Origin of the sequence: Colwellia sp. M166 (genome assembly GCF_024585285.1) — a bacterium.
Taxonomy (GTDB): domain Bacteria; phylum Pseudomonadota; class Gammaproteobacteria; order Enterobacterales; family Alteromonadaceae; genus Cognaticolwellia.
In genome coordinates this window covers 1,095,757-1,153,427 of the sequence record NZ_CP040755.1, presented here as the reverse complement: position 1 = coordinate 1,153,427, position 57,671 = coordinate 1,095,757, and the positions used below count along the sequence as shown (strand labels likewise).

The 57,671-nt window shown below is 39.2% G+C and carries 42 protein-coding genes and 1 pseudogene (2 of these 43 only partly in view); 29 read left to right on the top strand and 14 right to left on the bottom strand.

All coding sequences use genetic code 11. The features are described from left to right. The 9 genes from FGD67_RS05220 to FGD67_RS05180 all read left to right on the top strand — a co-directional run. Positions 1-429 carry the 3' portion of an ABC transporter ATP-binding protein gene (locus FGD67_RS05220; protein WP_257173999.1) on the top strand. 402 nt of this gene lie to the left of the window's left edge, so the window shows 429 of its 831 coding nt (coding positions 403-831); its start codon lies off the left edge, out of view; the stop codon is at positions 427-429. Further along, positions 429-2,402, top strand: coding sequence for a long-chain fatty acid--CoA ligase (locus FGD67_RS05215; RefSeq protein ID WP_257173998.1), 1,974 nt, complete (start codon positions 429-431; stop codon positions 2,400-2,402). Before FGD67_RS05220 ends, FGD67_RS05215 begins: the two co-directional genes overlap by 1 nt. Beyond that, complete coding sequence (locus tag FGD67_RS05210) at positions 2,399-3,292, top strand: branched-chain amino acid ABC transporter permease (RefSeq protein ID WP_257173997.1); 894 nt, start codon at positions 2,399-2,401, stop codon at positions 3,290-3,292. The genes FGD67_RS05215 and FGD67_RS05210 overlap by 4 nt, the downstream gene beginning before the upstream one ends. Positions 3,293-3,398: 106 nt before the next feature. After that, positions 3,399-4,472 carry a branched-chain amino acid ABC transporter permease gene (locus tag FGD67_RS05205; RefSeq protein ID WP_257173996.1) on the top strand — a complete coding sequence of 358 codons (1,074 nt, stop codon included), beginning with the start codon at positions 3,399-3,401 and terminating at the stop codon, positions 4,470-4,472. A gap of 95 nt (positions 4,473-4,567) precedes the next feature. Further along, positions 4,568-5,815, top strand: a complete 1,248-nt coding sequence (locus FGD67_RS05200; RefSeq protein ID WP_257173995.1) for an ABC transporter substrate-binding protein — start codon at positions 4,568-4,570, stop codon at positions 5,813-5,815. Between the two features lie 105 nt (positions 5,816-5,920). Then, positions 5,921-6,742, top strand: a complete 822-nt coding sequence (locus tag FGD67_RS05195) for an ABC transporter ATP-binding protein (RefSeq protein WP_257173994.1) — start codon at positions 5,921-5,923, stop codon at positions 6,740-6,742. Positions 6,743-6,923: 181 nt separating this feature from the next. Further along, positions 6,924-8,168 carry a phenylacetate--CoA ligase family protein gene (locus FGD67_RS05190; protein ID WP_257173993.1) on the top strand — a complete coding sequence of 415 codons (1,245 nt, stop codon included), beginning with the start codon at positions 6,924-6,926 and terminating at the stop codon, positions 8,166-8,168. A 63-nt stretch (positions 8,169-8,231) separates the two neighbouring features. After that, positions 8,232-8,732 (top strand): PaaI family thioesterase, encoded by a 501-nt coding sequence (locus tag FGD67_RS05185; protein ID WP_257173992.1) that lies wholly within the window; start codon positions 8,232-8,234, stop codon positions 8,730-8,732. A 144-nt stretch (positions 8,733-8,876) separates the two neighbouring features. Then, on the top strand, positions 8,877-9,227 hold the full coding sequence (locus tag FGD67_RS05180) for a hypothetical protein (RefSeq protein WP_257173991.1): 351 nt from the start codon (positions 8,877-8,879) through the stop codon (positions 9,225-9,227). 109 nt (positions 9,228-9,336) lie between these two features. Here FGD67_RS05180 and FGD67_RS05175 read toward each other — a convergent pair whose 3' ends face one another. Further along, the gene (locus FGD67_RS05175) at positions 9,337-9,900 is read right to left on the bottom strand and encodes an SCP2 domain-containing protein (protein WP_306556786.1); all 564 of its coding nucleotides are present in this window, start codon (positions 9,898-9,900) and stop codon (positions 9,337-9,339) included. Positions 9,901-10,142: 242 nt separating this feature from the next. Here FGD67_RS05175 and FGD67_RS05170 point away from each other — a divergent pair, with 242 nt between their 5' ends. The 5 genes from FGD67_RS05170 (at position 10,143) to FGD67_RS05150 (ending at position 14,998) form a co-directional block, all read left to right on the top strand. After that, positions 10,143-11,138, top strand: a complete 996-nt coding sequence (locus FGD67_RS05170; protein ID WP_257173990.1) for a peptidase U32 family protein — start codon at positions 10,143-10,145, stop codon at positions 11,136-11,138. A gap of 132 nt (positions 11,139-11,270) precedes the next feature. Continuing rightward, positions 11,271-12,152 carry a U32 family peptidase gene (locus tag FGD67_RS05165; protein WP_257173989.1) on the top strand — a complete coding sequence of 294 codons (882 nt, stop codon included), beginning with the start codon at positions 11,271-11,273 and terminating at the stop codon, positions 12,150-12,152. Between the two features lie 125 nt (positions 12,153-12,277). Next, positions 12,278-13,426, top strand: coding sequence for a cupin domain-containing protein (locus tag FGD67_RS05160; RefSeq protein WP_257173988.1), 1,149 nt, complete (start codon positions 12,278-12,280; stop codon positions 13,424-13,426). An 82-nt stretch (positions 13,427-13,508) separates the two neighbouring features. Beyond that, positions 13,509-14,198 carry a pseudouridine synthase gene (locus FGD67_RS05155; RefSeq protein ID WP_257175073.1) on the top strand — a complete coding sequence of 230 codons (690 nt, stop codon included), beginning with the start codon at positions 13,509-13,511 and terminating at the stop codon, positions 14,196-14,198. A gap of 497 nt (positions 14,199-14,695) precedes the next feature. Beyond that, positions 14,696-14,998, top strand: a complete 303-nt coding sequence (locus tag FGD67_RS05150; protein ID WP_257173987.1) for a hypothetical protein — start codon at positions 14,696-14,698, stop codon at positions 14,996-14,998. Between the two features lie 23 nt (positions 14,999-15,021). Here FGD67_RS05150 and FGD67_RS05145 read toward each other — a convergent pair whose 3' ends face one another. The 4 genes from FGD67_RS05145 to mfd all read right to left on the bottom strand — a co-directional run bounded on the left by FGD67_RS05145 (position 15,022) and on the right by mfd (position 21,555). Then, a complete protein-coding gene (locus FGD67_RS05145) occupies positions 15,022-15,786 on the bottom strand; it encodes an ABC transporter substrate-binding protein (RefSeq protein WP_257173986.1) in 765 nt (254 codons plus the stop codon). 146 nt (positions 15,787-15,932) lie between these two features. Further along, positions 15,933-16,214, bottom strand: coding sequence for a DUF1244 domain-containing protein (locus tag FGD67_RS05140; RefSeq protein ID WP_257173985.1), 282 nt, complete (start codon positions 16,212-16,214; stop codon positions 15,933-15,935). A 60-nt stretch (positions 16,215-16,274) separates the two neighbouring features. Beyond that, positions 16,275-17,924 (bottom strand): peptidoglycan binding protein CsiV, encoded by a 1,650-nt coding sequence (locus tag FGD67_RS05135; protein WP_257173984.1) that lies wholly within the window; start codon positions 17,922-17,924, stop codon positions 16,275-16,277. A 121-nt stretch (positions 17,925-18,045) separates the two neighbouring features. After that, positions 18,046-21,555, bottom strand: coding sequence for a transcription-repair coupling factor (gene mfd / locus FGD67_RS05130; RefSeq protein WP_257173983.1), 3,510 nt, complete (start codon positions 21,553-21,555; stop codon positions 18,046-18,048). A 337-nt stretch (positions 21,556-21,892) separates the two neighbouring features. Here mfd and FGD67_RS05125 point away from each other — a divergent pair. From FGD67_RS05125 to FGD67_RS05110, 4 genes and pseudogenes are all read left to right on the top strand, one after another. Next, positions 21,893-22,342: pseudogene (locus FGD67_RS05125) on the top strand (DUF1456 family protein); the annotation flags it as partial. Positions 22,343-22,687: 345 nt separating this feature from the next. Then, positions 22,688-23,143 carry a hypothetical protein gene (locus FGD67_RS05120; protein WP_257173982.1) on the top strand — a complete coding sequence of 152 codons (456 nt, stop codon included), beginning with the start codon at positions 22,688-22,690 and terminating at the stop codon, positions 23,141-23,143. A gap of 352 nt (positions 23,144-23,495) precedes the next feature. Further along, on the top strand, positions 23,496-24,482 hold the full coding sequence (locus FGD67_RS05115; protein WP_257173981.1) for a YeiH family protein: 987 nt from the start codon (positions 23,496-23,498) through the stop codon (positions 24,480-24,482). A 686-nt stretch (positions 24,483-25,168) separates the two neighbouring features. Further along, a complete protein-coding gene (locus FGD67_RS05110) occupies positions 25,169-26,632 on the top strand; it encodes an anion permease (protein ID WP_257173980.1) in 1,464 nt (487 codons plus the stop codon). A gap of 1,001 nt (positions 26,633-27,633) precedes the next feature. Here the strand turns inward: FGD67_RS05110 and FGD67_RS05105 are convergent. Then, on the bottom strand, positions 27,634-28,500 hold the full coding sequence (locus FGD67_RS05105) for a PA4780 family RIO1-like protein kinase (RefSeq protein WP_257173979.1): 867 nt from the start codon (positions 28,498-28,500) through the stop codon (positions 27,634-27,636). 128 nt (positions 28,501-28,628) lie between these two features. Here FGD67_RS05105 and FGD67_RS05100 point away from each other — a divergent pair, with 128 nt between their 5' ends. Beyond that, complete coding sequence (locus FGD67_RS05100; protein ID WP_257173978.1) at positions 28,629-29,564, top strand: glyoxylate/hydroxypyruvate reductase A; 936 nt, start codon at positions 28,629-28,631, stop codon at positions 29,562-29,564. Between the two features lie 197 nt (positions 29,565-29,761). Here FGD67_RS05100 and FGD67_RS05095 read toward each other — a convergent pair whose 3' ends face one another. The 3 genes from FGD67_RS05095 to FGD67_RS05085 form a co-directional block, all read right to left on the bottom strand. Next, a complete protein-coding gene (locus tag FGD67_RS05095; protein ID WP_257173977.1) occupies positions 29,762-30,406 on the bottom strand; it encodes a class GN sortase in 645 nt (214 codons plus the stop codon). Then, complete coding sequence (locus FGD67_RS05090) at positions 30,399-32,573, bottom strand: marine proteobacterial sortase target protein (protein WP_257173976.1); 2,175 nt, start codon at positions 32,571-32,573, stop codon at positions 30,399-30,401. The genes FGD67_RS05095 and FGD67_RS05090 overlap by 8 nt, the downstream gene beginning before the upstream one ends. Before the next feature lie 240 nt (positions 32,574-32,813). Beyond that, a complete protein-coding gene (locus FGD67_RS05085) occupies positions 32,814-34,013 on the bottom strand; it encodes a serine hydrolase (RefSeq protein WP_257173975.1) in 1,200 nt (399 codons plus the stop codon). Between the two features lie 395 nt (positions 34,014-34,408). On the opposite strand from FGD67_RS05085, the gene FGD67_RS05080 reads away from it, so the two are divergent. Beyond that, positions 34,409-34,777, top strand: coding sequence for a putative zinc-binding protein (locus FGD67_RS05080; protein WP_257173974.1), 369 nt, complete (start codon positions 34,409-34,411; stop codon positions 34,775-34,777). Positions 34,778-34,903: 126 nt separating this feature from the next. On the opposite strand, the gene FGD67_RS05075 is transcribed toward FGD67_RS05080, so the two are convergent. Continuing rightward, positions 34,904-35,731: a mechanosensitive ion channel family protein gene (locus tag FGD67_RS05075; protein WP_257173973.1), complete on the bottom strand. Its 828-nt coding sequence runs from the start codon at positions 35,729-35,731 to the stop codon at positions 34,904-34,906. A gap of 571 nt (positions 35,732-36,302) precedes the next feature. Here FGD67_RS05075 and FGD67_RS05070 point away from each other — a divergent pair. Together FGD67_RS05070 and FGD67_RS05065 are read left to right on the top strand one after the other, a co-directional pair. Then, positions 36,303-37,019, top strand: a complete 717-nt coding sequence (locus tag FGD67_RS05070) for an SIMPL domain-containing protein (RefSeq protein ID WP_257173972.1) — start codon at positions 36,303-36,305, stop codon at positions 37,017-37,019. Positions 37,020-37,459: 440 nt separating this feature from the next. Then, the gene (locus FGD67_RS05065; protein ID WP_257173971.1) at positions 37,460-38,242 is read left to right on the top strand and encodes a 3-hydroxybutyrate dehydrogenase; all 783 of its coding nucleotides are present in this window, start codon (positions 37,460-37,462) and stop codon (positions 38,240-38,242) included. 226 nt (positions 38,243-38,468) lie between these two features. Here FGD67_RS05065 and FGD67_RS05060 read toward each other — a convergent pair whose 3' ends face one another. Continuing rightward, positions 38,469-39,467, bottom strand: coding sequence for an alpha/beta hydrolase (locus FGD67_RS05060; RefSeq protein WP_257173970.1), 999 nt, complete (start codon positions 39,465-39,467; stop codon positions 38,469-38,471). Between the two features lies 1 nt (position 39,468). Further along, complete coding sequence (locus FGD67_RS05055) at positions 39,469-40,653, bottom strand: MFS transporter (protein ID WP_257173969.1); 1,185 nt, start codon at positions 40,651-40,653, stop codon at positions 39,469-39,471. 324 nt (positions 40,654-40,977) lie between these two features. On the opposite strand from FGD67_RS05055, the gene FGD67_RS05050 reads away from it, so the two are divergent. Further along, positions 40,978-44,463, top strand: a complete 3,486-nt coding sequence (locus FGD67_RS05050; protein WP_257173968.1) for a PAS domain-containing hybrid sensor histidine kinase/response regulator — start codon at positions 40,978-40,980, stop codon at positions 44,461-44,463. Positions 44,464-45,022: 559 nt separating this feature from the next. After that, a complete protein-coding gene (locus tag FGD67_RS05045) occupies positions 45,023-47,815 on the top strand; it encodes a TonB-dependent receptor (protein WP_373567875.1) in 2,793 nt (930 codons plus the stop codon). 464 nt (positions 47,816-48,279) lie between these two features. On the opposite strand, the gene FGD67_RS05040 is transcribed toward FGD67_RS05045, so the two are convergent. Further along, positions 48,280-48,420 carry a hypothetical protein gene (locus tag FGD67_RS05040; protein ID WP_257173966.1) on the bottom strand — a complete coding sequence of 47 codons (141 nt, stop codon included), beginning with the start codon at positions 48,418-48,420 and terminating at the stop codon, positions 48,280-48,282. A 177-nt stretch (positions 48,421-48,597) separates the two neighbouring features. On the opposite strand from FGD67_RS05040, the gene FGD67_RS05035 reads away from it, so the two are divergent. Continuing rightward, positions 48,598-49,485, top strand: coding sequence for an NAD(P)-dependent oxidoreductase (locus FGD67_RS05035; protein ID WP_257173965.1), 888 nt, complete (start codon positions 48,598-48,600; stop codon positions 49,483-49,485). Between the two features lie 838 nt (positions 49,486-50,323). Here the strand turns inward: FGD67_RS05035 and FGD67_RS05030 are convergent. Beyond that, entirely contained in the window at positions 50,324-51,061 is a 738-nt protein-coding gene (locus tag FGD67_RS05030) for a FadR/GntR family transcriptional regulator (protein ID WP_257173964.1), read from the bottom strand. A gap of 459 nt (positions 51,062-51,520) precedes the next feature. On the opposite strand from FGD67_RS05030, the gene FGD67_RS05025 reads away from it, so the two are divergent. The 4 genes from FGD67_RS05025 to FGD67_RS05010 all read left to right on the top strand — a co-directional run. Beyond that, complete coding sequence (locus FGD67_RS05025; RefSeq protein ID WP_373567844.1) at positions 51,521-53,791, top strand: chondroitinase-B domain-containing protein; 2,271 nt, start codon at positions 51,521-51,523, stop codon at positions 53,789-53,791. A gap of 98 nt (positions 53,792-53,889) precedes the next feature. Next, positions 53,890-56,046, top strand: coding sequence for a heparinase II/III family protein (locus FGD67_RS05020; RefSeq protein ID WP_257175072.1), 2,157 nt, complete (start codon positions 53,890-53,892; stop codon positions 56,044-56,046). A 50-nt stretch (positions 56,047-56,096) separates the two neighbouring features. Continuing rightward, positions 56,097-56,477 (top strand): cupin domain-containing protein, encoded by a 381-nt coding sequence (locus tag FGD67_RS05015; RefSeq protein WP_373567843.1) that lies wholly within the window; start codon positions 56,097-56,099, stop codon positions 56,475-56,477. Then, on the top strand, positions 56,474-57,671 hold the 5' portion of the coding sequence (locus tag FGD67_RS05010; protein ID WP_257173962.1) for an MFS transporter. The gene runs 101 nt beyond the window's last position; 1,198 of the gene's 1,299 nt are visible here — the first part of the coding sequence; the start codon lies at positions 56,474-56,476; its stop codon lies off the right edge, out of view. The genes FGD67_RS05015 and FGD67_RS05010 overlap by 4 nt, the downstream gene beginning before the upstream one ends.

Here is a 57,671-nt window from a genome sequence, read left to right as displayed (position 1 = left end):
GTGGAAGAAGTTATTGACTTTTTAGAAATTTCCCATATTCGAAAATCTATCGCCGGTACCTTATCTTATGGTCTGCGCAAACGTGTCGAACTAGCACGGGCAATGGCATTAAACCCTAAGTTAATTCTTCTTGATGAACCTATGGCCGGAATGAACTTAGAAGAGAAAGAGGATATGGCGAGATATATTCTTGATTTAAATGAAGAGTTTGGTATTACCGTAGTCATGATTGAGCATGATATGGGTGTGGTCATGGATATTTCTCATGAAGTGATGGTACTCGATTTTGGTAGAAAACTGATTTGTGGTTTACCTGAAGAAGTGATGGCTGATCCTTATGTTAAGCGAGCTTATTTAGGGCTTGAAGAAGGCGAAGAGGATGAGGAAGCTTCAGTAGAGCAACAAACTAAGTCAGAGGAGGTAAGCTAATGGTTGCCATGGCCCAAACGAATAAAGACTTTGAAATGGGAGCGTTGAACACTTTCCCGAAAATTTTACAACACAACGCAAATAATTGGCCAAATGATATTGCGATGCGCGAAAAAGAATTTGGCATTTGGAACGAGTTTACTTGGACTGACTATAACGATCGAGTGAAATGGTTGAGCCTAGGGCTCTTGGATATGGGCGTTAGCCAAGGTGATGCTATTGCCTTACTCGGTGATAATCGCCCAGAATGGATTTGGGGCGAAGTGGCCGCCCATGCAATGCGTTGTTATTCCATTGGTATCTATCAAGACTCTATGCATGAAGAAGTTGTTTATTTGCTTGAGAGTAGTGGAGCAACGGTTGTTGTTGCAGAAAACGAAGAGCAATGCGACAAGCTACTTGAACTGGCTAATGATATTCCAAACGTTAAGTTTATTGTTTATTGTGATCCAAGAGGCATGCGTAAATATTCAGATGCGAGATTGGTTGATATTAATGCGGTTTATCAATTAGGTCAGAAGATAGACAAAGAAAATCCACAACGTTATAAACAACTAACTGAAGCAACAACGCCCGGAGATATCTCGATTTATTGTACGACTTCAGGAACAACATCTAAGCCTAAAATTGCCCTACTAAATGGTGGCGATTTTGTTAAGCACTGTAGTTCATACCTCAGAGCCGATCCCAGAGAGCCCGGTGATAACTATGTTTCTGTCCTGCCATTGCCTTGGATCATGGAGCAGGTGTACGCGTTAGGGCAAGCCCTAATTGCCCGTCAAATTGTCAATTTTGTTGAAGAACAAGAAACCCTAATGTCAGATTTACGTGAAATAGGGCCAAGTTTTGTGCTATTGGCACCACGTGTTTGGGAAGGTATTTTAGCTGATGTGCAAGCACGAATGATGGACTCAACGCCACTGAAACGCAAACTCTACAATTATGCCATGACACTTGCTGAAAAAAACCAAGCACAAGGTAAAAAATCATGGTTTGCTGAAGTGTTATTAATGAAAGCGTTACGAGATCGTCTCGGCTTTTCATTTTTAAAATCAGCAGCTACAGGTGGTGCGGCAATGGGCCCAGATACCTTTAAATTTTTCCAAACCATTGGTGTACCTTTACGTCAACTGTATGGTCAAACAGAAATGTGTGGCGCTTATACTATTCACCATGAAGATGATGTTGATTATGACAGTGTCGGTGTTGCCTTTGATAGTGCTGAAATTAAGGTGATTAATACCGATGAAGCTGGCGTAGGCGAGATTATTGCTCGAACGGTTGGTATGTTTACCGGCTACTTAAATAATCAGCAAGCCTATGACGACGATGTTATTGATGGCTGGATGCAAACTGGTGATGCCGGTTACTTTAAACCCTCAGGACACTTAGTGGTTATTGATCGCATTAAAGATCTTGCTTGTACCAGTAATGGCGCCCAGTACTCACCACAATATATTGAAAATAAACTTAAATTTTCATCTTTTATTGGTGAAGCGGTGATTTTAGGTAAAGACAAACCTTACTTGTCGGCGATTATTTGTATTCGTTTTAGCATTGTCGCTAAGTGGGCTGAACAAAGTGGTTATGCTTTTACTAACTATACCAACTTGTCTACGTTACCAGAGGTTTATGCCAAGCTCGCGGAAGAAATATCACGAGTTAATGAGTCATTACCTGAGTCGCAAAAAATTCATAAATTCTTACTGCTTTATAAAGAGTTAGATGCTGATGATGGCGAACTAACTCGTACGCGTAAAGTACGTCGTGGTGTTATTGCTGATAAATATGGCGACATTATTTCAGCTATTTATGACAACAAAGATGTGGTTGATATTGATACCACGGTTGTTTTCCAAGATGGCACCAAAACCCGTATTCAAACCCAGCTTAAAGTAACGTCACTTATTGCTAACGAGCAATCGAGTAAAGCCGCTATTGAACAAGCAAATATAGAACGGAGAGCATCATGAATTTTGAGCTATTAACGCAACTAATTATTAATGGGCTTATTGTTGGCTTATTGTACGGCGTAGTCGGCATGTGTTTTGTCTTAGTTTATAAATCTACCCAAATTGTAAACTTTGCTCAAGGTGAGTTTCTCTTGATTGGTGCCTGGGTATGTTGGGCATTATTAATTTATTTAGAGCTGCCCTTTATTGTCGGGTTTCTACTGACCATGGCCTTTATGGCGGTATTCGGCGTTATGCTGCAAATGATTGTCTTACGGCCGATGATTGGTGAGCCTATTATATCGGTGATTATGGTGACTATCGGTCTATCGATATTTTTCCAAGCGCTGATGAAATGGATATTTGGTGTTTCAGCACAAAGTTTTCCAAAAGTGTTTGAAATTGAAAGTATTGAAATCTTAGGTTTGCATATTGAAACGGCGTACTTAATGAGTACGGTGATAGCCCTGATTATTATGGTGGCATTCTACCTGTTCTTTAAACACTCAAAGTATGGTTTAGCGATGCGAGCTACCGCTTTTGATCAGCAAATAGCCCAAAGTTTGGGCATATCCGTTAAGCAAGTATTTGCCATGAGCTGGGGTATCGCTGCCACGGTTTCAGCAACAGCCGGTGTGGTTATTGCCATGGTTAGTGGGGTATCAAACTCATTATCTATGATTGGCATTAAAGTGTTCCCGGCGGTTATTCTCGGCGGTTTAGATTCCATTATCGGCGCTATTGTTGGTGGCTTAATTATTGGCGTACTAGAAAATGTCGCTGAATTTTTTGACAGCCAATACCTTCATATCGGCAACATGTATGACATAGCCCCGTTTTACGTTTTACTTATTATTCTTTGGTTCAAACCGTATGGTTTATTTGGCACCAAAGATATTGAACGAATTTAACCTTTCGCCATTGTAATGAAAATATTGTAGTCAATATATAGCGTGCTACTCACAACGCCGTAGCGCCGATTTACAGCGAATAACATCGAGTTTTTAGGAGTTAATTATGTCGAGTTTAACGATGCGACCGTGCGGCGATTTCCGCACGAGCTATAAACAAGATAACACCATTTTTGAAACCAGAACCATCAGAAATATGGCGATTCTTGCTATCGCATTCTTATGTGCAGCACCTTATTTGGTCGATGCTTATTACTTAACGTTATTTATTCAAATATCGTATTTAGGTATAGCAGCCTTAGGTTTAAATATTTTAGTTGGCTATACCGGGCAAATATCCTTGGGTCACGGGGCGTTCTTCGGTTTTGGTGCTTTTGCTTCAGCCTGGATGAATGTTTCATTTGGTATACCGGTAGTATTCTGTATTCCACTGGCAGGGTTTTTAACCATGGGCGTTGGCATGGTGTTTGGCTTACCTGCATCACGTATTAAGGGCTTGTATTTAGCGATAGCGACATTAGCGGCGCAATTTATTCTAGAAGACTTTTTTGCTCGTGCTGATTGGTTCTCTGGTGGCTCAGCGGGCTCATCAGCAGATCCTATTAGCCTGTTTGGTTTTGCTTTCGACACGGATGAAAGCTTCTTTTATGTTGCATTGTTTGCCTTAGTATTTATGTATATCTGGGGTTGTAACTTAATGCGTAGCCGTGAAGGTAGAGCATTTATCGCGGTGCGAGATCATTACCTTTCAGCTGAAATTATGGGCATTAAATTAAACAAATACCGTTTATTGTCGTTCGGTGTTTCGTCTTTTTATGCTGGTATTGGTGGTGCTTTATATGCTCACTATTTAGGTTACGTTTCTGCCGAAGGCTTCACACTTTTCATGTCGATTCAATTTCTCGCCATGATCATTATTGGTGGCTTAGGCTCAGTCAAAGGTACCTTGATGGGCGTAGTGTTTATGGTGTTTTTACCTGAAGTGCTTGAAGGCGGTGTCGGCTTAATGAAAATGACCGAGTGGGGCAATATTCCTATGGTGGTTGATGGTCTAGCTTACATTAAAGAAATGGCGATAGGTTTAGTCATTATTTTATTTCTAATCTTCGAACCAGAAGGTATGGCGCATCGTTGGGCACAAATTAAAAATTATTGGAAATTCTATCCATTTTCATACTAATTTACTGAAATTAAACAATATATAAATATAAACAGATAATAATTATTACAACAAATCATTGGCAATATAGCCATTAAAAGAAGAAGGAAATAGTCATGCAACATAAAGCAAAATTAAGTTCTCTATTCGTATGCTGTGCTTTGGGGATGAGCACTCAGCTATTAGCACAAGATAGTGTGTTTGTCGGGCATTTGGCCGATATGTCAGGACCCACAGCCTTTGTTGGTAAAAACTATGCTGATGGCGTACGAGATTCACTCGCTTATATTAATGCTAACGGTGGTATCAAAGGCACAACGTTAGAATATGAAACAATTGACTATGCCTATAAAGTTCCACAAGCCATCGCATCATATAAAAAATGGCATTCACGTAAAAAGATGGTCGCGATGCAAGGTTGGGGCACCGCTGATACTGAAGCGCTTATTTCATTTGTTGCAAAGGACAAAGTACCGGTTTTTTCTGCATCATATTCAGGGCATTTAACGGATCCAACGGGCAAGAATCCACACACCAAAAAGCCAGCGCCATATAATTTCTTTTATGGTGCATCATACTCAGACGCTTGTCGTGGTTTAGTGCAATGGGCGGCGCAAGATTGGCAAGATAAAGGCGGTAAAGGTAAACCTAAATTTACCCATATCGGTGCCAATCACCCATTTCCTAATGCCCCGAAAGAAGCCTGTGCGGAATATGCCACAGAGTTAGGTTTTGAGGTACAACCCGCGGTGGTTGTTTCAATGAAACCAGGTGATTTTAAAGCACAATGTTTAAGCTTGAAAAGTTCAGGTTCAAATTATGGTTATATCGGTAACTTAGGTGGCTCGGTATTATCACTCGTGAAATCATGTAATACCGTCGGCACTGATATTCAATTTATGTCAAACATTTGGGGCGGCGATAAGAAAATATTTAGCGCGGCAGGCGAAGGCATAAAAGATTATGTTTTCCCAACCATGACACCGTTTTGGACTGATGATGTACCGGGTATGAAGTTGGTACGCGAAATTTCTAAGCAATCGGATGAGTCAGGTACAGAAGTACGTGTACATCACTATATTCGAGGTGTCTGCTCTACTTTCTTCATGAAAGAAGCCATGGAGTGGGCAAAAGACAACGGTGGTATTACCGGTGAGAACATCAAAAAAGGCATGTATGCTTATAAAGACTGGGTGCCAAAAGGGCTTGAGGGGGTTTGTTTAGCGGCCAACTGGAGTAATGACGATCATCGTGGTATTAACCAAGTCAACATCTATAAAGGTAACTATAACGGTGGCGATATTGCCGTTGAGAAAGTGTCACAAGTAACCTTGAAACGTCGCGATGACTGGTTAGGTTATTAATACTAACTCGTAAAATGACAAGTTACTGGGTAAAAAATGCTTTGCTCAGTAACCTTTTAGTGATTAATAAATTTAGTCGTAAAGCATAATTTATCCGGAGTATGTATGTCACAAGCAGCGATAAAACTACAAACTGCATCACCAATATTAACAGTAAACAATATTGAAGTCGTTTATGACGAAGTCATACAGGTACTTCGTGGCGTTAGTTTAGATGTCCCAGAAGGCGAAGTTGTCACCTTATTAGGGCCTAATGGTGCGGGCAAATCGACGACGCTAAAAGCAATTTCAGGCTTATTGAAAACTGAAAATGGCGAAGTTACTAAAGGTGATATTACCTTTATGGGTGAACGTATCGATAGTAAAAATGCCGAAGATGTTGTTCGTAGTGGGCTTTTTCAGGTCATGGAAGGTCGCCGAATTATCGAAGATATGACCTCATTAGAAAACTTAAAGTTGGGGGCTTATACCCGTAAAGACTCGCAAATAAATCAAGATATAGAAATGGTTTATCACTACTTTCCGCGTTTAAAAGAACGTACAGGTTTAGCCGGTTATTTGTCAGGTGGAGAGCAGCAAATGCTTGCTATTGGTCGAGCACTAATGGCACGACCTAAAATGATTTGTTTAGATGAACCGTCAATGGGGTTGTCACCGTTATTGGTTAAAGAGGTTTTTGGTATTATTAAAAAAATCAATCAAGATCAGGGTATTACCATGCTGTTGGTTGAGCAAAATGCTAACTATGCTTTAAGAGCTGCAAATTACGGCTACATTATGGAGTCGGGTAAGGTGGTGCTTGATGGCACACAAGAGCAGTTACTGAATAACGAAGATGTGAAAGAGTTTTACCTTGGTGGCGGTAATGAAGAACGTAAAAGCTTTAAAGGTTTGAAGTCTTATAAGCGTCGTAAGCGTTGGTTGTAAGCGCTTCAAGTTATGTAATTCAGCACTAATATTTATCTTTTCAGCGTGTTTCTGCCGACGAGATATTATCAGGTAGGTATTGAGCGCCATATGAATAGCCTTTGTTAGGGCTATTTACTGATTTTACCCCTTATTAATTAAAATCAATCATCAGCAATTTTCAACACAAATTTGAGCTATTATGACGACATATTATCAGCCAGACGAACATCAACTTTGCCAAGACCGAGAGCAGTCATTGTTTTCTCGATTACCGACATTTATTGCTAATGCGCAGCGCCATAGCCCTTATTATCAAAAGCTACTTGCCAATATTAATGCCAGCACAATTAACTCAAGAGTTGAGCTTGCACAATTGCCTATCACGCGAAAATCAGATCTCATTGCTTTGCAAAAGCGTCAACCACCATTGGCCGGTATCAATACCAGTAATGGGCAGGTTAGCCGAATTTTTCAATCGCCGGGACCGATTTATGATCCGGAAAGTTGCCAAGATGATTGGTGGCGTATGGGGCAAGCTTTTTATGCTGCCGGCTTTGTCGCTGGAGATTTAGTGCAAAACTGCTTATCGTATCATTTAACCCCCGGTGGTTTTATTCTTGACTCTGGCGCACGAGCCTGTGGTTGTATTGTTATTCCAGCCGGGCCCGGACAAACTGAGCAGCAACTTGATATAATTGAAGATCTAAAACCTCAAGGCTATTGTGGTACACCATCGTTTTTAAATATATTAATCAATAAAGCAAAGGCGCAAAATCGCGACATTAGCAGCCTTAAAAAGGCGTTAGTGACGGGCGAAGCTTTACCAAAAGCTTTACGTGATGAGTTTACTCAGGCCGGAATTAATGTCTTACAAGCTTATGCCAGTGCCGATGTTGGTTTGATTGGCTATGAAAGTGTCGCGGATGAAGGATTAATTATTTCAGAAAACATTATTGTTGAAATTGTCCGACCCGGCAGCCTAGAGCCTGTAGCAGATGGCGAAATAGGTGAGGTAGTAGTAACCAGCTTTAATGCAGATTATCCTTTAATTCGCTTTGCGACCGGGGATTTATCTGCACTTAAGCCAGGGCAAAGTGCTTGTGGTCGCAGCAATATGCGTATTAAGGGCTGGTTAGGGCGCGCAGATCAGACGACAAAAGTAAAAGGTATGTTTGTGCATCCTGAGCAAATTGAACGGGTTCGTTTAAGCACGAATTATTGCCCGAAAGTACGTTTAACGGTTACTCAGCAAGACCATCAAGATAAAATGCACTTACAGTGTGAGTTTGATGATAACAACCTTGTTGATACTGAATTATTACTCAGCCAACTTAGCAATGACTTAAAAAAATTAACAAAGCTTAATGGTAGTGTTGAACTTGTGGCTTTAGATAGCTTACCTGATGATGGTAAAGTTATTGATGATAAACGAGTTGTTGTATAATTATTGCTAAGCTATACCTTAGCAATGGCATAATGAGCCACCAATATATAATAGGAGTTATCCGTGAACAACATTGCTTTTCAAGACTGTTATCCAGAGGAACTTAGCCATTGTTATGGTTGTGGTAAAAATAATCATGATGGTCATCAACTAAAAAGTTATTGGCATACCGAGCAAGGAAAACTGAGTGAACAAGTGGCTGAACAAACTATTGCTCACTTTATGCCTGAGCCTTGTCATACCGCTATTCCTGGTTTTGTTTACGGTGGTTTAATTGCGTCATTAATTGATTGCCATGGTACGGGTAGCGCTGCTGCTATGGCCTATCGTCAAGCCGAACGTGCTATGGGCACCTTGCCTGCATTACGTTTTGTAACGGCAGCATTAAATGTTAGTTACTTAGCTCCAACTCCGATGGGCGTTGAACTGGAACTTATCGGTCGCTTTATTGAAGTTAAAGCTAAAAAAGTGGTGGTAGAGATAATCGTATCGGCAAACAAGGTTGTTTGCGCTAAAGGCACGGTTGTGGCAGTGAAAATGCCCGACTCTATGAGCCCGACCTAGCAGCCAATCCGATTGTATCATGGCTATAATATGCTGATAAAATAAATATCACCTGTCTGAGATCAAAGTAAAATCTTAAGGATACTGTAACACTAGCTTTAAAGTGCAATTGAGTTATTAAACGTGCAGTTATAAAGAGGTTACATGTGGTATTTATATTTAGGTTATATTCTCGCACAGTCATATGCCGTCATTGAAAAACTGATCTTTTCCAGTATTACGCCTTTAGCGATGTTTTTTTCGGTAGTGGTGTTTTTTATTTGGTCGACATTTCCCGTTGCTGGTTATTTGTTGGCAAAAATATGCCGAGCGCCAGGGCATTTAAATAACAAGGTGTTGTTAGGCTGTGGCTTTGTGCTAGGTTTTGTGGAAAATATTTTATTTCACTTTAATTTATTAACTTATGGTCAGGAAACCTTAGGGACATTTATTGTTTTTTGTTTGTCTTTTATCTTGGCTTATATCTCGTTCAACAAATCATATCAGCCGGCGTAGTTGACAGCTTGAACTGATGTTGTCAGCTGTTAACTGGCCACTGTTTGGGTATTTATCCGCACTTATATAGTTTTTGTATAGTTTTATGGAGTTACTTTTTAACCCCATATCACTTCTTAGCGTGTTTCATTTCTTCTTGAGTTTGCTCGACGACCTCGGCAAGCATGTTAATGACTTTATGTACGCTGCTTGGCAGTTGGTCAAGGTCAATAGCATCAATTAAGTTTTTTACTTCTAAACCGAGCTCAGTATCGCCTTCAATTTGTAATCGACGTTGGAAAAATAGGGTGTCGGGATCTTGTTTACGACCGGCAATTAACAGTAAATCGTCACCTGAAGCTTTAAAGCTAACATCTTCTTGTATTGCTTGGCTTGGCGCGGCCATAACCAAGCTATTGTTTTGAAAGCTTAACCACCAATGTAGATCAATATCGGTAATCGATATTTTCAGCCATTTCTCAGTTAAAAACTCAAAATCGCCATCGTTAATTGCTTCTTTAAATACTGAGTGTAAAGCAGGGATAAGCAGTGATTTTTGGGCGAAAAAGGGCACAAAGCGTAAACTTGGTTTTAAAATTTTTGGCACAAATGACAAGGCATGCTGACGTACGCTAAAAGGAATACTTTGTAAGCTTAATTGGCTGTTTAGTCGGTTACTGAGTTGGCTGGTCACTGTTTGGTCCATTTTTATATCACGCTATAGCTGGCAGATGCCAGACGACATATATAAAACAGTAGCACAGGCCTAGCAATGGTTTTATGAAGTAGATCAAAGTTGAACTAAGGGATTGTTGATTTTTCATTATCGAGATGAAATAAAAACTTTATCAACGCTAAGTTAGTTATTTTATATCAAATAATGTTTTACTCAAGCTAGGTAAACTGCCCCGCATAGTTAATTTAGGTTGGGATGTTATGGAACTTTTGTGTCCTGCAGGCAATTTACCTGCACTTAAAACAGCGATTGATAACGGTGCTGACGCGGTCTACATCGGGATGAAAGATGATACCAATGCTCGTCACTTTGCCGGTCTTAATTTTAATGATGGCAAACTTGCTAAAGCGGCTGATTATGTTCATCAACATGGTAAAAAGCTGCACGTAGCAATTAATACTTTTGCCCATCCAGGTGGCGAAGACCGTTGGCGAAAAGCGGTAGATAATGCTGTCGCTATTGGCTGTGATGCCCTGATCATTGCCGATTTAGGCATTTTAGATTATGCCGCAACAAAATATCCGGATGTTGAGCGCCATGTCTCTGTGCAAGCATCAACCACAAATTTAGAAGCGATTAAGTTCTTCAAAAATAACTTTGCTGTTGAGCGTGTAGTGTTGCCACGAGTTTTATCGGTACAACAAGTGCGTCAATTGGCAAAAAACAGTCCGGTTAAGCTGGAAGTATTTGCTTTTGGTAGCTTATGTATTATGTCAGAAGGGCGCTGCTACCTTTCATCTTACATGACAGGGGAGTCGCCTAATACTGCTGGTGCTTGTTCACCAGCAAAATATGTGCGTTGGCAAGAAACCGATAAAGGCTTAGAAAGTCGCTTGAATAATGTTTTGATTGACCGCTATCAAAGTGATGAAAATGCTGGCTATCCCACCCTATGTAAAGGTCGTTTTGAGGTTGATGATAATGTTTATCATGCTTTAGAAGAGCCAACTAGCTTAAATACCTTAGAGTTGATCCCCGAGTTAGTCAAAATGGGCATAGCATCAGTGAAAATTGAAGGCCGTCAACGTAGTCCTGCTTATGTAGAGCAAGTTGCGAAAACATGGCGTATGGCGCTTGACCGATTTGCCCAAAGCCCAGAGCAATATCAAGTAGAAGCGTCGTGGATGAATACCTTAGCCAACTTATCTGAAGGTAGCCAAACCACCTTAGGTGCTTACCACCGTAAGTGGCAATAACCACTGTAAAGCTAACAAGTGTTAGTTCGACATTTTGTTATCAACAATAAAAGCCATGACTAAAGTTTAGCGGGTGAAAGTGAGTGTGCGACTTGTTAACCGGTCTTTGGCAAATAATGATTGGAAGTATTTATGAAATTATCTCTTGGTCCGAGCTTGTTTTTTTGGCCAAAAAACGATGTTGAAGCGTATTATCAGCAAGCATTAACCAGTAAAGCCGATATTATCTATTTAGGTGAAACCGTGTGTTCAAAGCGCCGAGAGTTACGCGCGAAAGACTGGATAAATCTAGCGAAAGAGCTTGCTAGTGATAGTGACAAGCAAATCGTAATTTCAACCATGACCTTGTTGGAGTCACCAGCAGAAATTCAAACGTTACGGCGCTTATGTGCTAATGGTGAATTATTGATTGAAGCTAATGACTTAAGTGCCGTGCAAATGATGCATGAACAGCAACTGCCCTTCGTGGCTGGACCGGCGATTAATTGCTACAACATGGCAACCTTGAAAGTATTGCTTAAACAAGGCATGAGTCGCTGGGTCATGCCAGTCGAACTTTCGGGGGATTGGTTAAAAACCTTATTGCAGCAAGCAGAACAAGAAAACATCCGTGACCAGTTTGAATGTGAAGTCTTTGCTTGGGGTTATATGCCATTGGCGTACTCTGCTCGCTGTTTTACTGCTCGTTCAGAAGATCGACCTAAAGATGATTGCCAGTACTGTTGTATTAAGTATCCACAAGGGCGAAAAGTGAATAGCCGTGAAGGCGAGCGAGTATTTATTTTAAATGGTATTCAAACCATGTCAGGTTATCAATATAACTTAGTGAATGAAGTGCCTGAAATGGCAAGTATCGGTGTTGATATTGCGCGTATTAGCGCTGATAGTGAGCAAGCTTTTACTATGCTTGACCGATTCGGTAAACAGTTAGTACAAGCCGAAAAATATCCGTTAGACGGGGTTGAAGAGTGTAATGGCTATTGGCATAAAATTGCTGGTATGTCAGTCGCTTAAGGCATAACTAAGCAGAGCTCGGGATAAGCTTAGTCGTAATGCTATGACTTTTTCTTATATCCATTATTCCGTGCTCAGGTTAACTATTATTAACCTCGAATTCATCTTAACTAAAAGGTCATTAAATGTATCAACTGAACGCTGAAGAGTTTAATCCAGAAGAATTTTTAACAAAATATTGGCAGAAAAAACCGCTGGTTATTCGCCAAGGCTTTAAAAACTTTCAAGATCCGATCAGTGCCGATGAGATTGCAGGCTTGGCATGTGAAGAAGAAGTTGAGTCGCGTTTAGTTTATAAGGAAGGAGAGCAATGGCAAGCGCAGTTTGGCCCGTTCGACTCTTATCAACATTTAGGTGATAAGAATTGGTCGTTAGTGGTACAAGCCCTTGATCATTGGTCGGAAGAGGCGGCACAAATGATCGAGCCATTTCGCTTTATTCCGCAGTGGCGTTTAGATGATTTGATGGTGAGTTTTGCAACCCCTGGCGGCGGCGTTGGCCCTCATATTGACTGGTATGATGTTTTTATTTGCCAAGGCTCTGGTAAACGTCATTGGCGTGTGGGTGATAAAGGACAGCATCGAGAGTATACCGCCCATCCTGCTTTGTTGCATGTTGAAGCTTTTAAAGCGATTATTGATGTTGAATTAGCACCAGGAGATATTTTATATATTCCACCAGGATTTCCGCATGAAGGTATTACCTTAGAAACCAGTTTAAGTTTCTCGGTTGGTTTTCGTGCCCAGTCTGCGGTAAGTTTATTGAGTGGCTTGGCTGATCATTTAATTGATCATGAGCAAGGTGGCGAGTTAATTTCTGATCCTGAGCGCGAAATAAGCCAATATAGCGGCGCAATAAATCATGCTGACTTTGCCATGATAAAACAACAAATTACATCATTAACTCAAGATAACGATATGTTGGGTGATTTTATCGGCAGTTTTTATACCCAAGCCAAGCATGAACTTGATTTGCAAGCTCATAATGAACTGATTGAAACCGAGCATGTTATCTTCGCGATGACTGAGCACAACTTAATGCGCTTAGGCGGGCTGAGAGCCTTTTATTTTCCAGAAACCTTATTACAAGGGCTTTGTTATATTAATGGCAGCGCGGCGAAATTTCCGGCGGCTATTGCGCCAATAGTACAGTTAATGTGTGATCAAGTGGTTGTTAGCACTGAGCAGTTAAAACCTTGGCTAAAAAATCGTGATTTTATCGATTTCATTGCTCAGCAAGTTACCGCAGGATATTGGTATTTTTCTGACTCATGAGTGTTATAGCCTTGCTAAAGCTGTTTAAATGGCGATAATAGCGTCGCCTTTATTCCATTCGCTATTAACGACAATACTGACTATGCGCCTCGATAAATTTATTTGTAAAAGCACCGAACTTACCCGCAGCGAAGCTAAAAAGCTGCTTAAAATTGGCAAAGTCACGGTTAATGACCTAATAGTGAAAGATCCTGCAACCCAAGTGCATGAAAATAACTGTATTTGTATTGAAGGCCAAGCGCTAACCGCACGCAGCTCTCGCTATATTATTCTGCATAAGCCAGTAGATACCATTTGTTCAAATGTTGATGAAATTTATCCATCGTTATTACACTTGCTTGATGTCGATAGAGCTTTTGATATGCATATTGCCGGACGTTTAGATGCCGATACTACCGGCTTAGTGTTAATAACCGATGATGGTCGTTGGTCACATAACATTATTTCACCGAAAAAACAGTGTGAAAAAGTTTATCGTGTCTGGTTACGTGATGCATTAAAAGCTGATACCGCAGAAAAATTTATTCATGGCGTACAGCTACAAGGTGAAGAGGGCTTAACTCGCCCCGCAAAGTTGCTGCAAGTTGCAGATCGAGAAGTGCTATTAACCATAACGGAAGGTAAGTATCATCAAGTCAAACGTATGTTTGCCGCCGTTGGTAATAAAGTTGTTGGTTTGCATCGTGAGCAAATTGGTCCGATAAAATTAGCCAATTTACCGCTAGGTGAATGGCGTTACTTAACTCAAGTTGAGGTTGATGCTTTTTTATAAATATCAAGTGTGGATATTCATAAATAGTGAGAACTCTTGTTACAGGTTTTCTGGACTGTAAGGATAAATAGAGTAAAAAAGCGTGTTTTAATGGCCCTTACTGGTATCAAACATCAATATTGCGCGTGACTCTAGATGAGTTGTTATTGAATAGCGATATTGGCATCAGCGCTAATTTAGAGTGAGTGTTCGTTTAAATCTTGATGTCTCTGAAGCGCACTAAGTGATGGTTAATATTTCAAACGTTAATGACCACATGGCAAAGCGGACTGTTTAAGATAAATTTTATAGATTAGGAGGACAACAAAACTTAATTAATATGTTAGATTTTCTCATCGTGTGACGCATTTCTCATTATTTTTAACGATCCACATAAGCTAAGACTTTGAAGTGTCAATTCGTTAGCGCCTTTAAAATAAATAACTAAACTTTTTACCACAACTGCCGATTTAATAAACAGTGAGTCATTGTTTTAAGCATCTGCAAGGGAAAGGTTAATGGACGTTTTAACTGAGTTATTACCATCAAGTTATACTGCAAAAGCTGAACCTTCAGCAAAAGACAGTCGGCAGCGGCAATCACAAGCAAAAAAGTCCCAAGCAAAGAACGCCACTAAAAAGCCTCACTCTGAAGACCAACAAATGGCTTTGAACAATAATGACTTAAAAACAGGGCCAGATAATGAGCGCCGTGCAGGTGACGATCGGCGTCTGCAGAGTATGAAGCGTGGCCGTTGGTTAGAATCTCGTGATAAAAAAGATAGAAGAACAGCGACAACGGACTTATCTCTTAAAGTTTGATTACTACTAAGTTGCTAAAATATTTATTCGGCTGTGCTGGTGATCGCTAATATTTTTGGCATGTTGTTATATTTACTTAATATGAACTTTATTTGACCTGAGGACTTCAATTCCATAATGATATTATTAATGCGTTTTACTTGCATTCTTTTCATGCTGGGAGAAAAAGCACAGCGAATTTTATTATCATTTAAGCTTATTACTGCATCTGATGGTTCTTTTAAAAAATATGATGCTTCAATTTCTGGAATAATAAAACCAGCAATTCTGTTTTTACGATACTTTTTATAGCTATCACCCGGAGATAAGCTAGTAACGGGATGGATATTTTTATTATTGATAAAAGTAACTAATTCCGGATAGATATATCCCAGCGACGTGCCGATTTTTAGTTTTTTATGCTTAGCCAAATCAGTTAAAGTGGTCATACCGAGATTATTTATTAGAATATCTGGGTTGTTATAAAGCACAGCACTCCACTGCAAATCACCGCGTTTGTACCATTGCTTGTTGGCAACACAATGCATATCAATAATATTTTTGATTAAAGATTGTTCTACTCTTTTGCGCGGAATAGGTAGCATTTCAAGCTTAGCGTCGAGTTTATCGGCGATGGCATGGGTTATATCAAATAAAATACCGCTGGTTGGGCGGCCATTAATATCGAAAAATAGCTGTGGGGCAATATTTTGGCTGTAATATGAAGTACGAAGAACTTGTTGTCCTGCAGCTGAAAAGCTTAACGTGAATGATATTGTTAACATAAATATAAAAACGTAAAATTTCATCAGCTCGCTTACCTCACCACTTTCTATTCTGTGCGTTATACCTTGGTGCTCATATCTTGATGATTGTACCTAAGTGATATTATATCGGCATTAAGCTTTGACCATAGCAGCAATGAGCATGGTTAATAACGCTCATTGCTCTGAGCTTATTGCTTTTGATTAAACTGTTCTAGTTGCTCAGCTGTTGCTGGTAACTGGTGTTTTTCTTTCCATTCGCTATAGGGCATGCCGTAAACCTGTGCGCGGGCATCGTCGATATTAACAGTTACCTCTAGTTTTTCAGCTTCTGCGACGGTCCACTTTGACAAACAGTTGCGACAAAAGCCGGCAAGATTCATTAGTTCGATGTTTTGTACATCTTTTCGATTGTCTAAATGCGCCAGTAAACGACGAAATACTGCCGCTTGAATTTCAATTTCTTTATCCATAATGTTCTCCAATTATCTCTTGTTGAAAAATATGACTTGTGACTATCTTAGCCGATAATTTTATTCTGATGTTAAATCTGGTTTTGTGTAAGGTCGAATTTGCACTATCATGCCCATATAGGGATGATCGAAATAATGCACTTCTCCACTGATCACTCGTCGGTCTTGTTTAAAGCGAATAGCCTTTGCTTGTGTTGGTATCGCATTTACCATATCTGTTGCCGTATTTTGTCCTGTTGAACTTGCTAATTGTGCCGTGGCAAGTTCTGATAAATTTTTATCTAAAATATTAAAGTCAGCAGTAATAAATAAATAATGTTTTAAATGAATATTAAAAAAACCATCAATAAACCACGGTTGAACTGGCGGAAGTGGTGGGGTTGCTTGTGTTGTTGTCGTGATATTCTCACCGGCAAATTTTAACGACAAGTCTTCATGGTCAAGCTGTGTTAGCAGTTCATCAGTGTTGTCATTGACTTGTGATACTTGGCTAATAATTTTTTCTAAACGGGCTTTTTTGGCGGCTTGTAATTGTTCAGCTTGATTACTTTTAACTTGCTCAAGGTCAGCAGCAATATTTTCAGTTAAAGCAGATATTGTTGAAGTTTCAGCACCTGTTTGTTCAAGCAATTGCGCTATTTGCTGGGTTTTTGTGTCATTGAAGCGGCTTAATTTCTTTTGGTGATCAACCGCGAAATTTTCACCGGCATAGACTTTGACAGGAATAGACTGCTTTTTAGGTCGAGCAACTTGTCGCCAGCCCATATGTAATAAAGGGCGAAAGTTTTTGCTGTACTTTAAATCTTTGATGACATCATCAAGTTGTAAGGATTCTTTGCTCAGTAAATGGCTTTGGTTGCTGCTAGCATCTTCTGGCGCATCAATTAATAATGGCATTTTATCGACAGTAAAACTGTAGTAGTCAAAACTAGGATTATTTGCTTGGTAATCAGCAAAGTGCTGCTGATCAATACGGCATAATAATTTAGGCTCTACGTTTGCGCTATATTGAAATTTTAGCTGTTGAAATTCAGCGTCAGCGGCTGATACCAGTTGTTGTATTCTGGTATATTTTGCGGCTGATAATTGACTTGGTAATGGCACTGAATCTATATCAGCCATATTGCTTAAGTTATTGTTGTTGGTCGCATCACTATTTGAGTCTACGTTACTTAAAACCGAATTGCTTAAACTTTCGCTATTGGCTGCTTGGCGATTAATTTCTGTGACTGTGTTGTTATTACGGGCATTAAGTTTGTCTGTTGCCGCTGCATCGTCAAAGTGACTATCACCGGTTAAATCAGTGCTATTTGAGCCAGTAATATTGGCATCGACTGTCGTGTTTGATGTGTGGGTATCTACTAATTGTGCTATTTGCGTTAAGGTTTTTTGATGAAATAGTGCAGGCAGTTGTGCCTTGGTCTTAATTAAGTCTTGAGGATACTCAGGCGTCTCACAATTAGGCAATAACTGCTTTAAACTACGAATGTCAGGGTTTAAATAACGGGCGAGTAAGTCTTCCACGCGGCGATATTTAGGTAACTCACTGCTGTCTGGAAAACTTTCTGTTAACTGACTTTTATCACCTAATTGGCTAAAAAGGATAATTTCTACTTCAAACCATCGGTCGTTATTTTTTGATGTTGCTGCCTGTAACGCTAGTGGTAATGTTAAGGCGGCAGAGCATAAAAATAGTTGAGTTAATTTCATTCAGTTTCCAATTAAGGGTTATTTTAGCAAGCCATTCGCTTGTTTATAATAATAGCAAAAGTTGATCAATACATAAATTATCAAACATTTACCTTGCAGCATGAGTTAGCTTTATTAGATATTATGCCCGTAAATGATTGGCCAACTCGTTCAACATGGTGGTAACTAAAACAAAGCGAGATTTTGCATCATCAGTTGCTTGTTTAAATTTCAATTTGTTGGCCCCGTCCATTTTATAGATCTTTGGTTGTTGCTGTATCAAGCCTATGATGAACATGGCGTCTACTTTGGTATCACTACTAAATTCAATTGCGCCACCCGCCGGACCAACATCAATACGGGTAATACCAATTTTTTCCGCTTTAAGTTTAAGCTTAGCGATATGAATTAAATTTTTTGCTGATTGTGGTAATAGTCCAAAACGATCAATAAGCTCAACTTGTACGTCATCAAGCGCTTGCTTATTTTTACAGCTAGCGATGCGCTTATACAAGCTTAAGCGGATACTAACATCGAAAATATAATCATCAGGTAATAGAGCAGCGACCCGCAGATCGACTTCGGTTTGTGTTTTCATCACCTGCTCTAGCGATAGTTGCTTACCGTCTTTTAATGCGGCAACGGCGGCATCAAGCATTTCCATATAAAGACTAAAGCCGACTTGGCTCATTGAACCACTTTGATCTTCGCCTAATAATTCACCGGCCCCACGAATTTCTAAATCATGGGTTGCCAAGGTAAAGCCAGCGCCTAAGTCTTCTAATGATGCGATAGCTTCAAGACGTTTTTTCGCATCTTTGGTCATGCGTTTTTCATGCGGTGTTAACAAGTAAGCATAGGCTTGGTGATGCGAACGACCAACACGACCACGTAATTGATGTAATTGCGCTAAACCTAAATGATCTGCTCGGTCCATTATGATTGTATTGGCGCTAGGAACATCAATACCGGTTTCAATAATAGTAGTACAAACCAATACGTTGTAACGTTGGTGGTAAAAGTCACTCATAATACGTTCGAGATCGCGCTCACGCATTTGGCCATGAGCGGTCGTAATTTTTGCTTCCGGCAGTAATGCTTGAATATCTGCGGCAGTTTTATCTATGGTGTCGACATTGTTATGTAAGAAGTACACCTGACCGCCACGTAATATTTCTCTGAGAATTGATTCGCGAATTAAAGCATCGTCACGTTGGCGAACAAATGTTTTTACTGCTAAGCGCTTGGCTGGTGGTGTTGCTATAATAGATAAATCACGCATGCCGCCCATAGCCATATTTAAGGTTCGTGGAATTGGTGTGGCAGTCAAGGTTAAAATATCGACATTAGCCCGTAGTTGCTTAATTTTTTCTTTTTGTTTAACACCAAACCTGTGTTCTTCATCAACAACTAATAGTCCTAAATCTTTATATTTTATGCTGTTTTGTAAAAGTTTATGGGTGCCTATCAAAATGTCAATTTGGCCAGACTCAACATCTTTGATTATAGCATTTTGTTCTTTTGCGGTTTTAAAGCGCGACAGAACTTCAATGTTCACTGGCCAATTAGCGAAGCGGTCACGGAAGTTTTCGTAGTGCTGTTGAGCGAGTAAGGTAGTTGGCACTAATATCGCGACTTGTTTGCCGTCGTTTACTGCAACAAAGGCGGCACGCATGGCCACTTCTGTTTTACCAAATCCGACATCACCACAAACTAATCTATCCATAGCTTGTGGTGATAACATGTCGCTGATCACAGCATTGATCGCTTGCTCTTGATCTAAGGTTTCTTCAAAGCCAAAACTGTCAGCAAAAGCACGGTAATCAGCTTTGTCACGTTTAAAACTATAACCGTGATTACTGGCACGTTTAGCATAAATATCTAGTAGTTCAGCGGCAACATCACGTACTTTTTCTGCCGCCTTTTGCTTAGCTTTGCTCCAAGTATCGTTGCCAAGTTTATGCAAAGGTGCGTGATCTGCATCAGCGCCTGAATAGCGACTGATTAAATGTAATGAGGCTACGGGGACATATAATTTCGATTCGCCGGCATAACTGAGCATCAAAAATTCAGTGGTAATACCGCCATTTTCAATCGTCTGTAAGCCCATGTAACGACCTATGCCGTGTTCAATATGAACCACAGGTTGGCCGATACTGAGTTCGGCCAAGTTTTTAAATATTGCTTCATTTTGGGTGTCGAGTTGTTTATTACGGCGACGCGTTTGACGAACCCGGTCACCCAGCAATTCAGCTTCAGTTATTAAGGCTATGGCATTTTTTTTAGCACTGCCTTTCGCTTGAAAAATAAAGCCGGCACTTAAGGCGTTAACCGTGATACCTAGTAGGTCATCACTATTAACAAAGTCTTCAATACTGTCAAAAACATTAGGTTTAATTTGATTACGGTGCAGTAATTCTAAAACACTCTCTCGACGCCCTTGGCTCTCAGCAACAAATAACAATTTATTCGGTGTTTCTTTACTGGCAATAAAGTTATTAAGTAATTCAAATGGCTGCTTAAGTTTATGATCTATCGTTAGATCTGGTAGCGTATGGACATCAAATTGTACTTGCGAAGCTTTGACGTCGTCGTCATTAACTTCAGGCTTTAAATTGATGCGATCAAAGGGTTTTAATGCGCTGTACAGTTCTTCACTATTAAGAAATAACTGTTTAGGCGGTAGCAATGGTCGGGTTGGATCATAACGCCTATCTTCATAGCGGTACTCAATATCCGACCAGTAATGTGTTAAGGCTTTATCAATATCACCACTGATAATAACGAGCGTATTTGCTGAGAGGTAATCACATAAGGTATTGGTTTGTTTAAAAAATAATGGCAAATAGTATTCGATGCCAGCAGGCATAATGCCATTACTAACTTGATGGTAAATAGATTCTTTATCAATAACGCTGGTAAATTGCTCGCGATATTGACTGCGAAATAAGTTGGTGCCGTCAGTGTCGGTAGGAAACTCATGCGCAGGCAGTAGATCAATGCCAGATATTTTATCACTTGAGCGCTGGTTTTCTGGATCAAATAAGCGTATTTCATCAATTTCGTCATCAAAAAAGTCTAAACGAAACGGTGTTTTACTGCCCATAGGGAAAATATCAAGTATAGCGCCACGGGCTGAGAACTCACCGTGCTCCATGACTTGATCAACACAGCGGTAGCCGCTTGCTTCTAATTCTTGCCTAAGTTGATGTAAGTCTTTTTTATCACCTTTTTTGATGATTAAGCTATTGGCTTCTAAATATTGCTTAGGTGCCAGACGCTGCATTAAAGTTGAAATTGGCACAATAACAATGCCCTTGTCCATGCGTGATAACTGGTACAAGGTGGCTAAACGCTGTGAAATAATATCTTGGTGTGGTGAAAATGTATCATACGGTAAGGTTTCCCAATCTGGAAATAAACAAATGGGTAACTGTGCCTGTTGATTCAAACTCGCCAATTCTTGCTCTAAACGTAATGCCGAAGGCGTATCATGAGTGAGTAATAATATTGGCTGCTGTGTGGACAATGCACCATGAAAAATAGCAATACTTGCACTACTTCCAGGCAGATTTTGCCAGATTTTTCTGTCGGTACTTTTACCACGGTTTTTAGCTAATACTGGATTGAATAGACTAACATTTTTACTCATGACTGCTCTTATTGCTTTAATGCTAAATAACGATAGCCATAGTACAGCAAGCTGAAATTTTGCAGCTTGAAGTGATCCGGCTATATATCGACAGATTAACTGACGATTTCAGGATAATTTGTCGGTATCTTAACATGAGTTTTACCGGATCTTTAACCGCTAAATGTAAAGCCTTGAAGCTTTTGTGTTAAATAGCCTTGCGGCTAAAGATCTCATTATTTAAAGCGTGTATAATACTAGGTAATTGAAGCACTATTGTATTATAAATACTTAATGACATTAGGTATGGTAAAAACAATACTAACCAGCGAAGTTCGTTGGTTTTTTGGAGAAGTTTGTGACTAACAACGATGTTTTGCGTCGCCTGAGATATACCTTTAATTTTAATGATCAAAAGGTTATCGCTATTTTTGCTGCTGGCGATTTAACCGTGACGCGTGATCAAATCAGTAACTGGTTAAAAAAAGAAGAAGACCCTGCTTATGTCAATTGTCCTGATACGACTTGTGCGGCGTTTTTAAATGGCTTTATTAATGAACGTCGTGGTAAAAAAGAGGGCGAGCCTGTAAAAGCCGAAAAGCGTTTAAATAATAATCTTATTCTTACTAAGCTTAAAATTGCTTTTAATTTAAAAGCGGAAGATATTATTGAAATATTGGCGTTAGCCAATTTTAATTTAAATAAACCGGAATTAAGTGCTTTTTCTCGCAAGCCTGATCATAAAAACTATCGCGAATGTAAAGATCAAGTATTACGTAATTTTTTGCAGGGTATTGATAAAAAGTTTCATGTCCAACGTCGAGCTAAAGCGCAAGTAACAAGCCCTACAGTTGAAGAAAGTAAAGATAAATTAGAGCAGGTTTTAGCGGCTAAAAATTATAATTCAGCAAAAGCTAACGCCAGTAAAATTTATGTTAATCCGAATAAAACTAAAGTTGAACGTCAACCTGGTGAACGAAAAGTGTTAAAGCTTAAACCGAAAGATATTTGGGGTGAGTAACTAAGTAGCAGCTCAATTTCAGCTGAATCCGGCATCTTGAAGTGGCATGGATATATAATCTAAAAACTGACAATTATCGTTAAAGCAATAATTGTCAGTGTAATCGTCACTATAAATAATAAAGGAACTATTATGCCTAATCGAACGGAAGCCCCAGAAATAGTAGCGATACCTCGCTGGTTTAGATTCGCAGCCACTTTAGCTTTGTTATGGAATTTATTGGGTGTGATGGCGTTTATCGACCAGATGATGATGACATCAGCAACATTGGCTGAGTTACCACAATCTCAACAGGACTTATATGCTAGCGTGCCTTGGTGGGCAACGGCTGCTTTTGCTGTTGCGGTGTTTACTGGCACATTAGGCAGTTTAGCTTTACTAATGAAAAAGCCCATTTGCTATAAGTTATTTGTGCTGTCATTTGTTAGTGTTGTTGTACAAATGTTCCATTTATTTTTTATCAGTAACTCATATGAAGTTTACGGTCCAGCGGGCACAATAATGCCGATTATGGTACTGTTTATTGCCTTAGTATTAGTACGCTTTGCAGCTAAAGCTAATAATAATCACTGGTTTAGTGAGTCTTAATCTACGGATTGATACCTTTACCAATCTGTTTAAGAAAATACTCTGTTAGCCTTAACGTAAAGGTTTAATCAATAATGCAGCATACATGCCTTAACACTTGCCTTTTGGCAGCTTATGAATACCGTGATAACTGCACAACATTTGCTTGATATAGATATCATACTAGCTTGATAAATATTGTTTTTTCAAATCTCACTCAAATAACGCTAAGTGAGCACTTCTTAAGATGGAGTGAGATGGCTATAGATAGGCTTTTTTGTTGTTTTTATTAGAAAAACAACAAAAAACTTAATACTAGTGATACAATTTAACGCTTAACTTCCGCTCAATAACGCCTCGGTTTAATGAATAAATGCTAGTCAATTTGAAAGCTAAATTACTTGGTGCGATTTTATGTTCATTGGTCGCTATTATCGCAACAATTATTGCTGCTCGCTATCAAGCACCGGTTATGCTGTTTGCATTATTATTAGGCTTGATCTTGCATTCATTTTATCAACATAAAAATATTCAAGCAGGAGTTAACTACTGTTCAAAAGAGTTGTTGCGTTTTTGTGTCGGCTTACTTGGCGTACGTATTGCTTTTGCAGATATTGTTTCGCTTGGTATTACGCCGCCGCTAATTGTCATGGTAAGCATGTTGTTAACCATATTTTTTGGTGTCTTGTTTGCCCGTATTTTAGGTTTACCTAAGACTTTTGGTGTTTTATCTGGTGGTGCGGTTGCGGTGTGTGGTGTTTCGGCAGCAGCGGCAATATCAACGGTATTACCAAACGATAAATTTCAAGAAAAGTATTTTGCTTTAACGGTGATTGGCATTACCACTTTTAGTACCTTGTCGATGATATTTTATCCTATTGTTGCAAGCTACTTAGGCTTTTCAGATGAATTGGCTGGGGTTTTTATTGGCGGTGCAATTCACGATGTTGCGCAAGTTATTGGCGCAGGTTATAGCGTTTCTCCAGAAGCAGGTGATGTAGCGACTTATATAAAACTGCTCAGAGTGGCTTTACTAATGCCGATTGTCATGATGGTGTTTTTTGCTTATAAAGAAAAAGATAGTGCAATGCCGGGCGGTGTTAGTGCTTTTATTCCCAGCTTTTTAATTATGTTTTTTGTCTTGGCATTTGTTAAAAATTTGGGCTTACTACCGCTTTGGCTGATTGAGATAATTCGTAGTATGTCGAGTAATTTATTGGTGGTGGCTATTGCTGCCATTGGAGTTAAAACCTCATTAAAACAAGTGGTTTCTGTTGGTTGGCGACCGGTATTGTTAATGGGCAGTGAAACTGTATTTTTAGCGACTTTGATTATCGCCGGTATTATCTGCTTTTATTAATGCTGCTTTCAGTTCGACTCGCTTTTATTTAAGCCCTGATACTTATTCAGTGACGGGCTTAATTTGAAAAGTTTGGTTTGAAGCTTAGTTGAAGATAGGTTAGAAAAACAAAAAACTTAATACTAGAGGCTGTTGAACTTTCGCGGTTAAATTTTGTTCAAGATAAAAATACTTTTAGCCGACTCCTTCGGATAGCGTTTGTTGGACATTTTTACTACGTTGTCCCACATGGATGTGGGGTAAGGTGACTTTGCAGGAGCATAAAGACTTTATCGTCTTTTTATCTGCAATAACGTAATAAAGGTTCTGACCTTGACAAATACACAATAATTCGCTGCAAAAAAATCTTGAAAGATCAATAGCCCCTAGTCATAAAGTAGGGTCCTAAGGATTTGAAAATAAACCTTGTCGGTCATCAAGGTTTATTCAATAAGTACTTGGCTGGTTATTATATCTTGTTAAAATAAAGGCAGGAATAATACCGTACGTCATGGAGTTTTAACTTGAAGTACTACATGCTAAAACGCAGAAATTAAACGTATCCCTAATTAACCAATAGTATAAACAACTTATTTTCGACTTAGAAGTTGGGTAATTTAACATCGACAACAACCGCGCAGAAAGCGCTATAGATGTCACTACACATTGTGATGTTATATATAGTTACATTGAAAAAAGGATATCTCATGAAAAATAAAATTCCACTGGTTCCGGCTCTTATTGCCGTAGGAATGACTCTGCTTATATGGTTTGTGATCCCAATACCTCAAGGTGTTCCCCCTGAATCGTGGCATCTTCTAGCACTTTTTGTAGGAACAATAGCCGCTATTATCGGAAAAGCTATGCCAATCGGTGCAATAGCAATAATTGCCATTACTTTAGTTGCAATTACAGGAGTAACAAGTCCAAACCCATCAACCGCTATAAAAGACGCTCTTAGCGGTTTTTCTAGTCCATTAATTTGGTTGATTGGTGTAGCTATTATTATCTCAAGAGGTTTGGCAAAAACAGGTTTAGGTAATCGTATTGGGTACTATTTTATTTCAGTGTTTGGTAAAAAAACCATAGGGATAGGATATTCTCTAGCAATTTCAGAACTGCTTATTGCTCCAGTTACGCCTAGCAATACTGCACGCGGGGGAGGGATAATTCACCCAATTATGAAATCTATTGCAGCAAGCTTTAACTCTTCACCTGAAGAAGGAACTTCCAATAAGGTAGGAAAATATCTAGCTCTTACAAGTTATCACATCAACCCAATTACTTCCGCAATGTTTATTACAGCAACAGCGCCTAATCCTTTGATTGTTAAATTGATTTCAGATGCAACAGCCGCCGATATTAGCATTACTTGGGGACAATGGGCGCTTGGGGCACTGATTCCTGGTTTAGTATGTATTGCTTTAGTTCCGATTGTGGTTCGTATCTTTTTTCCTCCAGAGATCTCAGAAACCCCTAATGCTCCTGCTTTTGCACAAGAAAAGTTAAAAGAGATGGGTAAGATGACTAGGGATGAAAAGATAATGATTGGTGTTTTTGGACTACTGCTTACCTTATGGGCAGGGGTTCCAGCAATGATTTTTGGTAGTGCTTTTACTTTAAATGCTACAACTGTGGCTCTGCTTGGCTTGGTAATTTTATTATTAACTAGTGTGCTTACTTGGGAAGATGTTCTTAAAGAGAAGTCTGCTTGGGATACAATCATATGGTTTGCCGCTCTCATTATGATGGCTGGATTTTTAAATAAACTCGGCCTGATAAAGTGGTTTTCAGTTGTTGTGCAGACAAGTATCGCCAATTTTGGCATTGGTTGGGAGTTGTCTGTTTTGGTTCTAATGTTAATCTACTTTTATACTCACTATTTTTTTGCAAGTACAACAGCACATATTACAGCGATGTTTGCTGCATTTTTTATAGCAGGAGTAGCCCTAGGAGCACCACCACTTTTCCTCGCATTTCTTTTAGCGGGAGCTTCATCTTTAATGATGTCATTAACTCACTACGCGACAGGAACTTCTCCTATTGTGTTTGGTTCAGGGTATGCAACCCTTGGAGAGTGGTGGAAAATGGGTTTTATTATGAGCGTTGTTAACCTTACAATTTGGACTGTAGTTGGTGGCGTTTGGTGGAAATTATTGGGTTTTTGGTAGAAAACGAGAGAAAATTTTAGTTATGTCTTCTTATGAAAATAGCTCACTAAACAGATCAGCCATCTTGGCAAACCATTTTTTTACCGAATAAAAGCTACTTGAGACTGCCTTACAAGCGAACGGCAGAGTCAATCATGAGAATTGAGGGCAAGGAGTCAACATCGTACAGCGTAATCCAACACAAGAACGCCAATGGCTAGTATTGATCGACGGTCATCCTCATCAGATCCGATTAATTAATCATGTCATGAAAGATTATCAATCTCTTGCGCTTTATTAGCGCATGATATCGGTTTGAATCAACAAACAATCATAAAATGATGAAAGCGATCTGAAAGAAAACGTTGTTAGTATAATTTGGTAGCAATAATTATGAATTTATGGTTTTAACATGGTTGCTTATCTAAAAAGAACGCTACGTTATATAAAACACTCAACTTTACTAGCCGTGTTTTTTTCTTGTAGGGGGCCGTTACTCTGTATCAAGCTTTGCAGTTAAAGAACTAGATGTCATTACCTCAGGTGGGTTTGCACCGCATATAAAGCATTATACCAATTTTACTAAGTTTCTGAGTGGGAACAAACTTAATAGACTTGGTATAAGTTTTGGATTGTCGTTTTTGATTCATAAATACCTCGATTAACTAGGGGGGGCTTTCACGGTTAAATTTTGTTCGAGGTAAAAGTATTTTAATCACGGCGAGTGGTGTGTAGTCGAGTCATGCAATACAAACACGACCCACAGCTAGCGCCCCCTACTCTCGTAAAGTACCTACATCCGTGCAGGCAACAAAGAGAAGAGTACTGTTAGTCGACTATTTCGGACCGCGTTTGTTGGGCATTTTTACTGCGTTGCCCCACATGGATGTGAGCTAAGGTGACTTTGCAGGAGCATAAAGTCTTTATCGTTTTTTATGTGGAATAACCACATGATAAAGACTCTACTTTGTATGAATATCTAACAATTCGCTGCAAAAACAATCTTGAAAGATCAATAGCCCCTAATAGTCACTTTCGATAGCATTAGCTTCACTAATACGTTCTATTCTTGCTTCTTCTTCCTCAAAAGCCGCTTTAATCTCTTCTAAAACCGTATCAACATCGGCACTTTGGGTGTTTTCTTTGAAGAGGCCTGTCAGATTTGACTCTGCTGTTAGCTCGCCACTTTCAAACAGAGCCCACATTTCTTGGCCATATTTACTGTGCTTTAACTCAGGACTAAATTGAGCGTAGTAATTAGTCATATTCGCAACATCTCGCATTAACATGGCTTTAGCATTGTTGTTAGCTGAGGCATCTACCGCTTGTGGTAAATCAATAATAACTGGACCATAGTCATCAACAAGCACGTTGAATTCTGATAAATCACCATGAATAATACCAGCACAAAGCATTAACTTGACGTAATGCATGACGAGTGTGTGATCTTCTAGTGCTTGCTCTGCGGGCATTACTACGTCATTTAAACGAGGTGCAACATCGCCGGCGTCATCAGTAACTAACTCCATTAATAAAACCCCGTCGAAACAACCAAAGGGTTGAGGTACACGTACGCCAGCTTCTGCCAATTTGTACAAGGCGTCAACCTCAGCGTTTTGCCAAGCAGACTCTTGTTGGTCTCGACCGTATTTTGAGCCTTTTTCCATTGCTCGAGCGCGACGGCTATTGCGACTTTTTCTACCTTCTTGATATTGTGCGGCTTTTTTAAAGCTACGTTTAATAGCTTCTTTGTAAACTTTCGCGCAGCGAACATCGTCGCCGCAACGTACCATATAAACAGTGGCTTCTTTTCCACTCATTAATTGGCTTATTACTTCGTCTATTAGGCCATCATCAACAAGTGGCTGTATGCGTTTAGGTACTTTCATAGCGCCGTTATACCTTAGTTGGGCGTTGGAAGAAAGAACAAAATTATAAGTTTTTATTTATCAATAGATTAAAAGATTGTCCTGTTGAGGTATTATAATCAAAACAGTGCCATATTAATGTAACTTAGATGATCCCATTTATTAGTCAATTACCTGAGCCTGAACAAGCTACTTGGATAGCGGCGCTTAATCAAGCGTTGCCTAACGAAAGAATTGTTCATATTAGCGATATGCCAGCGGCAAAAAAGCTGCATTGCCAACTCGCCATTGTTGCCAATCCTGATATTAGGCAATTAACCGAGTTTGAAAACTTGCTATGGCTACATAGTGTTTGGGCCGGTGTTGAGAATTTGATGATATCGTTAGCTGATTCTGCTATTGAGGTAGTACGTTTGATTGATCCTATACTCAGTCAAACAATGGCTGAGGCTGTATTGGCATGGAGTTTATATTTACATCGCGATATGCCTCTATATGCTAAACAGCAACAAAGTCAGCATTGGCAACAACATCCTCATTTATTAGCAAGTGATAGGCGGATCGGCATTCTAGGCTTAGGTGAACTAGGCCAAGCAAGTGCTGAGCAATTAAAAAAGAATGGCTTTAAGGTGATGGGGTGGAGCCGTACAGCGAAGACGATGGCAAATATAGCCACTTACAGCGGAGCGGATGGTTTAACTGAAATGTTAAAGCAAAGTGATATTTTAGTTTGTTTACTGCCGCTAACTTCAGCAACGCAAGGGCTTATCAATAAAACACTATTAATGCAGTTACCCAAATCGAGTCGCATCATTAATTTTGCCCGTGGCGGTATTATTAACACTCCTGAATTATTGCATATGCTGGAGCTTGGACATATTAGCCATGCAGTGCTTGATGTTTTTGACCATGAGCCTTTAAGCGTTAATAGTGAACTTTGGCAACATCCGAATATAACGGTTTTACCTCATATTTCAGCGCCAACCAACCTCAATAGTGCTTGTGAAATTGTGGCGAAAAATATTACACGCTTTCGCATTACAGGTGAAATACCTCAGTCGGTAGATAAAATTAATGGATATTAAATGTTGCGTAGTCGGGATAATCGCTTTGCAAAGCGACTATCCCGAGTTTAAATGCAGTTAAAGATTAACCCTAGTGTCTTGCCATTAGCTTAGAAACATGTGTTTAGAAGCATGGATTTAGAAGTATGAGTGGAGAAGTATTAATATTTTCAGCTAGTTATTCTTGCCGTTATTATGAGCGTTATTCCTAACGTTTTTTATAGTGCGCTTGCGGTGATCACATAACGCTCGCTAGCATCGTTACCTAGCCCTTCAAATGGGTAACAAGTGATAAGCACTAAGTTTGATTCATCTGCTCGCAACGGAAGTTGTCCTGATGTTGCATCAACAATATCGATACGTTCCACTTGGTATAGCTGGTCGCGCCCTTGAGCATCAGTTAACGAGATAATATCTTTCATTGCAACCTCCTTTAAAAATGAAAAATGACTATCGCGGTGCCCAGCAACCACAAAAGGTTTCGTGCTATTTGCTTGATTAAATGGCGCAATAGCACCGGCAGAAAAAGCTAACGTTGTTGGGTCGCCGCCATTTAATACCACGAGACTTTTATCTAAGCGTTGAAATACTAATTCCGCAATCGGGAAGGTATCTGCCCAAGGCCAAGGCTTAATCGCTATTTGCTTGTTATTAACATTGGCGGTGTTTTCCTGCGCCAGCATAGATTGTTGCCAGCTGCGCTGTATTAATTGTTGCGACAACCAAGCTTTAGCAGGCAACCAACTTGCTTGAATAGACAATAAAGCGCCGATGATTAATAAGCCAATAGCCATTAACGTTGTACTACGTTTCCTTGTAACATTATTGCCTATATCTTTGTCCATATTATCCGAGTTATTCATGTTGATTATCTGTCTGTGCCGTTGCGTTCGCCTTACGCTTGTTGAGCTTAAGAAGCAGTGATGCAAGCAGCATTAACAACACGCCAATGAGTAATTGCTGATGCCAGCCTAGCGCGGTTCTTGGCATAGCAACCATTAAGTTCTCATGTGCTCTGGCTAAGGCGTTTGCTTGACGTTTAGCGCTTGATGCACGGTTACTGGCGGTCAGTAATGTATTTTCTACCGGCTTTTCTATGGCAATAAAGCTGGTATAGGGTGACAATGTTTGATGGGCAATCGATGTTGCAATCACCTCGGCCTTCACGTGTTCTTTATTGGCGCCAGTGACTAAACTGTCGACTAAGTCTGCAATTTTTTCTCGAGCCCATAGTGTTGATATACCTTGAGCTGATTGGCTGTCATCAATAATGACTTGCTGATACCAAGGCAACGTAGCGGTTTCTCCCATGACTTGAACACTGGTTATCGGGAGTTTCGATTTCAGGGTTATTTGCATCGGTTCGCCAAGGTATAAGTCAGTGATTTTTTTTGGATAAGCTTCGACTTGTTGATGAATTTGATTATCGAACATTAAAGAAATATTACTGATAGCAGGGTGACTAATTTTTGCCATTAATGCTGACATTTGACTTTGCACATCGGCATTATTTTGAATAAAGACATAACTACCACGACCAAATTGAGCGGCTTTTTTCATAAAATAGCCATTGGGGGCTGCGCCGATACCCACGGTAAAGAGTCGAAAATTCCGCTGTGCACCATCGAGTAGCTGCATCAATTCAAATTCATTTGCCACTGCACCATCAGTAATAAATACCACTTGGCGGATCGCTTTTGCGGTTTGTTGGTGTGCTTTTTCCATTACGAGCGCTTGGCTTAGTGGCCGATACATTTCAGTGCCACCATCGGCTTGTAAACGACTAATAAATTGTTGTGCTTGGCCAATATTACCTTGTGATGCCATATGGGTTATAGGAAATAACAAATCAACTGTGTTGTTAAAAGCAATAATGTTAAAGCTGTCTTTTTCGTTCAATTGTGAAATGGCTTGCTCAAGGCTGGTTTTTGCTTGTGTCATTGACTTACCTTGCATTGACCCTGAAGTGTCAATAATAAAAATAATGTCACGCGCTAAGGTTGCAGAGCTATCAAGTTGCGGTGGAAAAAAAGTCAGTAACGTAAAGTATTCGCCGTTCACCTGCTCGGTAAAGCTGCTTATTTGTGGCTGTTGACTCGCTCGCAATTGCCAGTTCAGAGTAAAGTCTCTATTTGCTAACGCTTGCTCATGTGAGAGTGTGATCAAGTATGAGGATTGGTCTTGCGTTATTACTTTGGTATTTACTTTATGACTATTACTATTGATTGTTGAAATGCTTGCACCAGCGTTGAGCTCAATGTTGATTGACGCTTGGCTGTCTGCTAATGATTTCGCCATTGGCGCGATTAACTCAGCTTCTAGTTGTGCTGGAAATTGTTGCTCATTATTGCTGTGATAACGCGTGGTCATCGCTAAAGGTAAGGTTAGGCTTAGTTTATTATCAACAAAAGTTACCGGCATAATAAACGCTAAAGTAACCACAACGGTCGATTGCGCAGGAATATTGGCAATATTGTTGGTGAACAAGTTAGGACGCTGTTGTTGCATTAAGCTGGTTTTTTTACCTTGTTTTTTTGCGCTGTTATAAACAGCTTTCGCGGCTTGTTTCTCCATTATTTGGCCAATAATCTCTTGCTCACCAACTTGTACTTTTAAGTGCTTAATCGCCGCATCTTCAGGTAATGGAAATTGGTATTTTGCTTCTAACTCAAGGTTATAAGGGTTAATAAATACTTGTTTTATTTGGGCATAGGCAACGAGGCCATTAACTGCAATATTAGCGCTTATATCCAAGGGCAGGGCAATGTTTTGTAACTCATCAGGGTGATTAAAGACTAACTGTGGTCCATGGATTAAATCGTTATCTTTTATCCGCTGTGTTTGATTATTGAATTCATTATTAATTGTGTTGGCATGTACCAAAGGTGCAATAACAGCGATTAATAAGCTTAAAAGCAGGACTAAGACGATTAACTTAAGCCATCTTCTTCGTTGTTTCTTACGTTTTTGCTGATAATAATATGAGTCTTGGTAGTCGATTAGTGCTAATTTTTTATTTGATTTAAACATCTGATATCCAATATTTTGCTGATAGGCTTAGATATATTTCAACAAAATAAAAGGTGTATAGAGCGGTAAGAAAGAGGCAATTTTATGAGCAATAGTGGCGAAATTATGACAGGCGCATGGAGCAGGTTTAATTAAACTTGATTTAGCGATCATGAATGAATCAAACTGTCGCTGAGCACTTTAGTGCAATCGCCACTCAGTTAAACAATTAACCTAGGTACTAGGTGAACTAGAGGCGGATTATTGAGCGGCTATCACCCCCTGCTCAGCTGCAAATAACTGGTGAGCTTGCGACCAAAATTGGCTAGATATTTTGTTGATGACATTAGATTCAGCATTAATTAACACTGTGAAACCGATATCTAACTCTGGTGAATAGCCAATATCTGCCCGAAAACCGGCAACCCAGCCGGAATGATAAATAATAGGGTGACCATTGAATTGATATATACGCCAACCGTAGCCGTAATGCGCATCAGTTAAATGCTCTCGCCAATAGCGTCGACGTAAGTCTTTTGTAGTTTTAATGCGTGGGGTCGTTAACTCACTGAGCAGTTTTGGAGAAAGTACCTCAGGGTTATGTCCTAAATTGGCAATTAACCACTTGGTTAAATCCGTTATGCTGGCGTTTACACCTGCTGCAGGAGCAACTTTATAATAGTCAGCTTCAACTTTTACCGTACGCCAAATATAGCGTTTAATATCTTTTCCAGCTTTATCTTTTTGACCAGTTTTTATTCTTTTTCTAAGGATATGGGGCTTAGCAGTATTTTTTTGCTGTAAAAATACCTCAATGCCTACCGAAGCATTATCCATTGCTAGCGGTGTAAAAATCCTGTCGTGTAGTAATGTTGAGTAGCTTTTGGTTTGGCTAGCTTCAATCGCAGGTTGTAAAAAACCGTAAGCAATATTTTGATAACCATAACATTTTGCTGGTTGGCAGATGGGGGTAACACGGTTAAAACGACTTATGATCTTATCCATACTCCAATTTTCGTGCAATAAATTGTCATAGGCATTAGGCATTAAGCCACTTGAATGACTTAGCAGGTGCTTTAATTGAATTTTATTAGCCGCGCCCGCAGTTGCTAGAACAAAATTTGGCACATACTTAGTAATAGGATCTGATAAGTTAAGTTGCTGCTCTTGTGCCAACATGGTGGTGATCGTGGCGGCAAAAGGTTTGGAAACCGAGGCGAGCCGAAAAACGGTATTATTATCAATTTTTTGAGTTTTAGTCATGTCGGTATAACCAAAACTTTCCATGGCAATCACTTTATTGTTTTTAACAATCGCGTACGCAGCACCCGGAATATTATATTTTTTTAAATCATGGGCAAAATTAGCAGAGATTTTTTTATTGAAGCTATCGAGCTCGACGGCATGACAAGTTAATGTTGAAAGCAACAGAGAGAAAAAACTGATAAGGCGAAAGATCATTCAGGTAACCATTTGTAAAAAACGCGCTAATTCTAGCGAGTAAAGCGACAAATAAACAGTAAAAGTTAATTTACTGTTAAAATCACCCTTGGAGAGCTTGCCTGCGATTCGATAACCGCCGATAATTTCCTTTCTATAGAATAACGATATTCACAAAAATGATCGTTGTTCTCAAACCGTTGGTAAGCGCTGAGAGAGAATAAACTTAATAGCTTTGGTATAAGCAATGAAGAAAGTTAATTTAATGTTGGCTGTGCGCTTTAAATATACCTAATTTTGATTCATATCAAAACAGCTATTTTTTAGTGCCATAGAATGACAGGCTCCGTGCACTGTAGCCTGCCATATTGATAAGCAGGAGCCAGTAAATTGATAAACCTGAAGTGGTAATTTAAATGAAAAACACAAAACCGTTAGTTTTTGCTTGTTCTGGTTGTTCTCATCTAGCAACGATGGCAAACGATATAGCATTAACACTTGATAGCGACGGTATTGCTGAAATGTCTTGTATTTCGTGGCTTATGGCGGCAACGCAAGAGCAAGTTCAAACAAAAATTCAAGATAGATCAGTAATTTTAATTGAAGGCTGCGAAGAGTCTTGTAGTAGTCGCTGCCTTAAACAAGCCGGGGTGAACATAGCAGCATATTTTAATATTTCAGAGCTTGGTTTTATTGCGCGTAGTGCCAGCGACTGCTCATTGCAAGAAAACAGCATTGCCATGAAGCATATATACACAGAATTAGCTCAACTTGGGCTTAATTAATGATAACGACGGCTAAATTTCACAGTTAAGTGTTCATGGCTAGGTGTTCAGAGCTAAATAGTCATCTCTAGATTAGCGCTTCAAGATGACTTATTTGTTTTTTGCTGACCTGATCAAGCGAGCTGATTATTTATGACTTTTGGCGCTAAACCAAAAGTTCATAAAGTCAGCGGTAAGCTTATTTTCAATTTCCATCGCACGCTCTGTTGGACAAAAAATAGTGAAAATAACCTGAGTATCACCAATATCTGATGTTGCGACTTCAATATGTGGCTCAGGGCCGGCAATATTGATATCTAATCGATGTTCTATTACTTGGTTATATCTTACCGCAACATCATTAAAGTCAGCACAGTAGTTGTTGGCTTTCATTTTTAGCGCATCAATAAACTCAAAGGGGTTTACACTACCATCTCGGGTAATAGTGAAATGGTGAACAGCATAGCGCTTAAGAAAGTTTAAATTTTTGATTGGTGTAGTAACCAATTGATTATTAGGAATATATAGTGTTTTACCAGTAAATTGATAATTGCTGATATTTACCTCAAGTAAGGTTAAGTTGATCCAATCAATGGAGTTGACCTCACCACAATAATTACCCACTTGGATCCAGTCACCAATACGAAATGGTCGATTGGAAATCACATAAATAAAGCCAATAAAACATTGAATAAATTCTCGCGTTGCTAAGACTATAGCAACCACAAAGGCGGCAATTGAGAAGGCAAACTTTTGGATCTCAACTGACCAAATATTGAATACCATAAAAATAAGTGCAAAATTGAAAATATTATTTAATAAATTAACGGTAAAGCGTTTATCTACTTTTTTCTTTTTGGCACGACGTTTAATAAAGCGAGTAATAACTAACTTAACCGTGATAAGAACGATAGCTAATAAAGCGGTGACTAAGGTCTTATTTTCAATAAGAGATTCTATAAAAGATTCCATCATGTTTGTGCTCGGTAAGTCATTACAGCGGTAACTCTATTTGTTGGTGTTTATTGCCATGTTATTTCAAACTTAAATTCTGCATTTTGAAACGTCATGGGGATATATTTAGCAAAATATGCAAGGTAGATGATTTTACCTGATAAATCGAGATAAGTTTGATTTAATTATCAAGTTCTTCTGTTATACCGCTTTGTTGTTACATGAAAAGTGGCTAGCCGCTGAGTTGCCAGTAAGTTGGTTGCTGTAGATGTAACAAGCGTTGCCACGGTAGTCGTTTGGGCTATTTACCTTAGGCTGTTTAGTGTTTATTTTGACGATAAAGCCGCTTGGCATAATCATGAAATTACGCTTAAAGTTTAATGAGTTTGGCATGATGCTTGTAACTGTATTGTCTGTTCAGCTTAGGTTCATTTATCCTTGCATAAAATAATGCTGAATTACCGAGAAATTACTGCTAATTTAAATGCTTAGTTGAGCGTTTTTATCAACGTAACTGACATATAAGTGCTGCGGACAACAAGCTTTAGTCGAGCTTATCTGTGATACAAATTGCTTTTTAATAGGATATATTATGAAATTATTTACCTGTGCTGTGCTGTTAACATTTTCCACTTGTTCTTTCGCTAATACCAGTTTGCCAGGCAACCGTCATATTTCGGTAACCGGCAATGCAGAAATGACGGCGATGCCCGATATTGCCGTTGTGCACTTAAGTGTTGAGAGTAACCAAGCGACAAGTTTAGATGCGAAAAGGGAAGTCGATCAACGAGTTAATAACTTACTTGATGGGCTTGATGATTTTGGCGTAGATGAAGACAATGTTTCAGCATCAAATATCTCAACCGAAATCCGTTACGCTTATAACCGCGCAGAGCGTGACAAAATAGAAGGCTATATTGCTCGTCGCACCTTAAAGGTAACATTAAATAATATTGATAAGCTAAATGCCTTTATGGATTTTGCGTTAAGCGTGAAAATTGATGCCATTCGTAATATCGAATTAAAATCTTCTGATGAAAAAAAATTGCAAGCTGAGGTTAATGCACTTGCAGTTAACAATGCTAAAAATAAAGGTAAGTCACTAGCCAACGCTTTTGGTGCTGACTTGGGGCGCATTTATAGTATTAATGCTAATTCCAATCAAAGCCATCATAGATATGGTGCTAATAACGAGCTTTATGCCGTAAGTGCACGTATGGCTGATAGCTCGGCGAAGCAGGGACGTTATTTACAAGAAAACATTGTATTTTCGGCCTCAATTAGTGTGGTTTTTGATCTCGAATTATAAGGTTTTATCAGTACCGGGCTCTTTCAGCTTTGCTTTGCCTGAAAGAACCCTGTTTTTAATTAAATTAGGGGGGGCTTTATTATTGGGAGGAGAAACAAAGTTAACTTGAGCGACTTGCAATATTATTTATTTAGCTAAAACTTTTTGTTTCTCTAATTCATATTCTTTTTCGGTTATAAGCTCTTCAGAAAGCCAACGCTTAATCGACCTTTTTTAGCATTAACAGGTTCAGAGTCTTTTGTCATATTGGTTGGTAACTCTTTTCGATAAACGTTCACAAACTCAGGAGAGTTACCTGATAGTAATTCCTATCAGTTTTGTTAAGAAAATTGTCGTCGCTCGTCGTCAGAAATTAACAACGTTATGGTACTAAGGTGCCAATTATTGATTTAAGTAAATACGATAACCTTAGAGACAAATTACTATAATAAGGAATCGTTATGCTTAACGAAAAAGTTGCCTTAATTACTGGCTCAACAAGTGGTATTGGTTTAGCCACCGCGCATGTTCTGGCTGCTCAAGGCATAAACCTTGTGTTGCATGGATTAATCTCAGCTATTCAAGGGCAGGAATTAGCGGATAGCTTTAAAGCGCAATATGGTATTGGTGTTTTATTTGATAACGCCGATTTAAGCGACGTTGCCAGTATTGAACATTTGATTAAACGCGCTATTGAGCAAATGGGTAGCATTGATATTTTAATTAATAATGCCGGTATACAACACACTGAAAGTGCAGAAAATTTTCCATTAGATAAATGGAATGCCATTATTGCTATTAACTTATCTGCTGCCTTTCATGCGATTCAATATGCCTTGCCCAACATGAAAAGCAATGGTTGGGGGAGAATTATTAATGTTGCCTCAGTGCACGGGCTAGTTGGCTCGGTTAACAAGTCAGCTTATTGTGCGGCCAAGCATGGTTTAGTTGGTTTAACCAAAGTGCTAGCGTTGGAGTGTGCAGAGCAGGGTATTACGGTGAATGCTATTTGTCCTGGATGGGTTGATACCCCGTTGATTAATGATCAAATATCGGCGATTGCTAAGCAACAAGATATCGCTTTTGAACAAGCTAAATATCAACTCGTTACCGCGAAACAACCTTTACCAGAAATGATGGCGCCTGAGCAAATAGGTGAGTTTATTTTATTTCTTTGTAGTGAAAGTGCTAGAAGCATTACTGGCTCAGCCTTACCTATGGACGGTGCTTGGACCGCGCAATAAACAGTAATAGCGGGTAAAAAAAAACGGGCTGCCATTAAATGTTGAGCAGCCCAATTAGGAAGTTTATCAATAGTTTGTATGTCGATTAACCGGCAAGGCAGTTTAATTTTAGCTTGCTTTCTGCACCGATTCTTTTAGCTCTGACTTTCTCCGTACCGGCCCTTTCTGTGTTAACCTTTTGTACATTCAGCTTTCAGTATAAATTTTTTCTATCAAAACTCGCTTGTTACTGGTCAGTGTTAACGAACTTATCAATGATTTCATAGGTACGTTTATACTGCTCAGGTATCAATTTTGATAACAGCATATAAGCATGGATCAACTCGTTAAATTGATAATGCTCAACGCTTGCACCTGCTTGTTTGGCTTTTTCAGCATACAAAGCACCTTCATCTCTTAAAGGGTCGCAGCCGGCGGTGATCACTAAGGTTTTAGGCATATCAGCTGTAAACTTACTGAATAAAGGAGATGCGCTTGTTAGCAAGCGAGTAACTGTCGAATTTTCCGAATTATTAATAGCTTCAAGACTGCTATTGATAAAGCTGGAATCTTGGATATTAAAGTATTGTTGAAAATACCAATGTACTTTATCTGCTTCTAATAGAAACCCTTGACCATTATCAATAATTGAACGACAGCTCATCGTGTAATCAACACTGGGATAGAGCAATATTTGTTTATCAATATTAATCTTAGGGTTATCAATATTGTTCATGACTAAGCTGGTACAAATGGCACCACCAGCGCTATCACCAGCAATATATAGTTGCTCACTATGTTGATAGTCTTTTAGTAAAATTGGGTAGTTTTCTAGCAAGTATTGGCAATCATTCAAACCACAAGGATAAGGGTGCTCAGGTGCTAGACGGTAATCAAGGCAAATAACAATGGCATGGGCGGCAATGGCAAGCTCTCGGCTGATAGGGTCATATAAGTCAATGCTACCGCACATATGACCACCACCATGAAAGTGCAGTAAAACAGGCAGTTGTTTATCAGGCTCAGGATGATAAATTCGAGCAGCAAGCTGATGATCTTGCACCGTTAAAACGCTGCTCTTTACTAGGCTTACTTCTGGGCCAGTCAACATGTATGCGGATAAGTTTTCTAAGTTTTGCCTAATAACTTGGGGCTCAAATGTCGCTCCACTTGCCTTAGCTTGCTCAAGTCCGACATTAACTTGTTCGAGCAATGGCATTAAGTTTTCTGATACATTTCCTCGCATACTAACTCCTTTCTTGCTGTGCGTGTGTTTTTCTTGCCGTTTCGGGCAAAAAATAACTACCGATAAATAAGGTTGAACTCAGTGCGGTGATTAAAATAAATGACCAAGTGTAATCACCTTGATGAATATCAACTAAGGTACCGAATACCCAAAGGATCAATGTTGATATAATGTAACTAATAGAATAAAACATGCTAAATATGATGGTGATGCGGGCAGCAGTCATTTTGGGTAGTTCATGCGGAATTGACACTAATGCAGTGACCGGTAAAAAGATAAAAAAGCCCAAGGTAATAGCTGCTAATGTCTGTAACCAATAAAGTTCACTAAAAGAAAAAATTGCGGTACTGACGATAACGACTAAGCCTGACCAACGAATAACTGGTAAGCGCGCTGGCACTTTTTTACTGTAAATAATCCCAAAAATAGTGCCGATAATACCAAAGCCAATTACCCATTTACTTTGCACAATGCCTGCTTTGGGATAGAAGGTAAATAAGCAAATATAAAACGCTAGAATACCCGAGTAAGCTAAGCCATAAATCCAGTTGAAGCGATCTTTTAAGCCTTGGCTATAACTATAATTTTCTGATGCTTCATTATGCTGACTTGTTGACGTCGATGGCTGCTCAAATTTAACTAACAGCCAAAGCAAGGCGATAACAAAACTGAAAATAGAGAATAGCAGTAAGCTATTTTGCCAGCCGCCAGTTAGCTGATTAATACTTTGCATTTGCCACAAAATTATCGCTGTTCCAATATTAAAGGCGACGGCATTAATACCATTAATGGTGGCGCGTTCTTCAGCTTTAAAAAACTGTAAAACGATAGGGTTAAAATACACCACCATAAAAGCACCACCTAGCCCCATGAGGAATCGACTCAATAGCAGTAATTCATAATTTGGTGCATAAGGGGTGAGCAGGCCAATAGTGATTAACAGGCTAGAAAGAAAAAACGCATATTTAATGCCCAATTTTATTGCTATCCAGGCAGCAATAAAAGTACCGAAAATTTTAGCCAAGGTGACCGCACCACTAATAAAACTTGCTGAGGCTAGGCTATGAATGTCGAGTGAAAGCATAATGCTTTGCATGCTAGCTGTGCCACCGACCCAAGCCATGGCAAATAAAACATAACTAAAGAAAACAATAGCTTCTACTAAGTATTTGTTGGTGATTTTCATCTATGATAACTTTTAAGCTGATAAACAACGAATGGCTAGACTACCTTAGGGAATTTGGAAAATAAGTACTACCTTAGTGCACTACAACTAACAGGTAAGCGTGATATGCTAATCAATAAAAGCGTTAATGGCAGTTACATCAAAGTAGCAATTACTGGCTAATTGAGGAAAAGATGTTGATTGGCCTTATACACTGATCTATTCAAGCAATACTTGCCTAAATACGTTGCTAATTTCAGCTCAATCAATACCTGGTCTAAAAATGTTGCTAATTTAAGCTCAACCCTGCATCTTGCAGTGACATGGATATATAGAGGAATAAATTTGTTAGCTTGGTTATCTATTGATACGTGGTTGGTTACCATTATTTCTGTTGGTTATCTTTGTTTACTGTTTCTAGTGGCTTACAAAGGTCAAAACCAATCACCTGAACAATGGCGCTGTAAGCCTTGGGTTTATAGCTTATCGCTAGCGGTTAGCTGCACTTCTTGGGCTTTTTATGGCACCGTTGGGCAAGCTGCAACCACAGGAGCATGGCTTGCGCCCATTTATATCGGCTCAATGCTTTGTTTAGTGCTGGCGTGGCCAATGCTGTTAAAAATGTTAAACATTATTAAACGGCAAAATTTAACCTCAATTGCAGATTTTATTGCTTTTCGTTATGACCGCTCGCCTAAAATAGCCATTACAGTTGCCTTGATCGCATTAGTGGGCACCGTGCCTTATATCGCTTTGCAGTTACGTGCTATTAGTACCAGTTTCGATTTACTCACCGGTACCTTTCAATCGGGTGTTAGTACAGCATTTGTTGTTACAGTCGTGTTGATTGTTTTTAGTATTTTATTTGGTACCCGACAAATTGCCGCCAGTAAACAAAATCAAGGTTTAGTCCTAGCCATAGCGTTTAGCTCAGTGGTAAAACTGTTTGCGTTAACGACTGTTGGCTTGTTTGCAACATTTTTTGTTTTTGATGGTTTTGCTGATCTTGCATCACAACAACAAAGTCATGCGCTATTTAGCGAAAATAATTCGGTCTATCTTGCGATAGCGCAAGCGATACTCGGTGCTATTACTATTTTTGTTCTTCCGCAGCAATTTCATATGATGATGATTGAAAATCATCATCCGCAAGAATTAAAAACCGCTCGTTGGTTATTTCCGCTGTACTTTATTTTAATTAACATTTTTGTATTACCGATCGCAATTGCAGGTTTGATCACTTTTCCTGGCGGTAGTGTTGATGCGGATACCTATGTATTGACTTTACCTTTATTTTTTCAACAGGCTTGGCTAGGTATTATTGTTTATATTGGCGGTTTAGCAGCAGCTACTAGTATGGTGATTGTTTCGGCTATCGTACTCAGCACTATGATCTCAACTGAGGTGATCACGCCGTTAACATTGAAGTTTAAATTATTCACCAAGGCGGGTGCACCGCAGTTTTCTGGCTTATTGTTAAAACAGCGCCGCTTGGCCATTAGCGCTATTTTGTTATTTGCTTTTGCGTTTGAGCGCAGCATAAACCAGCAAAGTCATCTCGCCAGTATTGGTTTACTGTCTTTTGTGCTGTTATCACAATTTGCCCCCGCGATTATTGGTGCCTTGTATTGGCGTAAAGCCAATGGTAAAGGCGCATTAACCGGACTGATTGTCGGCAGTTTGGTCTGGTTTGTTACTTTGTTATTACCGATTATTGCGCCTAATTTAGCTTGGGTACAAAATGGCTTATTTGCTATCGCTTGGCTGAAACCAACGGCACTTTTTGGCTTAAACTTTCTTGATTTAACCAGTCACGGCGTATTTTATAGTTTAATGAGTAACATCGTTTGCTTTGTTGTTGTTTCGCTACTGACGCATCGCAGTGTCGGTGAAAAATTACAAGCAGAGATTTTTATCAGTCAAAGCCAGAGTAAGTTTGAGCGTAACCTCAGTACCGAAGATCTCTACAGTTTATTACTGCGATTTATTGATAAAGATTCCGCTGAAGCCTTTATGAAAGTTGCTAAGTCTAATCACCTTAATGTCGATATTGAGCCAGTAAATTTGGTGGAATACACCCGCTTACAGCTCTCGGGTGTACTGGGCTCAGCTTCAACACGTATGGTGATGAAGGCTGCTTCTAGAGCAGAGAAAATGCCATTAGAAGATGTGGTGAGTATCGTTGATGAAGCTAACCAAATGTTTAGGTTTAATCGCGAATTACTGCAATCAGGAGTAGAAAATATAGAACAAGGCATCAGTGTGATTGATGCTGATATGAGATTGGTGGCGTGGAATCAACGCTATATTCAGTTATTAGACTACCCAGAAGGCTTTGTGCAAGCGGGTTTGCCAATTGATATCTTACTAAAATATAATATCACGCGCGGTATTATTTCTGGTCATTATAATAGTGAGCAGATGATCGCCAAACGCATTGCTCATATGAGAAATGGTGATAGTCATCATTTTCAGCGCACAATGCCTACTGGTATCGTCTTAGAAATTCGCGGACAGTCGATGCCTGGTGGTGGTTTTGTTAGTACTTTCTCGGATATTACGGCGCATATCGAGGCAGAGAAAGCGTTACAACAAGCCAATGAAACCTTAGAAAAACGTGTTGAAAGTCGCACTGAAGAGTTACAAAAAGCCAAAGCTGAAGCTGAAGCTGCCAACAGCAGTAAAAGTCGATTTTTAGCCGCAGCAAGTCATGACTTAATGCAGCCTTTTAATGCATTGTCGTTGTTTACTTCGATGTTAAAAAAGAAAGTGCAAGGGGAAGAGCTAACGGTACTAGCCGAACACATTGATGATTCACTAAATGTAGTGGAAGCGTTATTATCTGATTTAGTCGAAATTTCTCGATTAGATAGTAGCTCTGAAAAAATAGAAAAAAATCAATTTGCCCTTGATGATTTGTTAAACCCACTTAAAAATGAATTTACCGCCTTAGCAAAACAAGCCAATATCGACTTTTCATATCAATTAAGCCAATGTGTGGTGCATTCTGATAAGCGTATGCTTAGGCGGATAATACAAAATTTTTTGTCGAATGCAGTACATTATTGTCATGATAAACAAGGTAAAAAAGCCCATCTTCGCAATCGAATTTTACTCGGCATACGGCGCAGTAAAACTATGATCCGCGTTGAAGTATGGGATAACGGTCCAGGTATAGCTGTTGCACAACAAAAAGCTATCTTTCGTGAATTTGAACGCTTAGAGCAAAATCGTGAAATACCGGGACTTGGCTTAGGCTTAGCGATATCAGAGCGTATGGCTAAACTGTTAGGTTTAGCTATTACGGTTAAGTCAGCGTTAGGTAAGGGCACATGTTTTAGTATTGAGATACCACGCGTTAGCGCCAGCGAATTGATTATAACCAATAGTAAAATTGGTCATGAACATCGAGCAAATAAAACCTTAGAATCATTAACTGAAACTTCAGCCGACAACCCGTTCAACCATATTGTGGTATTATTGATCGATAATGATGAATTGATGTTAACCGCTATGGCATCACAACTAATCGATTGGGGTTGCCGTGTGCTAACGGCGCATGATCAACAGTCTTGTCAACAGGCATTGGTTAATGGTGAAGTTGCTCCTAATATCATTATTGCTGATTATCACCTCGATTATGGTCAAAATGGCGTTGATTTAGTACAAGGGATGATGACAGCAAGGCAATGGCATCTGCCGGCGATAATTTGTTCTGCTGATCCTTCAGAAAGTGTCCGTCAGCACACCAGTGACGCTGAGTTTTTGTTTTTACGTAAACCGGTAAAATCATTGGCGCTTAAACGTATAATGCGTCAATTACTTATCTAAATAGTGGCATTTAATAAAACGATTATTAACTATGATGATGTTTTGGTCATGAGTTGAGTCTACTTTTTTAACTTTAGCAGTATCTTTCATTTCTAATTCACTTCGCTACCATTCTTAGCTCCGGTTATTTGCCTTATCTGACCGACATTTCAGCGTAACCGCTCGAACATAAGTTAATACCGAGAGGTTGATAAATTTATTTAAAATATTAAAGCTGACCATCTATCTTGTAAGTTATTGATAACACTATTGGTTGACCAAAGTGTATTGCCAGTTAGTGGGTTTTGTATTGTTTTGTTTGTTGTTTTGGTTATATCTTTTTGTTGACGCTCATTGTTATATTGGTTAGTTTATGGTGTCGTTAATTTTAAAATAACAAAGGCTCAGATAAAGCTTTGAATAATTAGTAGACTCAAAAACCAAGGTGGGGAAGATGAAGAACATAATTACAACCAATAAAACAAAACTTGCTGCAGCTGTTCAGCAATTATTCATAGCAAAAAATATTCGCAATAATTTATCTATTGCTTGCTTAGGCTTAGCATTACCATTTTCAGCGATGGCTGAAGAGCAAGTAAAAACCGATGATATTGAAGTTATCGAAGTTAAAGGCATGCTTGGTAGCCTTAAAGCCGCTGCACTTCTTAAACGTACCGATGGTCGAATTGTTGATGCTATTGTCGCGGAAGATATCGGCAAATTACCTGATAATAATATCGCTGAAGCGCTACAACGTATAACCGGTGTATCAATCAATACTGATTTTGGTGTCGGTGATAGTGTTTCTATTCGTGGTTTGCCGCAAAATCGCGTGGAATTAAATGGTCGCTCTACAATAGGCGACTCACGTGATGGCATAAGCCTGCAAGATTTTCCATCAAGTTTTTTAAAAGCGGTCGAAGTTGTCAAATCGCCAACAGCAGATATGATTGAAGGCGCGTTAGGCGGCACAGTAAGCCTGAAAACGGTTCGTCCTTTAGAGTTAGAAAAGTTAACGGCAGCGTTTTCCCTTGATGGAGAGTATGCGGATAAAACTGAAAACTGGGCACCTGTATTTAGTGGTTCAGTTGGTAATAACTGGGACCTCGGTGATGCCGGTACATTTGGCGCCCTGGCGATGTTATCTTTCCAAGATCGTGAAATTAGACAAGATGAGTTTTTTAGCCGTATTAAGCCTCAAGATATCGATGTTGATGGCATGACTGCTAATACCGAAAGTGGAAATTTTATTGTTAGAGATCAGCATACGGTAGAGCAATATGTTGAAAACCGTAAACGTAGTGCACTAAATTTATCACTTCAATGGGCTCCAGAGTCTGGTGATGGCATGATATATCTTGATCTCAATGGCACAAAACGTTCAGGTGAACAAAATGGTAGTTCAATTATTGCCGTAGGTGGATCGCTACAAACTGATGCGAATACGACTCAAGATGCCAACGGCCAACTGAATAACTATACCTTAACCAATGATTTTGCCATTCCTAAAACCTATAGTGATTTTCGTGAGACAGACTCTTTTTCACATGCGCTTGGTGGTGATTGGACGATTTCAGACGGTATTATGATTTCTGGTGAAGTTGCGGTAGCTTCTTCCGAAAGCTTTAGACCTGATTCTGAATTTACCCTACGACCTATTGAGCGTTCAACCGGTAATACGCACACATATGATGGTGTTTTCTCTCAATCCGGCGATAAACTCCCTAGTATCATTCATTCAGATCCCGCAGCATTTACCAGTGCAGATAACTTAGCGTTACGTACTTTTAAGACCGAAGAGAAAATAACCAATAATGATGAGACGGCAGCACGTTTTGACATCACGATTGATGAACCGCTCGGCGTTGATTGGGTATCTGCATTAAAAGCCGGTATTCGTGTCACTGAACGTGAATATGTTTATAAAGAATATAAAGAAGAAATAAAAGACATCTACAAAAATGCCCTTAATGATGCTGACGGCTCATTAGCGACCTTATGGATTGATGATTATAATGCTGCATTCCCCAATAGTTTTACAACCATTAACCATGCAAATTCATTTGATCAATTGGGCTTGTCAGGCCAAAACGATTTATTAACTTACGCAAACTTCAATGGTTTATCTAATCCTGGTAATGCTTATACGCAACTGCAACAATTACTGGTCGGTACTAACTTGGCGACTACCGGTAGCTTAGCGGATAACCTGCAAGAAAATGAAGGTGCCTATCGTGATATTACTGAAGATACTACTGCGATTTATTTGTCAGCACATTTAGATTTTGATGATATTACCGCGATTATAGGTGGCCGATACATTAAAACAGATCTTGAATCAGCGGTTATTCGTGATGGAGAAAAGGTTAATGGTAAAAATGATTATAGTGATTTTTTACCGAGCTTGAACGTGACCTATAACGTTACGGGCGATACTATTGTTCGTTTCGCTGCAGCAAAAGTCATGCGCCGTGCTGATTTTGGTCAATTAAGTCCTGCATTTGACATCGATAACTCAATTGTCACCGCCAATCAGGGAGCAATTGATTTAGAACCTTTCCGTGCCACTCAATATGACATATCTGTTGAGCATTACTTTGGTCAAGGTAACATGGTGTCGTTTGCCGTGTTTTACAAAAATGTTGAGTCTTTCTTAAGTACTGAGTCTACTTGTGTGGCTAACAGTGCAACATCAGGACAAAACGTAACGGAATGGGAAAATGTATGTCAGCTTAATACCGCAGGCATTAACAATAGCGATTTAGTTTTTTCAAGCGCGTCTGATTTTGCAAATAATGCCGAAGGTGAAGCGCATGTTGCCGCATTGCGTGATGCTGGCCTAACCGGTATTGATACCGAGAAAGATACTAACGGTGAAAATGGTAAAGTTAAAGGTTTTGAAATCGGTTATCAACAATTTTTTGACTTCTTACCGGGTGCATTTTCGGGTTTAGGTGTCAGTGCTAACTACACCTATGCAGATAGTGAGCAACCTAACGGCAATCCTTTATTAGATATCTCTAAAAATACTTACAACTTACAGGTATTTTGGGAGTATGAAGGTGTGTCTACTCGCTTAGCTTATAATTACCGTGATAGCTTCTTAGATACTGAAGATGAAAAACGTGTTGAATCTATTGATGCTACAGGTGCTATTGGTGCAGATGACTCTGTTTACGGTAATAACTATCGTGATGATAGAGGCCAGCTAGATTTATCAGCAAGTTGGGATATCAATGAGAATTTCACTTTAGTGGCTAATGCAACCAACATTACTGGCGAACCTTCTATTTTTAAATCTGAATTAGGTAGTAGCTGGAAATACACTGAAGCTGATCGTCGTTACACCATTGGTATTCGTGCTAAATTTTAATTAAATCAACAATAAGTAACTTAGTTGGTCGTTGATTTGTTAAGTTGTTTACCATTGAGTTATAGAATACTGATTAACTACGGTTCTTAAGTTAACCTTTTATTACATCAAAGCAACGCAGTATTTATTCGTTTAAATACTGCGTTTTTTTTGAAAGAAAAAGTCATGCTAAGCGTAATGAACGTACAGTAAGTATTGGTAAGGGCATTTATGAATAAAGCAAAATATTGTTTTTTTTCGAGATAAAAATCTAATTAACAGCTTTATCATTGGTTATTTACCTGATGAGTGTTTTTGGTTTTGTTGTTGTTACCAATAGTTGTTGATTGGTTGACACTAGCTCTTGTTTTGGTTAGTATGTTGTACGTCTTGATGTTACCGGTTTTAGTTAACTAAGTCGCTTGCCTAATAAAGGCTCAGTTCAATGGCAACATGGGTTTATTACAAAGATACAGTGGCTTTATTTAGCCAATAACATGGTGCTTTATTACCAAAATTACGCTTGGTTTTAGTACTAGGTTAAGTGTTAAGTGACTAGGAAACTCAACAATTTTATCGCTGTTGACCGAGACCTTAAATACAGGAGCAAGTGCCATTGTTTGCATGCAGCTCCCTTAAACGCTTAGCTGCTAAAACTTTAGCGCAAAAAATTAATTATATCAGACAGTTACTTACTTATTAAATGAGCTTTCTATCTGATATAAATAAATTAGCAGGCCCACCCGAGGGGTGAGCAATTACACACGCAAATATACATATAGCAATATATTTAGGAGCTAGTTATGACAAAACCTACTATAGGTTTCATCGGCCTTGGCCTTATGGGCAGCAACATGGTTGAAAATTTACAAAAGAAAGGTTTTGAACCGATTGTAATGGATCTTAATAAAGATGCGGTAGCGGCTGTTGTCGCTCGTGGTGCCACTGAAGCTAACTCAGCTGCAGAACTGGCAGCAGCAAGTGATATTGTGATGCTTTGCCTTACTACTTCAACGGTTGTTGAAAAGCTAATTTATGCTGAAGATGGCATTTTAGCCGGTATTAAAGAAGGTGCGGTACTGATCGACTTTGGTACATCTATCCCAGCTTCTACGCGTAAAATCGGTGCCGATCTTGCGAAAAAAGGCGCAGGAATGATTGATGCTCCGTTAGGCCGTACACCAGCACATGCAAAAGATGGTTTACTTAATATTATGGCATCTGGCGATGCGGCTACATTCGAAAAAGTAAAACCTATTCTTGAAATGCAAGGTGAGAATGTTTTCAATTTAGGCGCTCTAGGTGCAGGTCATACGACTAAGTTAATCAATAACTTTATGGGAATGACAACTGTCGCTGCTATGTCACAGGCTTTCGCTGTTGCTGACAAAGCCGGCGTTGATCGCCAACAGCTTTTTGACATTATGTCGACAGGTCCATCTAACTCACCTTTTATGGGCTTTTGTAAAAACTATGCGGTTGATGGTGTAAGTGATCTAGGTTTTTCGATTGATAATGCCAACAAAGATTTAGGCTATTTCCTTGAAATGGTTAAAGACTTAGGTACTCGTGCACAAATTGCAGAAGGCACTTCTGCTAATCTTAAAGCGGCAGTTGATGCCGGTATGGGGAAAGGTAATGTTCCTGAAATTTTTGACTACTTTCGTGAACTAGACGTTATTCGTTTATAACGTTATAGCGCTAATCTCAAGCGAGTATTGAGATCTAATGAATAAATAAAAAGCTTCGTAAGAAGCTTTTTTCTATTAAGCTTTTTACTTTTCTATCAATATCAAATAATGACTTTATTTTAACTGCCGAGCAATAATGACAGCTCAAGGCTATCCGGGACGTTTACCTTCAAAATAAGAACGTGGGGTAAAGTTGATGTACAACGCTTTAATTCTTTCTGACTCATACCATTCTACACTGTATTTTAGCCATCAATAGATAGTTAGCGCTTCGTGCGCTGTTATACCAAGTTTATTAAGTTTGTTCCCACTCAGCGCTCTTCTCGATGTTCAAAAACAAGGCGAATTTGTTTCGGTTTAGTCACTCTAAATAAAATAAATTTAACGATATTAGTGGATATCGAGAAAGCTCCCAGAGCTCGATTTTAAAAGCTTTACATACTGCGTTATTGATTTTGACAAGGTGCTCACAGGGATGTGAGTCATTAGAACAACGCAGGAGCCGTTGTCGAGAATAACCATTATCTTCAATCAATGCCTTGCCTGTATGGATGTAGGTACTAAGCTTCAGTCTGGAACTATGAACCTGTGCCTTAAGCCTTTTAATTCTCGCTGAGTGGGAAAGAACTTAATCAATCTGGTATAAGTTAGGCCTGAAGTTAAGCCGTAAGTTAAGTCTTAAGCTAGGCTTTAGGTATTAGATAATTATCGAGGGTAATAAATAGCGATGAGGAATGAGAAAAAATGAAATGAGTTCGTTATTATTCGGGGGAAAAAATTAAGTTTTCTGATCTCAGTTAAAGAGATCAGAAAATGGCATGACAGTCGATGGGTTTAGTTAAATATGAGCCGAGTTTGGAATTGAATATAAGCCACGCTTTTCGCTATTCCTCTGCTTAATTTCTTCTAAAGCTCTGGTTTCTACTGCATCAAATAAAGCGTTTATTAGCCGGTTAAAATGGCTATGCATTGCAAGTCTTGCTTGTGTCGAATCTCCTGACTTTAACGCAAAATATATTTCTTTATGCTCAGCCAGAGTTTTAGAATTATCTTTACTACAAACACTGTCATAATCTTTGATTATTTCCGGTGTTGAAGAGCGCAACTTCCACAGGTTTTGTGCCGAGAGCATCAAGGCACTATTGCGAGTGGAATTGGCAATGATATGATGAAACTCTTTATCTGCAGCAGCAATGAACTGGCTATTTTCCATGTCTACTAAGGTTTGATGTAAACGAACTAATTCATCTTCAGTAATAGTTGTGGCGGCAATAGCTGCAATCTCGCCTTCAATTAAGGCACGAGCTTGAGTAACCTCAAAGGCATTAACCTTGTTTTGCGCGCCCAGTTGATTAGCCGGTTTCAGTACATATATACCTGAGCCGGTTTTTACTTCAATTTTTTCTCGAACTTCTAATGCAATAATAGCTTCACGTATAGTCGGTCTACTGACATTAAAAGTTTCAGCTAATTCTCGCTCAGGTGGCAAGCGACTACCGGCAGAGTATGCGCCAGAGTCAATTAAGGCTTCTATTTTATCTACAATGCTCCAAAACAGCCTACGGTTGCTGCTCATAATATTTCCTTAACTAATATACTGATTATTTTTCACATCCATAATAAATATCATATCGCTTTCTTTACCCCTTAGCAAAATTATTACGCCTAATTAAGTTGTTTTTTCATTTTTTGGTATAGTGATTTTTATAGTTTTGGTATAAAGGGACGTATTAATTACTTTACTTTGTTGTTACCAGTTTTCTTTTTTATCTTTTTATTGGTAATGTAATTTGGTTGACAATTGCTTGGTGAGTTGGTTAAATCATACTAGCTTAAGCTAAAGAGATTGAAATCAGTATTGTTAAGCATTCTGTATTACGCTTGCTGTCATGCTGTTAAGTTTGACTGCTTTACTTTGTATTACCTTGTTTAGCTAATAAAGTTGAGCATAGTGAATCCGTTTAATTAGGTTAATTTAATGTTATTGAGCCGATTATATTAACGTTATTTTAAATATTACCTCATAGGTTAGTTTATGAACCCAGCTAAAATATCTCGACCAATAATGTCATGTATCATTTCACTAATGTGCTGCATATTAACAATGAAGTCATTAGCCGCTGAAGAATGGCTAGTAGCAGATCAGCAAGCCTATGAGCAGATATTAAGCAAAGTGAAGGCAGGCGATGATATCGTACTCGCCAATGGCACATGGCATAATTTTGAAATATTACTAAAAGGTGAAGGAACGAAACAACAGCCGATAACACTAAAAGCTCAAACTAAGGGTAAGGTTTTACTCACAGGCCAATCAAATTTAAGGTTAGCGGGTCAGTATTTAGTTGTTTCAGGGCTAGTTTTTAAAGATGGCTACACACCGAGCAGTGCGGTAATCGCATTTAGAAGTAACAAAGCAACTTTAGCTTATCATTCTCGGGTAACTGAAGTGGTTATTGATAATTACAATAACCCAGATAAACGCGAATCAGATTATTGGGTGGCTATTTATGGCCAGCATAATCGTTTTGATCACAATTACTTAGCAGGTAAGCGCAATAAAGGCGTTACGGTTGCTGTTCGTCTTGATAGTAAAAATAGTCAAGAAAATCATCATAAAATAGATCATAACTATTTTGGTCCACGTCCTATTTTCGGCTCTAATGGTGGTGAAACATTACGTATTGGCACCAGCCATTATTCTTTATCTAATTCATACACTTTAGTTGAAAACAATTATTTTGATCGCTGTGATGGTGAGGTGGAAATAATTTCAGTTAAATCAGGCAAAAATAACATACGTAATAATGTCTTTTTTGAATCAAGAGGCACACTGACGCTACGCCATGGAAATGGTAACGTCATTTCTGAAAATGTATTTTTTGGCAATGGCGTTGATCATACCGGTGGTATTCGTGTTATCAACAAAGACCAAATAGTTCGAAATAACTATATTGAAGGGTTAACTGGTTATCGTTTTGGTAGTGGTTTTACGGTAATGAACGGCGTACCAAATTCGAAAATTAATCGTTATCATCAAGTTGAAAATGCACTGGTTGAAAATAATAGTTTGATCAATGTTGCTCATGTGCAATTAGCGGCGGGTAGCGATGCGGAAAGATCAGCGGTACCGATAAGCTCTACCATGGAAAACAATTTAATTTTTAATGAAAATGATCAACAACCTTTTACTTTATTTGATGATGTCAGTGGTATTAGTTTTCAAGGCAATATTGCGAATACTAAAGCAGATGAAAAGTTAACAGCTGGCATTAGCCAAGAAAAAATAGCACTGAAGCGCGCCGCCAATGGCTTGCTTTATCCTGTTGATAGTAAGTTTGCTAATAAAGGTGCGCCAAAATCTCTTACGCCTATCGCCAAGTCAGCAACAGGTCCGCGCTGGTATGCAAAAAAAGATAGCTTAGTTGCCTTTGAGTCGGGAAAAACTATTCAAGTAGCCGCAACAGACGATGCTTTGTTTAATGCCGTACTTGCTGCAGGCGAGGGTGATATCTTGCTGTTAGCGGATGGGAAGTATGATGTGAGAAAGATGATTGATATTAATAAAACCTTATCAATTAAAGCTCAACACCAAGGAATGGCAAAAGTTACTTTTCAACGTTCAACATTGTTTCAAATTTCTGATGGCGGCAGTTTAACTATTGATGGTCTAGACTTTAGTGGCAGTAACAGCCCTGACGCTGCAGGTAACAGTTTAATTCGCTCACAAAAATGGGGCATGGTTGATAACTATCGCTTTGTAATGCGTAACAGTAAAGTGAGTGCGCTTGATATTAATCATTCATTTCATTTCTTTGATTCAGGCAGCGGTGCCTTCGCTGATTATATTGAATTAACGAATAACCAGTTTACTCATATTACCGGTGACGTGTTGCGCTTGAATAAGGAAATTGAAGATCTAGGCATTTACAACGCAGAATACGTTACCTTAAAGGGTAATAGCTTTGATGAAGTACAAGGTGCTTTAGTGAACCTATATCGTGGCGGCACAGATGAAAGCACCTTTGGTCCACATTTTGAAATGAGCAATAATACCGTTAAAAACAGTAGTAAAGGTAAGCGTAATAAAGCTGCTGCAAGCCTTTATTTACATGGCGTACAAGTCACGAATATTGAAAGTAATGTTTTTGATAATAGCGCCGTTGTTGTTATAGAACATACCGTTGGTGAGCCTAAAACGGTAGTTAAAAACAATAGCTTTAATAAAACAGCAGCGCCAAGCATTGAAGAGTTATATGCGCAAGGTCCTCATACCGCTGTACTTTCAAATAACCAGCAATCGTTGTAAGGATATTTATGAGCTTTTTTATGCCAACTACCATAATTAAATCAATAAAGCCCTTGTCGAAAAAACTCACCGCTGTTTTCAAGGCCACTGTGGGGCTTATGTTTGTTGCTAGCTTGACGACCAGTCAAACAGCAATTGCTAAAACAAGTCCTAACCTAGTGATTACTTCTGCTGATGTAACGAACATGCGTGCAGCTATTAATGTCGAAGGGCAATTCAAAACAACTTTTACGGCTAATAAAGCCGCTATCGATCAGCAAATGGCTGAGCCAATTACCGTCCCTATGCCACAAGATGGCGGTATTGCTTATCAGTTAACGCAAGATGAGCGTTATGCCCGTTATGTTCGTGATATGTTATTAACGTATGCTGAGCTCTATCCGACATTACCTTTGCATCCGGCAAGAAAAGTGGGTAAGCAAAACCCGGGAAAATTATTTTGGCAAAGTTTAAATGAAGCGGTGTGGTTAGTGTATACCAGCCAAGCTTATGATCTGATTTTAGCATCATTAAGCTCAGCAGAAAAAAACAAGATAGAGAGCGGACTATTTCGTCCTATGGTTAAATTTTTATCGGTAGACTCGCCGGAAACTTTTAACAAAGTGCATAATCACGGAACATGGACAACCGCTGCGGTTGGTATGACCGGCTACGTATTGGCTGAACCTGAATGGGTTGAACAAGCACTTTACGGTTTAGATAAATCAGGCAAGGGCGGATTTTTAAAGCAATTAGATGAGTTATTCTCGCCGCAAGGTTATTACAACGAAGGCCCATACTATCAGCGTTATGCCTTAATGCCGTTTGTTACTTTTGCCAAAGCGATAGAAACCAATCAACCAGAGCGTAAAATTTTTCAGTATCGTAATGGTATCGTGTTAAAAGCCATCGATACCACAATTCAGTTGAGTTATAACCAGTTATTCTTTCCTATTAATGATGCGATTAAAGACAAAGGTATAGATACCATTGAATTAGTTAACGGTGTCGCTATTGCTTATGGTTTAACGGGTGATAAAGGCTTACTGGATATTGCTAAACAACAAAAGCAAATTTTACTAACCGGTGATGGCCTAAAAGTAGCGCAAGCATTAGATAAAAAACTAGCACAGCCTTATGATTTTAAATCAGTCGCTTTTGGCGATGGTAACGATGGTAAACAAGGCGCGTTAGTCATCATGCGTCAAAATGTAGCAGGTGAACAAGCGGTATTATTTAAACCCGCAGCTCAAGGGCTAGGACACGGACATTTTGATAAGTTAACCTGGCAATTTTATGATAAAGGCGAAGAAATAGTTTCTGACTATGGTGCAGCACGCTTTTTAAATGTTGAAGCGAAATATGGTGGTCGTTACTTACCTGAAAATAAAACCTGGGCTAAACAAACGATCGCTCATAATACGGTGGTTGTTGACCAAGCAACACATTTTAATGGTGATGTGGAAAAAGGTAATGCCAATCATCCTGAGCTGATCTTCTTTGCAAAAGAGCAGCATGTCACCATTAGCGCAGCACATATTGCTAGTGTTTATGACGGTGTTGACTTAACGCGAACTATCGCACTGGTTAATTTACCTTCAAACTCAAACTCAAACTCAAGCTCAAGTTCAAATTTAGAGCAAAAACAATCATTTGTGATTGATGTTTTTCAGGTTACATCAGCCGAGTCGCATCAATACGACTTACCTGTGCATTATAAAGGTCAACTTATTAGCACTAATTTTCAACTTGCTACGCAATTAACCAGTTTACCGGTATTAGGTAAAGAAAATGGTTATCAACATTTATGGTTGAAAGCACAAGCGCAACCCGATGCGGGCTTATCGCAAATTACTTGGTTAAATGAAAATGGTCGTTTTTATACGCATTCGGCCATTATGGATGGCGACAGTTCGGTGCTGTTTACCCAAATTGGTGCTAATGATCCGCTGTTTAATTTACGTAATGAAAATGCCTTTATTACTCGTAAAAGTGATGCGATAAATCATACCTTTGTCAGCGTTTTAGAACCACATGGTGAATATAATCCCTCAAAGGAATTTACCGTTTCAGCGGTCAGTGAGGTAAAAAAGCTGTCACATCAAAAAATTAATAATATTGATGTTGTTGAACTTGCAGTGACAAGTGGGCAGCGTTATGTCTTAGCCTTTAATGCTGCTAAGAATTTTAAAGGTAAGCAATCAAATAGCTTTGTATTTAACGGCGCTAAATATCGTTTTAATGGCCGTTTTAAATTATTCGAAATTAACAATTAAATAGTTAAACCATTAAATATATAAATAAAATAAGTAGTAGGGGAAGCATCATGAGTCAAAGTGAACATTTTTCATTTGGTAATGAAACAGAAATTGAAGATATTGGCGGTGGATTAAAACGTCAAATGTTAGGTTACAACCACGAGCTGATGGCGGTTAAAATTTGGTTTGAAAAAGGCGCTATTGGTTACAACCATGCCCATAGACACTCTCAAGTGACTTATGTTGTTGAAGGTGAATTCCACTTTAACATTGACGGTGTTACTAAAATATTAAAGGCCGGTGATAGCTGTATGATGCCTCCGCATGCGGATCACGGCGCAACGTGCCCAACGGGGGGGATTTTAATTGATACTTTTAGCCCGGCCCGAGAAGACTTTGTTGAAGCTGGTGCTTTTGACCATATTGACAATCAGGAAAGCAGCTCATGAAAATAAAAAATTTACGCTGGTGGGTGATTCTGCTAATCGCACTTGCGACGGTGATTAATTATATTGACCGTTCAGCACTTAGCGTACTTTGGCCAGACATTGTTGAAGAATTATTTCCTGACGAAAGTGCTTTAGAACGCAAACAAATTTATGCCAATATCTCGATTGTGTTCATTTTATCTTATGCCTTTGGTCAAGCAATATTTGGTAAGATATTTGACTGGATAGGCACACGCTTAGGATTTGTACTATCCATTGGTGTTTGGTCGCTAGCAACAGCGGCTCATGCTCTTGCCCAAGGCGTACTTAGCTTTAGTATTTTTCGCGCTATTTTAGGTGTTGCAGAAGCGGGTAACTGGCCAGGTGCGGCAAAAAGTAATGCTGATTGGTTCCCTACTAAAGAGCGTGCATTAGCCCAAGGTATTTTTAACTCAGGTGCGGCTATTGGCGGTATTATTGCTATTCCGTTGATCGCTTATTTAACGGTTTATTTTAGCTGGCAAATGGTTTTTGTTGTCATTGGTATGCTAGGTTTTTTATGGCTCATTCCTTGGATTATTCTGGTTAAAGCGCCACCAAAATCACATCCATGGATCACTGACAAAGAACGCGAATATATCTTAACGGGCCAGAGAAACACTGAAGCTGAAAGTGGCAGCGACGAAGAAGAATATAACCCGTCAACCAAGGAGTTACTTGCTCATAAACAAAGTTGGGGCGTTATTATTGCTTCTGCCGCTATTGATCCTATTTGGTGGTTATTTGTTTTCTGGATCCCAATTTATTTAAATGAAGTGTATGCCATGGATGTTAAATCTATTGGTATTTATGGATGGGTGCCATACGTTGGTGCTATGTTTGGTGCTTGGTTTGGCGGCTTACTTGCGCAAAATCGTATTAAAGCCGGCTGGAACACAGATAAAACGCGTAAACTCACTATCACACTTGGTTGTCTTATTATGCTACCTGCACTCTTAGCAATGGCAAATCCAGGCGGACCAACAACGGCAGTACTTATTATGGCGGTTATTTTATTTGGTTTTCAAACTGCTATTGGTAATGTTCAAACCTTACCTAGTGATTTATTTGGTAAAAAAGCGGTTGGTACGCTTTCTGGCTTTTCGGGTATGGCAGCAAAACTTGGCGCTTTAGGCTTAACCGCTTTGGTGCCTTATTTGACGGCTGATGGAAACT

Bases quoted from the DNA above. Each gene is read 5' to 3' on its own strand.
- FGD67_RS05215 (WP_257173998.1), top strand. From the start codon at position 429: ATGGTTGCCATGGCCCAAACGAATAAAGACTTTGAAATGGGAGCGTTG.
- FGD67_RS05210 (WP_257173997.1), top strand. From the start codon at position 2,399: ATGAATTTTGAGCTATTAACGCAACTAATTATTAATGGGCTTATTGTT.
- FGD67_RS05205 (WP_257173996.1), top strand. From the start codon at position 3,399: ATGTCGAGTTTAACGATGCGACCGTGCGGCGATTTCCGCACGAGCTAT.
- FGD67_RS05200 (WP_257173995.1), top strand. From the start codon at position 4,568: ATGCAACATAAAGCAAAATTAAGTTCTCTATTCGTATGCTGTGCTTTG.
- FGD67_RS05195 (WP_257173994.1), top strand. From the start codon at position 5,921: ATGTCACAAGCAGCGATAAAACTACAAACTGCATCACCAATATTAACA.
- FGD67_RS05190 (WP_257173993.1), top strand. From the start codon at position 6,924: ATGACGACATATTATCAGCCAGACGAACATCAACTTTGCCAAGACCGA.
- FGD67_RS05180 (WP_257173991.1), top strand. From the start codon at position 8,877: ATGTGGTATTTATATTTAGGTTATATTCTCGCACAGTCATATGCCGTC.
- FGD67_RS05170 (WP_257173990.1), top strand. From the start codon at position 10,143: ATGGAACTTTTGTGTCCTGCAGGCAATTTACCTGCACTTAAAACAGCG.
- FGD67_RS05165 (WP_257173989.1), top strand. From the start codon at position 11,271: ATGAAATTATCTCTTGGTCCGAGCTTGTTTTTTTGGCCAAAAAACGAT.
- FGD67_RS05160 (WP_257173988.1), top strand. From the start codon at position 12,278: ATGTATCAACTGAACGCTGAAGAGTTTAATCCAGAAGAATTTTTAACA.
- FGD67_RS05155 (WP_257175073.1), top strand. From the start codon at position 13,509: ATGCGCCTCGATAAATTTATTTGTAAAAGCACCGAACTTACCCGCAGC.
- FGD67_RS05150 (WP_257173987.1), top strand. From the start codon at position 14,696: ATGGACGTTTTAACTGAGTTATTACCATCAAGTTATACTGCAAAAGCT.
- FGD67_RS05145 (WP_257173986.1), bottom strand. From the start codon at position 15,786: ATGAAATTTTACGTTTTTATATTTATGTTAACAATATCATTCACGTTA.
- FGD67_RS05140 (WP_257173985.1), bottom strand. From the start codon at position 16,214: ATGGATAAAGAAATTGAAATTCAAGCGGCAGTATTTCGTCGTTTACTG.
- FGD67_RS05135 (WP_257173984.1), bottom strand. From the start codon at position 17,924: ATGAAATTAACTCAACTATTTTTATGCTCTGCCGCCTTAACATTACCA.
- mfd (WP_257173983.1), bottom strand. From the start codon at position 21,555: ATGAGTAAAAATGTTAGTCTATTCAATCCAGTATTAGCTAAAAACCGT.
- FGD67_RS05120 (WP_257173982.1), top strand. From the start codon at position 22,688: ATGCCTAATCGAACGGAAGCCCCAGAAATAGTAGCGATACCTCGCTGG.
- FGD67_RS05115 (WP_257173981.1), top strand. From the start codon at position 23,496: ATGCTAGTCAATTTGAAAGCTAAATTACTTGGTGCGATTTTATGTTCA.
- FGD67_RS05110 (WP_257173980.1), top strand. From the start codon at position 25,169: ATGAAAAATAAAATTCCACTGGTTCCGGCTCTTATTGCCGTAGGAATG.
- FGD67_RS05105 (WP_257173979.1), bottom strand. From the start codon at position 28,500: ATGAAAGTACCTAAACGCATACAGCCACTTGTTGATGATGGCCTAATA.
- FGD67_RS05100 (WP_257173978.1), top strand. From the start codon at position 28,629: ATGATCCCATTTATTAGTCAATTACCTGAGCCTGAACAAGCTACTTGG.
- FGD67_RS05095 (WP_257173977.1), bottom strand. From the start codon at position 30,406: ATGAATAACTCGGATAATATGGACAAAGATATAGGCAATAATGTTACA.
- FGD67_RS05090 (WP_257173976.1), bottom strand. From the start codon at position 32,573: ATGTTTAAATCAAATAAAAAATTAGCACTAATCGACTACCAAGACTCA.
- FGD67_RS05085 (WP_257173975.1), bottom strand. From the start codon at position 34,013: ATGATCTTTCGCCTTATCAGTTTTTTCTCTCTGTTGCTTTCAACATTA.
- FGD67_RS05080 (WP_257173974.1), top strand. From the start codon at position 34,409: ATGAAAAACACAAAACCGTTAGTTTTTGCTTGTTCTGGTTGTTCTCAT.
- FGD67_RS05075 (WP_257173973.1), bottom strand. From the start codon at position 35,731: ATGATGGAATCTTTTATAGAATCTCTTATTGAAAATAAGACCTTAGTC.
- FGD67_RS05070 (WP_257173972.1), top strand. From the start codon at position 36,303: ATGAAATTATTTACCTGTGCTGTGCTGTTAACATTTTCCACTTGTTCT.
- FGD67_RS05065 (WP_257173971.1), top strand. From the start codon at position 37,460: ATGCTTAACGAAAAAGTTGCCTTAATTACTGGCTCAACAAGTGGTATT.
- FGD67_RS05060 (WP_257173970.1), bottom strand. From the start codon at position 39,467: ATGCGAGGAAATGTATCAGAAAACTTAATGCCATTGCTCGAACAAGTT.
- FGD67_RS05055 (WP_257173969.1), bottom strand. From the start codon at position 40,653: ATGAAAATCACCAACAAATACTTAGTAGAAGCTATTGTTTTCTTTAGT.
- FGD67_RS05045 (WP_373567875.1), top strand. From the start codon at position 45,023: ATGGCTGAAGAGCAAGTAAAAACCGATGATATTGAAGTTATCGAAGTT.
- FGD67_RS05040 (WP_257173966.1), bottom strand. From the start codon at position 48,420: ATGCAAACAATGGCACTTGCTCCTGTATTTAAGGTCTCGGTCAACAGC.
- FGD67_RS05035 (WP_257173965.1), top strand. From the start codon at position 48,598: ATGACAAAACCTACTATAGGTTTCATCGGCCTTGGCCTTATGGGCAGC.
- FGD67_RS05030 (WP_257173964.1), bottom strand. From the start codon at position 51,061: ATGAGCAGCAACCGTAGGCTGTTTTGGAGCATTGTAGATAAAATAGAA.
- FGD67_RS05025 (WP_373567844.1), top strand. From the start codon at position 51,521: ATGAACCCAGCTAAAATATCTCGACCAATAATGTCATGTATCATTTCA.
- FGD67_RS05020 (WP_257175072.1), top strand. From the start codon at position 53,890: ATGTTTGTTGCTAGCTTGACGACCAGTCAAACAGCAATTGCTAAAACA.
- FGD67_RS05015 (WP_373567843.1), top strand. From the start codon at position 56,097: ATGAGTCAAAGTGAACATTTTTCATTTGGTAATGAAACAGAAATTGAA.